56 protein-coding genes and 1 pseudogene are annotated in these 57,671 nt (G+C 41.7%); 7 read left to right on the top strand and 50 right to left on the bottom strand.

Annotated features, from left to right (window positions below; all coding sequences use genetic code 11):
- The first annotated feature begins 92 nt into the window (after positions 1-92).
- Positions 93-1,208: an alanine dehydrogenase gene (gene ald / locus ACVRYP_RS06740; RefSeq protein WP_447467975.1), complete on the top strand. Its 1,116-nt coding sequence runs from the start codon at positions 93-95 to the stop codon at positions 1,206-1,208.
- A gap of 104 nt (positions 1,209-1,312) precedes the next feature.
- On the opposite strand, the gene ACVRYP_RS06735 is transcribed toward ald, so the two are convergent.
- From ACVRYP_RS06735 to ACVRYP_RS06695, 9 genes are all read right to left on the bottom strand, one after another.
- Positions 1,313-2,818 carry a phosphohexomutase domain-containing protein gene (locus ACVRYP_RS06735; RefSeq protein ID WP_447467974.1) on the bottom strand — a complete coding sequence of 502 codons (1,506 nt, stop codon included), beginning with the start codon at positions 2,816-2,818 and terminating at the stop codon, positions 1,313-1,315.
- Between the two features lie 300 nt (positions 2,819-3,118).
- Complete coding sequence (locus ACVRYP_RS06730) at positions 3,119-4,927, bottom strand: glycoside hydrolase family 3 protein (RefSeq protein WP_447467973.1); 1,809 nt, start codon at positions 4,925-4,927, stop codon at positions 3,119-3,121.
- 15 nt (positions 4,928-4,942) lie between these two features.
- Positions 4,943-5,749 carry an HAD family hydrolase gene (locus ACVRYP_RS06725; protein WP_447467972.1) on the bottom strand — a complete coding sequence of 269 codons (807 nt, stop codon included), beginning with the start codon at positions 5,747-5,749 and terminating at the stop codon, positions 4,943-4,945.
- Positions 5,750-5,923: 174 nt separating this feature from the next.
- On the bottom strand, positions 5,924-7,459 hold the full coding sequence (locus tag ACVRYP_RS06720) for a beta-glucuronidase (RefSeq protein WP_447467971.1): 1,536 nt from the start codon (positions 7,457-7,459) through the stop codon (positions 5,924-5,926).
- Between the two features lie 73 nt (positions 7,460-7,532).
- Positions 7,533-8,372, bottom strand: coding sequence for an SDR family oxidoreductase (locus ACVRYP_RS06715; protein WP_447467970.1), 840 nt, complete (start codon positions 8,370-8,372; stop codon positions 7,533-7,535).
- A gap of 16 nt (positions 8,373-8,388) precedes the next feature.
- A complete protein-coding gene (locus tag ACVRYP_RS06710) occupies positions 8,389-9,480 on the bottom strand; it encodes a mannonate dehydratase (RefSeq protein ID WP_447467969.1) in 1,092 nt (363 codons plus the stop codon).
- 34 nt (positions 9,481-9,514) lie between these two features.
- Positions 9,515-10,915, bottom strand: a complete 1,401-nt coding sequence (gene uxaC, locus ACVRYP_RS06705) for a glucuronate isomerase (protein WP_447467968.1) — start codon at positions 10,913-10,915, stop codon at positions 9,515-9,517.
- A 1-nt stretch (position 10,916) separates the two neighbouring features.
- Positions 10,917-11,537, bottom strand: a complete 621-nt coding sequence (locus tag ACVRYP_RS06700; RefSeq protein WP_447467967.1) for a bifunctional 2-keto-4-hydroxyglutarate aldolase/2-keto-3-deoxy-6-phosphogluconate aldolase — start codon at positions 11,535-11,537, stop codon at positions 10,917-10,919.
- Between the two features lie 35 nt (positions 11,538-11,572).
- Positions 11,573-13,057, bottom strand: a complete 1,485-nt coding sequence (locus tag ACVRYP_RS06695; RefSeq protein WP_447467966.1) for an MFS transporter — start codon at positions 13,055-13,057, stop codon at positions 11,573-11,575.
- A 522-nt stretch (positions 13,058-13,579) separates the two neighbouring features.
- Here ACVRYP_RS06695 and ACVRYP_RS06690 point away from each other — a divergent pair.
- Positions 13,580-14,685, top strand: a protein-coding gene (locus tag ACVRYP_RS06690) for an IS3 family transposase (protein ID WP_447467965.1) whose coding sequence is annotated in 2 segments (ribosomal slippage) — positions 13,580-13,856 and positions 13,856-14,685 — 1,107 coding nt in all. Because the reading frame shifts where the segments join, the coding sequence is not laid out codon by codon here.
- Between the two features lie 77 nt (positions 14,686-14,762).
- On the opposite strand, the gene ACVRYP_RS06685 is transcribed toward ACVRYP_RS06690, so the two are convergent.
- From ACVRYP_RS06685 to ACVRYP_RS06665, 5 genes and pseudogenes are all read right to left on the bottom strand, one after another.
- Positions 14,763-14,981, bottom strand: coding sequence for a DUF1648 domain-containing protein (locus ACVRYP_RS06685; RefSeq protein WP_050137118.1), 219 nt, complete (start codon positions 14,979-14,981; stop codon positions 14,763-14,765).
- A 19-nt stretch (positions 14,982-15,000) separates the two neighbouring features.
- Complete coding sequence (locus ACVRYP_RS06680) at positions 15,001-16,557, bottom strand: permease-like membrane multi-spanning protein (RefSeq protein WP_447467964.1); 1,557 nt, start codon at positions 16,555-16,557, stop codon at positions 15,001-15,003.
- Positions 16,532-17,260, bottom strand: a complete 729-nt coding sequence (locus tag ACVRYP_RS06675; RefSeq protein WP_023056447.1) for an ABC transporter ATP-binding protein — start codon at positions 17,258-17,260, stop codon at positions 16,532-16,534. Before ACVRYP_RS06675 ends, ACVRYP_RS06680 begins: the two co-directional genes overlap by 26 nt.
- Before the next feature lie 111 nt (positions 17,261-17,371).
- Positions 17,372-17,989 (bottom strand): TetR/AcrR family transcriptional regulator, encoded by a 618-nt coding sequence (locus ACVRYP_RS06670; protein WP_447467963.1) that lies wholly within the window; start codon positions 17,987-17,989, stop codon positions 17,372-17,374.
- Between the two features lie 329 nt (positions 17,990-18,318).
- A pseudogene (locus ACVRYP_RS06665) lies at positions 18,319-19,429 on the bottom strand (IS3 family transposase).
- A gap of 51 nt (positions 19,430-19,480) precedes the next feature.
- Between ACVRYP_RS06665 and ACVRYP_RS06660 the strand changes: the two are divergent.
- A complete protein-coding gene (locus ACVRYP_RS06660; RefSeq protein ID WP_447467962.1) occupies positions 19,481-20,503 on the top strand; it encodes an IS30 family transposase in 1,023 nt (340 codons plus the stop codon).
- Positions 20,504-20,839: 336 nt separating this feature from the next.
- Here the strand turns inward: ACVRYP_RS06660 and ACVRYP_RS06655 are convergent, their stop codons facing one another.
- The 17 genes from ACVRYP_RS06655 to rplK all read right to left on the bottom strand — a co-directional run bounded on the left by ACVRYP_RS06655 (position 20,840) and on the right by rplK (position 36,448).
- Entirely contained in the window at positions 20,840-21,529 is a 690-nt protein-coding gene (locus tag ACVRYP_RS06655; RefSeq protein ID WP_447467961.1) for a FadR/GntR family transcriptional regulator, read from the bottom strand.
- Between the two features lie 69 nt (positions 21,530-21,598).
- Positions 21,599-23,407 carry a beta-glucuronidase gene (uidA, locus tag ACVRYP_RS06650; protein WP_447467960.1) on the bottom strand — a complete coding sequence of 603 codons (1,809 nt, stop codon included), beginning with the start codon at positions 23,405-23,407 and terminating at the stop codon, positions 21,599-21,601.
- Positions 23,408-23,417: 10 nt separating this feature from the next.
- On the bottom strand, positions 23,418-24,440 hold the full coding sequence (locus ACVRYP_RS06645; RefSeq protein WP_447467959.1) for a PfkB family carbohydrate kinase: 1,023 nt from the start codon (positions 24,438-24,440) through the stop codon (positions 23,418-23,420).
- A gap of 106 nt (positions 24,441-24,546) precedes the next feature.
- Positions 24,547-26,100 carry an MFS transporter gene (locus ACVRYP_RS06640; RefSeq protein ID WP_447467958.1) on the bottom strand — a complete coding sequence of 518 codons (1,554 nt, stop codon included), beginning with the start codon at positions 26,098-26,100 and terminating at the stop codon, positions 24,547-24,549.
- Positions 26,101-26,462: 362 nt separating this feature from the next.
- On the bottom strand, positions 26,463-27,422 hold the full coding sequence (locus tag ACVRYP_RS06635; RefSeq protein ID WP_447467957.1) for a PhoH family protein: 960 nt from the start codon (positions 27,420-27,422) through the stop codon (positions 26,463-26,465).
- Between the two features lie 169 nt (positions 27,423-27,591).
- On the bottom strand, positions 27,592-27,807 hold the full coding sequence (locus ACVRYP_RS06630) for a YozE family protein (protein WP_447467956.1): 216 nt from the start codon (positions 27,805-27,807) through the stop codon (positions 27,592-27,594).
- Positions 27,807-28,316, bottom strand: a complete 510-nt coding sequence (gene msrA / locus ACVRYP_RS06625) for a peptide-methionine (S)-S-oxide reductase MsrA (RefSeq protein ID WP_447467955.1) — start codon at positions 28,314-28,316, stop codon at positions 27,807-27,809. The genes ACVRYP_RS06630 and msrA overlap by 1 nt, the downstream gene beginning before the upstream one ends.
- Before the next feature lie 130 nt (positions 28,317-28,446).
- Entirely contained in the window at positions 28,447-28,983 is a 537-nt protein-coding gene (locus ACVRYP_RS06620) for a PepSY domain-containing protein (RefSeq protein WP_447467954.1), read from the bottom strand.
- Between the two features lie 344 nt (positions 28,984-29,327).
- Positions 29,328-30,299, bottom strand: coding sequence for a DUF6892 domain-containing protein (locus ACVRYP_RS06615; RefSeq protein WP_447467953.1), 972 nt, complete (start codon positions 30,297-30,299; stop codon positions 29,328-29,330).
- 72 nt (positions 30,300-30,371) lie between these two features.
- A complete protein-coding gene (locus ACVRYP_RS06610) occupies positions 30,372-30,941 on the bottom strand; it encodes a GrpB family protein (RefSeq protein WP_447467952.1) in 570 nt (189 codons plus the stop codon).
- 9 nt (positions 30,942-30,950) lie between these two features.
- Positions 30,951-31,805 carry a CvfB family protein gene (locus ACVRYP_RS06605; protein WP_447467951.1) on the bottom strand — a complete coding sequence of 285 codons (855 nt, stop codon included), beginning with the start codon at positions 31,803-31,805 and terminating at the stop codon, positions 30,951-30,953.
- A gap of 13 nt (positions 31,806-31,818) precedes the next feature.
- A complete protein-coding gene (locus ACVRYP_RS06600) occupies positions 31,819-32,319 on the bottom strand; it encodes a GNAT family N-acetyltransferase (RefSeq protein WP_447467950.1) in 501 nt (166 codons plus the stop codon).
- A 54-nt stretch (positions 32,320-32,373) separates the two neighbouring features.
- Complete coding sequence (gene frr / locus ACVRYP_RS06595) at positions 32,374-32,931, bottom strand: ribosome recycling factor (protein ID WP_447467949.1); 558 nt, start codon at positions 32,929-32,931, stop codon at positions 32,374-32,376.
- A gap of 18 nt (positions 32,932-32,949) precedes the next feature.
- Positions 32,950-33,675 (bottom strand): UMP kinase, encoded by a 726-nt coding sequence (gene pyrH, locus ACVRYP_RS06590; RefSeq protein ID WP_447467948.1) that lies wholly within the window; start codon positions 33,673-33,675, stop codon positions 32,950-32,952.
- 90 nt (positions 33,676-33,765) lie between these two features.
- Positions 33,766-35,142, bottom strand: a complete 1,377-nt coding sequence (locus ACVRYP_RS06585; protein ID WP_447467947.1) for an MATE family efflux transporter — start codon at positions 35,140-35,142, stop codon at positions 33,766-33,768.
- Positions 35,143-35,240: 98 nt separating this feature from the next.
- Positions 35,241-35,930, bottom strand: coding sequence for a 50S ribosomal protein L1 (rplA, locus tag ACVRYP_RS06580; protein WP_447467946.1), 690 nt, complete (start codon positions 35,928-35,930; stop codon positions 35,241-35,243).
- 92 nt (positions 35,931-36,022) lie between these two features.
- A complete protein-coding gene (gene rplK / locus ACVRYP_RS06575) occupies positions 36,023-36,448 on the bottom strand; it encodes a 50S ribosomal protein L11 (protein ID WP_447467945.1) in 426 nt (141 codons plus the stop codon).
- A 148-nt stretch (positions 36,449-36,596) separates the two neighbouring features.
- Here rplK and ACVRYP_RS06570 point away from each other — a divergent pair, with 148 nt between their 5' ends.
- Positions 36,597-36,950 (top strand): DUF3397 family protein, encoded by a 354-nt coding sequence (locus tag ACVRYP_RS06570; RefSeq protein WP_447467944.1) that lies wholly within the window; start codon positions 36,597-36,599, stop codon positions 36,948-36,950.
- A 59-nt stretch (positions 36,951-37,009) separates the two neighbouring features.
- Here the strand turns inward: ACVRYP_RS06570 and gloA2 are convergent, their stop codons facing one another.
- The 3 genes from gloA2 to ACVRYP_RS06555 are packed head-to-tail and all read right to left on the bottom strand — an operon-like array spanning position 37,010 to position 40,331.
- Positions 37,010-37,396 (bottom strand): SMU1112c/YaeR family gloxylase I-like metalloprotein, encoded by a 387-nt coding sequence (gloA2, locus tag ACVRYP_RS06565; protein WP_447467943.1) that lies wholly within the window; start codon positions 37,394-37,396, stop codon positions 37,010-37,012.
- Positions 37,397-37,399: 3 nt separating this feature from the next.
- The gene (locus ACVRYP_RS06560) at positions 37,400-39,775 is read right to left on the bottom strand and encodes a DNA translocase FtsK (RefSeq protein WP_447467942.1); all 2,376 of its coding nucleotides are present in this window, start codon (positions 39,773-39,775) and stop codon (positions 37,400-37,402) included.
- 22 nt (positions 39,776-39,797) lie between these two features.
- Positions 39,798-40,331, bottom strand: a complete 534-nt coding sequence (locus ACVRYP_RS06555; protein WP_447467941.1) for a hypothetical protein — start codon at positions 40,329-40,331, stop codon at positions 39,798-39,800.
- 149 nt (positions 40,332-40,480) lie between these two features.
- On the opposite strand from ACVRYP_RS06555, the gene ACVRYP_RS06550 reads away from it, so the two are divergent.
- Positions 40,481-41,266 (top strand): peptidylprolyl isomerase, encoded by a 786-nt coding sequence (locus tag ACVRYP_RS06550; RefSeq protein WP_447467940.1) that lies wholly within the window; start codon positions 40,481-40,483, stop codon positions 41,264-41,266.
- A gap of 68 nt (positions 41,267-41,334) precedes the next feature.
- Here the strand turns inward: ACVRYP_RS06550 and ACVRYP_RS06545 are convergent, their stop codons facing one another.
- From ACVRYP_RS06545 to ACVRYP_RS06515, 7 genes are all read right to left on the bottom strand, one after another.
- The gene (locus ACVRYP_RS06545) at positions 41,335-41,691 is read right to left on the bottom strand and encodes a PTS glucitol/sorbitol transporter subunit IIA (protein ID WP_447467939.1); all 357 of its coding nucleotides are present in this window, start codon (positions 41,689-41,691) and stop codon (positions 41,335-41,337) included.
- Positions 41,692-41,716: 25 nt separating this feature from the next.
- A complete protein-coding gene (srlE, locus tag ACVRYP_RS06540; protein ID WP_447467938.1) occupies positions 41,717-42,718 on the bottom strand; it encodes a PTS glucitol/sorbitol transporter subunit IIB in 1,002 nt (333 codons plus the stop codon).
- Positions 42,719-42,738: 20 nt separating this feature from the next.
- Positions 42,739-43,281: a PTS glucitol/sorbitol transporter subunit IIC gene (gene srlA, locus ACVRYP_RS06535; protein ID WP_447467937.1), complete on the bottom strand. Its 543-nt coding sequence runs from the start codon at positions 43,279-43,281 to the stop codon at positions 42,739-42,741.
- A gap of 24 nt (positions 43,282-43,305) precedes the next feature.
- Positions 43,306-43,785 (bottom strand): transcriptional regulator GutM, encoded by a 480-nt coding sequence (locus ACVRYP_RS06530; protein WP_447467936.1) that lies wholly within the window; start codon positions 43,783-43,785, stop codon positions 43,306-43,308.
- Positions 43,785-45,659, bottom strand: coding sequence for a BglG family transcription antiterminator (locus ACVRYP_RS06525; protein ID WP_447467935.1), 1,875 nt, complete (start codon positions 45,657-45,659; stop codon positions 43,785-43,787). Before ACVRYP_RS06525 ends, ACVRYP_RS06530 begins: the two co-directional genes overlap by 1 nt.
- Before the next feature lie 15 nt (positions 45,660-45,674).
- Positions 45,675-46,475, bottom strand: a complete 801-nt coding sequence (locus ACVRYP_RS06520; protein ID WP_447467934.1) for an SDR family oxidoreductase — start codon at positions 46,473-46,475, stop codon at positions 45,675-45,677.
- A gap of 469 nt (positions 46,476-46,944) precedes the next feature.
- Complete coding sequence (locus tag ACVRYP_RS06515; protein ID WP_447467933.1) at positions 46,945-48,294, bottom strand: glucose-6-phosphate isomerase; 1,350 nt, start codon at positions 48,292-48,294, stop codon at positions 46,945-46,947.
- 203 nt (positions 48,295-48,497) lie between these two features.
- Here ACVRYP_RS06515 and ACVRYP_RS06510 point away from each other — a divergent pair, with 203 nt between their 5' ends.
- Together ACVRYP_RS06510 and ACVRYP_RS06505 are read left to right on the top strand one after the other, a co-directional pair.
- On the top strand, positions 48,498-49,154 hold the full coding sequence (locus tag ACVRYP_RS06510) for an HAD family hydrolase (protein WP_447467932.1): 657 nt from the start codon (positions 48,498-48,500) through the stop codon (positions 49,152-49,154).
- Entirely contained in the window at positions 49,151-49,828 is a 678-nt protein-coding gene (locus ACVRYP_RS06505) for an HAD family hydrolase (protein WP_447467931.1), read from the top strand. Before ACVRYP_RS06510 ends, ACVRYP_RS06505 begins: the two co-directional genes overlap by 4 nt.
- Before the next feature lie 179 nt (positions 49,829-50,007).
- On the opposite strand, the gene ACVRYP_RS06500 is transcribed toward ACVRYP_RS06505, so the two are convergent.
- The 9 genes from ACVRYP_RS06500 to ACVRYP_RS06460 form a co-directional block, all read right to left on the bottom strand.
- Positions 50,008-50,700, bottom strand: a complete 693-nt coding sequence (locus ACVRYP_RS06500; protein ID WP_447467930.1) for a 5'-methylthioadenosine/adenosylhomocysteine nucleosidase — start codon at positions 50,698-50,700, stop codon at positions 50,008-50,010.
- Between the two features lie 8 nt (positions 50,701-50,708).
- Positions 50,709-51,014 carry a cell wall synthase accessory phosphoprotein MacP gene (gene macP, locus ACVRYP_RS06495; protein WP_447467929.1) on the bottom strand — a complete coding sequence of 102 codons (306 nt, stop codon included), beginning with the start codon at positions 51,012-51,014 and terminating at the stop codon, positions 50,709-50,711.
- Positions 51,007-51,567 carry an NUDIX hydrolase gene (locus ACVRYP_RS06490; protein WP_447467928.1) on the bottom strand — a complete coding sequence of 187 codons (561 nt, stop codon included), beginning with the start codon at positions 51,565-51,567 and terminating at the stop codon, positions 51,007-51,009. The genes macP and ACVRYP_RS06490 overlap by 8 nt, the downstream gene beginning before the upstream one ends.
- A gap of 127 nt (positions 51,568-51,694) precedes the next feature.
- Positions 51,695-52,483, bottom strand: coding sequence for a DUF2705 family protein (locus ACVRYP_RS06485; RefSeq protein ID WP_447467927.1), 789 nt, complete (start codon positions 52,481-52,483; stop codon positions 51,695-51,697).
- Positions 52,480-53,313: an ABC transporter ATP-binding protein gene (locus tag ACVRYP_RS06480; RefSeq protein WP_447467926.1), complete on the bottom strand. Its 834-nt coding sequence runs from the start codon at positions 53,311-53,313 to the stop codon at positions 52,480-52,482. Before ACVRYP_RS06480 ends, ACVRYP_RS06485 begins: the two co-directional genes overlap by 4 nt.
- Positions 53,306-53,761, bottom strand: coding sequence for a DUF3021 domain-containing protein (locus tag ACVRYP_RS06475; RefSeq protein WP_447467925.1), 456 nt, complete (start codon positions 53,759-53,761; stop codon positions 53,306-53,308). The genes ACVRYP_RS06480 and ACVRYP_RS06475 overlap by 8 nt, the downstream gene beginning before the upstream one ends.
- Positions 53,751-54,203, bottom strand: coding sequence for a LytTR family DNA-binding domain-containing protein (locus ACVRYP_RS06470; RefSeq protein WP_447467924.1), 453 nt, complete (start codon positions 54,201-54,203; stop codon positions 53,751-53,753). Before ACVRYP_RS06470 ends, ACVRYP_RS06475 begins: the two co-directional genes overlap by 11 nt.
- Positions 54,204-54,452: 249 nt before the next feature.
- Complete coding sequence (gene glmU, locus ACVRYP_RS06465; protein ID WP_447467923.1) at positions 54,453-55,832, bottom strand: bifunctional UDP-N-acetylglucosamine diphosphorylase/glucosamine-1-phosphate N-acetyltransferase GlmU; 1,380 nt, start codon at positions 55,830-55,832, stop codon at positions 54,453-54,455.
- 424 nt (positions 55,833-56,256) lie between these two features.
- The coding region (locus ACVRYP_RS06460) for a hypothetical protein (protein WP_447467922.1) at positions 56,257-57,671 on the bottom strand (1,415 nt) is incomplete at its 5' end.

Below are 57,671 nucleotides of genomic sequence, written 5' to 3'. Positions count from 1 at the left end.
AGATTGTCTTGATTTTTCATTTTTTAGGTCCTTGCTTGAAATCTCAGTTTTTTTTCTTTAAAATAGACATACTAGAAAGAAAGGGGAATCATATGTTAATCGGTATTCCTAAAGAAATTAAAAACAATGAAAACCGTGTGGCCCTAACGCCAGCAGGTGTTTATGCACTGGTTCAAGCTGGCCATCAAGTCTTTGTAGAAACGCAAGCAGGTCTCGGATCTGGTTTTGAAGATGCAGACTATACCGCTCAAGGGGCTCAAATCGCTGCCAGCGCTGAGCAAGCGTGGTCAGCAGAATTAGTTGTCAAGGTTAAAGAACCTCTTCAGTCTGAGTATCCTTACTTGCGTGAGGACCTGACTCTCTTTACCTATCTCCACATGGCAGCCGCTCCTGATTTAGCTCAAGCTATGCTAACAAGTAAAACCAACAGTATTGCTTATGAAACCGTTACAAACGCCCAAGAACAGTTACCTCTTTTAACACCGATGAGTGAAGTGGCTGGCCGTATGGCGGTTCAAATCGGTTCCCAATTTTTAACAAAACAAGAAGGTGGTTCAGGTGTTCTCCTTGGCGGTGTCCCTGGTGTTCCAAAAGGCAAGGTTGCCATTATCGGTGGTGGTGTCGTGGGAACGCATGCTGCCCGTATCGCCCTTGGTTTAGGTGCTCAAGTTACCATCTTGGACATTTCTGCCAAGCGCTTGTCCGAACTGGAAGAAGTCTTTGGCAGCCAAATCCAAACCCTCATGTCTAACCCGCTCAACATTGCTGAGGTCGTTAAAGCATCTGACCTCGTTATCGGAGCAGTCCTAATTCCAGGGGCCAAGGCACCTAAGTTGGTTACAGAAGATATGGTTAAAACCATGCGTCCAGGATCTGTTATTGTAGACGTAGCTGTCGACCAAGGCGGTGTTATCGAAACGGCCGACCAAACGACCACCCATGACGAACCTGTTTATGTGAAGCACGGTGTATTGCACTATGCTGTAGCTAATATTCCAGGCGCGGCTCCACGCACATCAACTATTGCCTTAACCAATGTCACCCTCCCTTATATCCTTGACCTAGCCAATAAAGGGTTTGACCAAGCCATTAAAGAAGATAATGGTCTGCTCCAAGGCGTGACAACCTACCAAGGTCATTTGACAAGCCTACCGGTTGCAGAAGGATTAAACCTTTACTACCATGATATTAATGAGCTCATCTCATAACTCCATAAAAATAGATATAGCGAACGCCATAGTCGTCTGAATAGCAGACTGCTGAGGCGTTCGCTGTTTTACTTTTTAAAATAATCTTCTCAAACACAATATCTTTAAATGAGCTCTAATAATTGGCTCTGATTGACCTCTGGGTAAGCATTTAAGAAACGATTCATTTCCTTGAACACCGTTGACATATAGCCTGCTTGGTCGTTCTCGATTTGCAGGACTAAAAGCGGTTCGTGAAGACTGAGCCGAAGCAAGAACCAGCCTTGTCCAAAAGGCTCTGATAAGGTGATTCGAATCCCCTCTTCGTTTTCTGGGTTAATGGTCCAGCCAGCGACAGTATATTCGGCTAAGTCCTTAATCACTTGCTGGCCGAGAGCTTTGAAATCTTCTGCTTCTAATTTAAACCGAACTTCTTGGGTTTCAATTGGTTGCTTCAAATCTACGATTAAATCATCCAAGGTTTGATTTTTTTCAGCTAATGTTGGCAAGAGCATCAAGATTTTAGCCGCCACATAGGTACCATCATCAAGGAAATAATTTTCCTTAAAGGCCGCATGCCCACTGGTTTCAATAGCCAGTTGACAATCTACACCTGCTTCATTGGCAGCAATCGCTCGGTTAATAACATTGCGATAACCCGAAATGTAGCGAATCTGCTTACCGCCCAACTGTTCGATGAAGTCTTTTAAGTGGTCTGAGGTTGGCGAATTGGTCACAATACTGGTGCCAGGATGTTCTGCCAAGGTGATATGACTGAGAATGGCAATCAAATTATTCCGGTTTAGAATCTCACCACTTTTAGTGACAACTGCCGCTCGGTCGACATCGGTATCAAAGATAATGCCCAAATCGGCTTGATGCTTTAGCACTGCTTCTTGGATGCTAGTCATGGCTTCCTTGTTATCCGGATTGGGAATGTGATTTGGAAAACTGCCGTCTGGGTCAAGAAATTGAGAACCGCTCGTATCAGCGCCTAACACATCCAAAACCTGAGTCGCAAAGAACCCTCCAGCACCATTTCCAGCATCGACAATAATCTTCATGCCGGCAAGGGGCTTGTCTGTTGAAAGACCGCTTCCTTTGCGAATCTTAGCGACCAAATCCGCTGCATAGGGAGTAATTAGGTCAGCACGATGGCATTCCCCTTGATGGCCATTACTGCTTGGCTCTGTGTGTTCTAATATAAAGCCAATATCCTCATGCTCAGCCCCACCTTTTTGACTAAAAATTTTGATACCATTGAAATAGTAGGGCAAATGACTAGCTGTTATCATAATACCAGCGTCACAGGCAAAGTCTTGGTATTGTGTGGCCATAAACATGGCCGGTGTCGTTGCCATGCCAAAATCAATGACATCTACCCCTTGACGGGTCGCTTCTGTCATTAAAGCTGTCGCCAAGGCTTCACCGCTCAAACGACTGTCTCTTCCCACTCCAATACGGAGTTTGCTAGCTTGATAAACTGCCTCCTTGTCTTTTCGGAGCCAGCGAATCAATCCTGAAGTGATCTGCTTGACTGCTTCTGTACTCAAGGTCACTTTTAGTTCCTCAGTTGCTAGGGCAATCCCTCGGATATCTGAACCATTTTGTAATGTTGCCAACTCTGACATAGACCAACCTCCTTGGTTTTGTAACTGTTTTCAAGCCTATTTTAGCATAAGTTTCATCTTATGAGAACAATTTTCATGCTTCTTTTATTTACAGTACTTAAAAACAAGAGTAAGTTCATATCCAGAAGCTAAAAAAGAGGCGGGACACGTCCAACAGTCTTATGGTTGCGATAACTTTCTCGCAAAAGACTACTAGAATAGAATTAGAAGAATGAACTTTATTTTTTTCTGAAATATCCAGTCTGTAATCTCTTAATAATTTATTTTAGTTATTTTTTGTAGAGAATTATATTTTCCGGATTACTCCAAACTATTTAAAGGCGAATCCCTCCAAATATGCGTATCAATCAATCCACAGAAAGCATCTACAGGTGATACTCCTGTAAACTCTGATTCACCTGCTAATTTCTTAACGAGAGCTTCCATCGTGTTTGGCAAACCATCGTAGGCATTAATGTAAGTACCAACCTGTGGCATATCAGCTAATGCAAATGCATGTTGAACAGAGACAACGATAGTAGGAACTTCATGAACATAGAAAGGTTGATCCGGAGTTCCCTTAGCTGCTGGCCATATAATACGCTGAGTTGTTCCACCTGAGTTGACATCCACTAAATTAATAATTAAATCATAGTGATCTGTCAAATTTGAAATGGGTTGCTTCTGTGCATAGACATTAGCAATTGCTGCTCCACGTTCATTTTCAGGTAATTTCATGATGCGTTCTTCCGTATTCTCCCAAACGGTGACCTCATGCCCGCGCTCTTCAAGAAGTGCCTTTACAGTATCGGAAGCACGCTTTTTACCTGCATTAATTAAGGCTCCAAAACCACCCTTGTATCCTTCGACATTAACAATTAAGATACGTTTGTAACGATTTGGCGTAATCGGGAAAATCCCTTTTTGCTTGGCTTTCACCAGTGTGATTGCTTTATCAGCAACTTCTGCAGAGATTTTTTGAGCTTCCTCTGTTTGGATACGTGATAGAGCTTCTTCTTTAGGCAACATGATTTCGTCACGACGACCTTCAAAAGTATGAAGACCGAGTTTGGCTTTAAGTCCTAGAGTACGACGAAGCGCATCATGTAACCGTTCATCCGTAAGGAGGCCATTCTCATAGCCTTCACGCATCCATTGGATATCTTCATCTGGATCATTAAAGAATAAGAATAAATCACAACCAGCCTCAATTGCAGTTGGTAAAAGTTCACGACGTGGCATAGATGCTGTCATACCAATCATATGTGATGCATCAGTAACAATTGCACCATTATACCCCAGTTCTCCCCGCAATAATTCATCTAACAGCGTTTTATTAAGCGAAGCCGGTAGCATATCATCTAGGTCACGATCAGGATGCATTTCTTTTTCAACATTTGGTAAATGGATGTGGCCAGCCATAATACCGGGTAATCCAGCATCAGACATCTCACCATAAATCCGTCCAAAAGTATCCATCCATTCAGACTTAGTCATAGGATTCGAGGCGTAGGAAAGGTGATGATCGCGCTCATCGATACCATCTCCAGGGAAGTGTTTAGCAAATGGTAATATCCCCTGCTCCATGATCCCCTTCATATATTCTTTAGATAACTGAATCGTTTGATCAACATCTGCTCCCCAAGTACGGTTTGCAATAATCGGATTACGCCAGTTTCGTGACAAGTCCATAATTGGTGCAAAAGAGGCATTACAACCTACCGCTGAAGCTTCAATACCAGCAATACGACCCATTTCATAGGCATATTTAGGATCATTGGTTGCAGCTACCTTAATTTCATCCCCAATTTTTGTACCGTCTGTCACAGCACCATCACCACCAGCCTCAGTATTAGCTGCAATCAAAAGTGGAATTTTTGACTTGGTTTGCAAAATATAGTTTTGATCCCAAACCTCAGAGGCCGTCCCTTTATTGTACCTTACAGCTGCGATGTGATAGGTATTTAAGACTTCTGTCAAATATTCTTCGCTTCGGCTAGCTCCCATATTCACAAAAAGCTGGCCAATTTTTTCTTCAAGCGTCATGTTTGCAATTGTCTCTTCTATCCATGAAATAGCTTGTTGATCTAAGTTATATGGTTTTTTGGTTAAATCTACTAAATGTGTCATAGCACAATCCTCCTTTTAAGCATCTAAATTTTTCCAGAATAACTGTTTAAGGTCTTCTAGTCTATCATCTGATAACTCTTGATTAACAAATTGAGCTGCAAAGGTTTCTTTCAAAACTTTCCAAGAGTTAGCTTCATCTCCAACTAAAATTGGGTAAAAACTCACTTGATTCTGCTCTGCTGCAACTAAATCCCCTGGGGAATCACCAATCATAAGTATACGATTTGGATCATAACCTTCACTGATTAACTGGGCAATAACATCTTCTTTCTTGCCTCTATCTTGACAATAAAGATCATCAACAGAGTCCATTAAACCTTGTTCTTTCCACTCCTCTTCAACAGCTTCTTTGTTTGCAGAACTGACAACAAAAACTTTTCCGAGTTTTTTTAAATAAGCAAGACCTTCTCTTGCTCCAGAAAATGCTAAAACAGCTCCCTCGTAATCTTTAATATTTCGATTAACTTCATTTGACCACTCTAAAGCTTTTTTGAGGTCTACTGAAGGGGTTTGCTTCAATTGCTTTTCTAACGAATTATTGGACAGTGAATCCGTTGTTTCTACCCATTTGCGAAAGGCTTCCACGTCTGAAACATTGGCAAAATCTAGACCAGTCAGTAATCCTACAAATCGATTAATCCCTCGAGTCCTAGAATAGAGATTAACACGATTCCACTCTTCTAAAAACAACTCCCTGTCCTCTATTTCAAAAACATCAGCAGCCAGCGGTCCAAAAAAAAGGTGATGCTTGTAAGTCATAGTATCCATGGCGCATCCATCTGAATCCACACAAAAAACAAATTCTTGTTTTCTTTTTGTCATAGCGTAAAACCTCTCTAAATTCATCTGATGTATTTATTGTATCAGAAAAAGAAAACGCTGTCAAGTTTTAACTTAAATATCATTTAAATTAAGAAAAGAATGACTTCAAGGATCATTCTTTTCTTTTAATTCATATGATGAAATAGTAATTTGAAAAACTTTTCGATAATCAGTTTATTGGTCTATGACCACAAATACACATTCTGTTGGTCCTATTAATAATGAAGAAGCTAAGACTGTTTCTCCAGTTAATTCAGGCACTTGTCCTTGATCAGTCAAAACAAGATCATTACCGTTTAAGGTCATCACTTTAGCGCGCTTATTATTATCTTTCCCTGATAGACGATAAACTTCAGCAGGATGGTCTAATTTTAGAACTGTTTCAGTCGTTTCAGAATTGTTGATGACTAAGACAACCTTCCCAGATTTACCATCTTTACGAGAATGTACAAAGACATGAGCGCCTTCACTAATTTCAATATCACTATCATAGACTTCTGAACCCATCAATTTGTTCCAGAGTAACACTGCAAAATAATTAGGACGAGGATTGAAAACTTCTCGAGCTAAGTAGCCATAATCTGAAGAAGCTAGAGTGTTATGGAAAATAACACCATTTGTTAAACTTGAGAAAACACCCAATTCATTTAATGTCCGAGGAACATCTAGATACGTTGAAGCCCAAGTATTTCCACCACCACCAGCATCCCCAGCTTCAGTTACCCACATTTCAGCCCCTGGTACATAGCGGTCACGTAACGGTAAGTAGGTCTTACAAAAATTACCAGCCACTGCCAAGTAGTCTTCTGTCAAAGCTTCATCTGCAGACCAATGACCCCCTGGAATAACAGAGGCTAAGCGTTCAGATAGCCCATTATAATAATGATAAGAGAATACATCCAAAGGTACTTTTGTACCATCTAACAAATCAGAACAATCCACTACGTTGCGTGCAACCTGTTCCACACCACCTGTTCCTTGTTTTTTAGGATCACCAAAGACAATATTGTCTCCTCCTGTAGCAGATGGCCCTACCTTGAGGCAGTTTGGATAATGTTTATCTAGCCAAGCAAAGAATAAATCTTGATCTCTCCGATAGTGTTCCGCCGTATAACCTGGAGGGAACCCTGTATCTTCTAGCATATTCGGTTCATTTGTGAATTCGACAGCTTCAATTGGTACTCCATAAGATTCGCTCAACGCGAAGATTTTCTCCGCCTCAGCTGGATGCCAAGGTTCCTCTGCACTATGGAGTCCTGGACAATTTGCCATCGAAATTTTTAACTGTCCATCTACTGCTTTAACAAAATCTAAAACACCAATCCACTGATCCTTTGTTAAAACATTTAGATAGCCATCTGGCACAACGCCATTCGTAGTACCATCAAAATCATAATAGGTTTTGGTTGACCATGTTCCAGAAACTCGAATCCATGCAGAGCCCAATTCTTTGGCAAGATAGCGAAGTTTTTCATCATAGAGATCGATTGGATCATAGTGTTGCATTAAATCTTTATACATAGCTGCAATACCTTCGTCAGTCGGCTCTACGTAAAACTCCTCAGTCCCTTCAATTTGTTCTGGAGAATATGCTTTCCAAAAAGTGCCCCCAGTTACTTCAGCAAACTCAACGTTATAGGAAACTAACTTTGGATTGAGGTCACGCAGTTTAATGAGATTATCAAAATCAATTGCTATTGTCTTAGTCATTTTTACCTCCATTTAACGAAAAGCTTAGTGACTTTATGGTTACTAAGCTTTTAATATTAAAGAAATGATGTCTTTACACCCCAGAATAAGCGGAGAAGCCACCGTCAATCGGAAGAACAACACCATTCACAAAGCTAGCTAAGTTCTCATCCGTCAGGAAGAAGATGCCGCCCACCAACTCCTCTGCTTCGCCAAAGCGACTCATCGGTGTATTGGTCAAGATCTTGTTGGCCCGGGCCGTTGGCTCGCCCTTCTCATCAAAGAGTAGCCCTCGGTTCTGATTAGTTACCAAGAACCCTGGCGCAATGGCATTGCAACGAATCCCAACCTTGGAGAAGTGCACGGCCAACCACTGGGTGAAGTTTGAGATGGCAGCCTTAGCCCCAGAGTATGCTGGAATCTTAGTCAGTGGCGTGTAGGCATTCATCGAAGAAATGTTAAGGATATTAGCCCCCTCACGCCCTGCCATATCCTGCGCAAAGACTTGGGTCGGTAATAGGGTTCCTAGGTAGTTGAGGTTAAAGACAAACTCAATCCCTGCCTGGTCTAAGTCAAAGAAAGTCTTGGTTCCTTCTGGTAAGTCCAGCTCATGAAACTCATTGTCTGTCGTTGCCTTAGGGCTATTTCCGCCCGCACCGTTAACCAAGATATCCGCTGGTCCAAAGTCCGCTAAGACAGCCTCACGAACCGCTTCTAGATTTGCCTTGTCAAGCACATTGGCCTTATAAGCCTTAGCCTTTCCACCAGCTGCGACAATCTCATCCGCAAAGACTTGAGCCGCCTCTTGATTGAGGTCAAGCAAGGCTACTTGAGCACCTGCCTTGGCGTATTCCTTAGCTAGGAAACCACAAAGGACTCCCCCAGCACCTGTGACCACAACGGTCTTGCCTGTAAATGAAATGGTTTTTGTCATTCGTCTTCTCCTTCTCTTATGCCTTAACTGTTTTAGCGGTAATCCCAAAGTCAGGGGTCTTTCCTGCTGCGCGCATGTTGGCTTCGTAGAGCCCATTGAAATAGGTCGCTCCTAAAGCACGGTCATAAAGCCCATAGCCCGGTGTCTTGGTCTGGTCACCCCAGATGCGACGGCCATGGTCTGGACGAAGCGCCCCTTGCCAATCGTAATCGACGAGGAGTTTGACCACAGCGTTCATGTCAATATCTCCTGCTTGCGACAAGTGCGCCGTTTCTTGGAAGCCCCAATCCCCAGCGGTCACATTGCGGGTATGCATAAAGTTAATACGGTTGCGTTTCAAGGCGTACTCATGGATGGCCAAGACATCATTGGCCGGGTCTGAGGCGTAAGACCCCACACACATGGTGATGCCATTGTACTCAGAATCATAAAGGTCCAAGAAGCGCTCCACCGCCTTGAGCCCGGTGATGATCCGCGGAAGGCCAAAGATGCCATAAGGCGGGTCATCTGGGTGAATAGCCATCTTCACACCAGCAGCCTCTGCTGTTGGCAGAATGGCCTTAATGAAGTAAGCCAGGTTCTCCCAGAGGTCTTCTTCTGAAATGTTTTCCCGGTAGTTCTCAATGATGGCCTTCATCTCTTCTTTCGAGTAGGACGAATCCCAGCCAGGAAGGTTAAGGTCATCAGCCACTGGGTCTACCCCAGCCAAATCCTCTTTGAGGAAGGCTAGAGAGGTTGTCCCGTCTGGTAGGGGATGGTTGAGGTCTGATCGGGTCCAGTCAAAGACGGGCATAAAGTTATAACAGACCACAGGAATCCCTGCTTTTCCGACGTTCTGAATAGAAGTCTTGTAGTTTTCAATTAACTCATCCCGATTCGGCTTGCCCTGTTTGATGTCCTCATGGACAGGGATCGATTCGATAACCGTGATTTCTAAGCCTGCTGCCTCCACTTCTTCTTTGAGGGCTAAGAGCTTCTCCAGTGGCCAAGCTTGCCCGACTGGCACATCATAAACAGCAGTCACAATCCCCTGCATACCAGGGATGACTTTGATTTCTTCTAAGGTAACGGGGTCATTTTTTCCGTACCAACGAAAAGACATTTTCATAGGTAACTCCTTTTTTAAGTTTCAATAGATAAGATTATGGTTTAAAGAAGGCTTCGGCATTGGCATAGGCAATGCCTTCGACCAGCGGTCTCAAGAGGCTCTCCTCATCGGGCACCTCTTCGTCTGCCACCCATTGGCCGATATGGCTAGCGAGGATGCGACGGAAGTAATCGTGACGCTGGAAGGACATAAAGCTTCTGGAATCGGTCAACATGCCGATAAAGTTAGCCAAGAGCCCTTGGTCGGCATAGTGGTTCATCTGGTCAATCATACCGAGTTTGGTGTCGTTAAACCACCAGCCAGCACCAAACTGCAATTGGCTCTTAATGCCAGCTTGGTTAGCTTGGAAGTTGGCTAGGGTATTAGCCACTACGGCATTATAGACAGGGTTTAGAGGGTACCAGACCATCTTAGGCAATTGGTCGTCCTTAGCGAGGGCATCAAGGAAACGGTTCAGGTGATCAGCTAAAGCCACCTGATCCCCCATGGAATCAAACCCACTATCCGCTCCTAATTGGCTGTAAAGACGACTGTGGCTATTACGAACAGCGCCAAAGTGCACTTGGGTCACGAGGTTGTATTTCTGGTACAGACGGCAGAGGGCTAGGAAGATTCCGGACTGCCAAGCAGACGCCTCGTAGTCAGAGACGCTATCGCCTGCTAAGGCCTTGTCTAGGATTTGGTCCAATTCTGCTTCGGTCACATCCTGGTACTGGACAGCCCCAAAGCTGATATCCGAGGCTTGGCAGCCATGAGCGACAAAGTACTGGATCCGGTCCTCCATGGCAGCCACAAAATCTGAGAAATTTTGAATCGTTTTCCCAGTCACCTCAGACAAGCGCTTGGTAAAGCCGTTAAAGTTAACATGGCTAACAAAGGCTTCATCCGGCCTAAAGGTCGGTGCCACCACCACATCGATGGTGGGATCAGCAGTGATCTTCTCATGCCAGTCTAAGGCGTCTAGTGGATGGTCTGTCGTGCCGACAAAACGGACATCCGACAGCTCCAGGAGGGAACGGGGAGAGATGGTACCAGTCGCTAGGGTAGCATTTAACCGCTCATAGAGGCTTTCCCAATTCTCTGCCTTAATCACCTCATCGATCCCAAAGATAGCTTTGAGTTCCAAGTGGCTCCAATGGTAGAGGGGATTGCCAAAGGCACGGCTCACCGTTTCAATCCAAACTCGGAACTTTTCCTTCTTATCAGCCTCTCCTGTAATCAAGGCTTCTGGCACACCGTTCGCCCGCATCAAGCGCCATTTGTAATGGTCCCCGTCTAACCAGAGGTCCACAATATTGGTATAGGACTTGTCCTCATAGATGGCTTGTGGGTCTAAGTGGCAGTGAAAATCATAGATGGGCAAGTCTTTGACATAGCTATAAAGCACTTTGGCCGCATCGTTTTTAAGCATAAAATTGTCATCATTAAACGTCATCTTATCCCTCCAAGGCTGCCATAAAGGCTTTGGCAAAGCCGGTCACACTGGTATAGCCTTCAGTCGCCACCTTGGCACTAAGGGCTGAACCAACCCCAACCGCACAGGCACCAGCTGCCTTCCAAGTTGCCACATTGTCAATAGAAACACCACCAGATGGCATGAGATCAACATCTGGGATGGGACCGTGGATGTCCTTGATAAAGCTAGGGCCTAAGCTCCCCCCTGGGAAGAGTTTGATAATAGGACAACCAGCTTCCATGGCAGTCACGATCTCAGTGACCGTGGCACAGCCCGGGAAGTAGAGATTGCAGGCTTCTTGAGCTATAGTCTGAATATCGGCTGAGAAATGAGGACTGACCAGAAACTGGGCGCCCGCAGCGATGGCTTCACGCGCCAAGTCCGTCGTCATCACTGTTCCCGCTCCGATCACCACAGAATCATCAGACGAGTATTCATCAACCAGTTGAGCGATCACATCAGCCGCATTGGGTGTGCTGAAGGTCACTTCGATGTTCTTAATCCCGCCCGCGATAGCATGACGTGAGATTTCGAGCGCATCCTCTGCACTCTTCCCACGGATAACGGCAAAAGCGTAATTGTCTTTTAATTGATTTAGCATAGGGTCTCCTTGATATTTATAATGTCTGACTCAGTTTAGATTTCATTTCTTTCCTCTTCTAAACGAGTCACATGTTCTGCTTTAATACGAGCAATTTCACCCTGTATTTCAGCCATTTTTTCTTTGGTAAGTGGGTAAAATTTCATAGCAATTAAATTGCACAAATTTCCGATAATCATTAGTCCAAAAATAAGGAATAGTCCAATAAATTTTAACTCTGGGCTATAAGGTGTATCAACTGTTGGTAACTGTTCTGTAAAACCGATTGATGCACATAGTAGTCCCACAATAGTTGTAGCAAAGGAAGAGATGACTTTATCTACTGATGAGAATAATGTCCCCATAAGACCAGGGACATACCTTCCTGAACGATAAACTTCATAATCCGCACAATCTGCTGTCATTGGTATGACCATCGTACCAGCTAAACTGCGGAAGCCGCTTTCCAAAATCCACAAAACGATAAATGCCAGTGTAAAGAAGGACCATCCATTAAAGGTTTCTAATCCTGGGAAACTCATAGTAGTTGGATCAGCAATATAGAAGAGAGCAAAGAGAGCTGCATTAGTTAAAACTCCTCCCCATGATCCCCATAAGAGGGCTTGCTTTTGACCCATTCTGGTAGCGATAAAACGCACACCCATTACCATAATTAAAATTGTTGGAATAGTTGTATAGCCTGCCACAGCACCCTGAAGTCCATAATTACCTGCGACAATAGCATAGATGATAATTAGCACAGTTGCATTAGATTTCACCATTTGTCCAATCTTATCAGTCGATGCCGCAAAAACCAACATTTGAATCCCACGGTTATTTTTAAGGACTTCCCAATAATCCCTAAAACCTACCTTCACTGTTTGACCAGTACCAAAGTATTCATGTCGATCTTTCCCTGCAACCGCAAAAACAGCTAACCAAGTAAACAGTATTGTAATTGGTGCAATATAATACCATAGCTCATGGAACAAGGCTGCTGTGAAATCGCCGTGCTTTGGAACTAAGAAGTTTGAAATAACAACAGGGAACAATGCAAATAAAATAGCATTATAGATACCATCGTAAATTCCAAATGTAGGCCTCTGTTGAGGATCGTTGGTCAAACAACTCTGTGCTGATTTAGTTACAACAGTTTGAAGTGTGTAGCCTACAATATAGAGCGCATAGATAACAATAAAATACGGAAAACGTACTCCCTCAGGTAAGTGATGCGTTGTAAAAACAAGCAAAAATGTTGTTAAGATTAGTATGCCATTTCCAATGACCATAAATGGTCTATTTTTCCCAAATCTCCCATCCGTCTTATCTACTAAGTAGCCCACGATAGGATCTGTTACCGCATCCCAAATGCGCATTCCCATGATAATACTAGAGGCTAAAACCACTCCGACCCCGACATAACCCGTCATATAATAGGCTATAAAATTCATGAAGAAGAGCCAAATATTTGTTGAGGTATTATTTAGAGCAAAAAGTCCAATCTGCCATGGTTTTGCCCGATGGATACCATTTGTTGTCATAAAAACACTACTCCTTTACCAATGTCAATAAATACCTTAAATATCAAAAGTCATCTGATGAGGATTCTTCCTTAAAAAGATATTTTGTAGATGATTTTTTTGGAAAACGTTTTCTTATGGTTTAATAATATCAAATTCATCAGATAAATTCAAGCATTTAAGTTGATTTTTTTAAAAAAAATTAAAAAAACGCCAAAAATCATCTGATGAGCTTCGGCTGAAATTTAGTTGAAGAGTTTTGCATGACTTTTTCCTTGATCACATCAATATAATATAAGTATAACAACAGAAGAAATCGGACAAGAATGGATAATCCGATCAGATGAGTTCGATTCTCCCTTTTTTCATGTGTTCATTCTACTCTACAGGCCCTATCTCCAAACTTTATCTCTTCATTCGATCACGTTTTAAACACTAGAGAGGAAACTGTAAAGCTTGAAAACAAGGAGATACTATGAATCGGTTACACTAAACTAGACAGTCTTATAAAGTGTTCTACACTAAAGAAAATAGGAGAACTCTATGTCTAGAAAAGTACGCCGTCATTTTACAGATGACCTTAAACAACAAATCGTTGACCTTCATAATGCAGGGATGAAACGAAGTGCGCTGATCAAAGAATATGATTTAACTCCCTCTACCTTTGATAAGTGGGTGAGACAAGCTAAAACAACGGGCTCCTTCAAATCGGTTGATAATCTTACAGATGAACAGCGGGAGCTGATAGCCCTTAGAAAGCGAAATAGAGAACTTGAAATGCAGCTAGACATCCTAAAGCAAGCAGCAGTGATTATGGCACAAAAAGAGAAATAATCACTGCTAACAAGGATAAATACAGCATTTCAGCCATGTGTCGTTGGTTGAATCTCCCGCGCTCTAGCTACTACTATAAAACCTCAGAACCAGTATCTGAAGCTGATCTTGAAGAAAAGGTGAAACAGATTTTTCTTGAAAGCAAATCACGATACGGGGCTCGAAAGATCAAGCAATGTCTGGCTACAGACGGAATTACCCTATCTCGTCGTCGTATTCGTCGCATAATGAAGCTTTTAAATCTCGTATCGGTTTACCAGCAGGCTAGCTTCAAGCTACACTCTAAAGGGAAAAACGAAGCTCCTATTCCAAATCGCTTAGCCAGACAGTTCCACCAAGAAAAACCGCTGGAAGCGATTGTGACAGATTTGACCTATGTCCGTGTTGGTCAGCGTTGGGCTTATGTTTGCTTGATTATTGACCTCTTTAATCGTGAAATTATTGGTTTATCAGTCGGTTGGCAGAAGACTGCAGAACTTGTCAAACAAGCCATTCAGAGTATCCCTTATGCTTTAACCAAGGTCCATCTTTTTCATTCTGACCGTGGTAAGGAGTTTGATAATCAGCTAATTGATGAGGTGTTAGGAACCTTTGGGATCACTCGTTCGTTAAGTCACACAGGCTGTCCTTATGACAATGGGGTAGCTGAGAGTACCTACCGTTCCTTCAAACTGGAGTTTATTCATCAAGAAACCTTTCAGTCACTTAAAGAACTAACCTTTAAAACCAAGGACTATGTCCACTGGTGGAATCATCATCGCATCCACGGTAGTCTCAATTACCAAACACCCATGGCTAAGCGAGTGATCGCTTAACGAAAAAACACTTTATAAAATTTGTACAGAAAAGCGTTGCCTTTTCACTGAAGCAATTTGCAAATATAGATATACATTCATTTATTTTTATTTTTTCTTCCTCGTACGAATTTCCAATATGCAGAATATGGAATAACCGCAGCAAATAGAAGATAATATTTATTAGCAAACATATCGGGGATTCCTTTTGCATTGAAATGAACAGGAATTTTCTCTGGGAGAAATATGCAAACAATAAATATTACAAACATTATCCCTATCAACACCAATACATCTTTTAAAAATCTTTTTTTCATAGAACATCGCCTCCTTAAACTAAAAATTTAATTTACAAGTTTTTATATAAACACCACCTGCAATAATAAGCAAAATAAATGCTACTCCTAACAATGTTAATAATATAGGAAAATGCAAAAACCAATGGAGAAGAATTGGTATAACTAACGCAGCCATTCCAATAATTGCAGACACAATAACAGGCATACTCTGTTTTACTATCATCATCTCACTTTCCCATTCAAAGTTGGGAAATTTTTTATTCAAAGAAATTCCAATCACTGTTATAAAAACGGAATAACAAATAGGAACAATTATTAAGCTGATGGTTTGAATAATGTCCATATCAAGCTTTAGCAAAAATATAAACACAGAAACAATATATCCAATTAAATGAAGCGTAAGATTTACTGCAATCTTAGAATTTAAAATCGTTTTTACCCTAATAGGAGAACTTTGCAAAATCCAAACATTTTTACCTTCTAAAGATATGGAAAATGCTGCCGGACAACTAAGTAAAAACATTGAAGCAATACACATCGGAGCAAAATTTGAAAGATATTCATTAACATTTTCGATTCCCGAATATTCCCCTATTTGTTGTAAAGAATTAAAAAGAAGAAATATGCTGAAAACACATAAAAGTATTACACCAAGACCTGCATTCAATACTGCCATATATGAATTTAGAAATCGTCCCATTTCTTTTTTATATAGGGCAAAAAATACTGATTTTCTATTATTCGAATTTTTGTTGTCAGAATATCTTGTTGTTGTTTTAGCAAGAGTATTAAGCAACCCATACTTCAATGAAACCACTTTGGCAAATATATAAAAAAATACTATTGAAAGAACAATAAATAATCCTACTCCAATGTACATTGGAAAATTATAGTATTCCATAAATAGCTTAGATAACGGGTACAATCCGGTAATTTGCTTAGAAAGCATAATCCCAATACTATTTTCATTACCTGATTTCATAGCTGACACTGCAATATATCCAATTATCCCTATCATTGCAAATGAAAAAATTAAAGCAATAACATTTTTTCTCTTAAAGAAAGATGAAGCAACAACAATAATGATTCCCATACATGCTGCTATACACATAGGTATCAACGGAACAAAAATTATGGAAGTAAAATACAATATAATCTGTAATGCATTTAAACTTCCGTTTAACACCCAAACAATTCCCCCCGGAAGCATAAATATCAATCCTATTAAAAAATTCAATAAATACATAAACATAAACTTGCTGCTTATAATATCCGAACTTTTTACAGGCAATGACAAAAGATTTTCCATATCACGACTGCCAAAAAAAATCCCATTCGAATAAAATATTGTCAAAAATAATATTGCAAAGCTTGATACCGATACCATATATGCCGGTATCAACTCCTGCTGTCCCAGTTGTACCAATGTTTTGGCTGTTATGATATTATAAACAAAGAAAAATATAGCAAGAGTTATTATTCCAAAACTTGCAATAACAATTGAACTTTGTTTTTTATTTCCCGGCTCTTTCATTTCGTTGATCGGAAAGAAATTTATCAATTGTGCTCTAATTAGTATCCAAATTTTGCTCATTATCCTGCACCTCCATGAAAAAAGTTTCCAAAGATTTATTGCCTTTGACTTCTTCTGTATTTCCGCTCGCAATTAACTTTCCATTTTTTATAATTGCAATTTTATTACATAATTTTTCTGCAACATCCAATACATGTGTTGAAAAGAAAATAGCTCCTCCATCTGATACGCATTCGTGCATTATTTTCTTTAGTAGAAAAGTTGCTTTCGGATCAAGTCCAACAAAAGGTTCATCTAAAATTAGTAACTTTGGAGAATGCACCAATGCAGAAATAATCGCCGTTCTTTGCTTCATGCCATGTGAATACGAAGATATCATCCCCGAAAAATGTTTCGTCATTTCAAATAAATCGCCGTATCTCTGAATTCTTTCTCTGCGTATCTCAGTAGAAACTTCAAATAAATCAGCAATAAAATTGATGTACTGAAATCCTGTCAGATGTTCATATAAATCTGGATTATCCGGAATGTATGCCATCATTTTTTTACAAATAACAGGCTCCTCTTTAATGGAATGCCCATCAATAGTTATACTTCCATTCTCAAAATCATGAATCCCAACTACCGCTTTTATCGTTGTAGTTTTTCCGGCTCCATTTGCACCAATGAATCCATAAATATCTCCAGACTGTACTGAAATGGATAAGTTTTCAACAGCCTTTTTGTTTCCATAGAATTTACTAAGATTCTTTATCTCTAACATAATTTCCGCCTCCATTGACATTTTGTCAGTTATTCTTTGAAATAAAACCGATAACTTGTGTATCAGTAGCTATCGGCAAATTATTCTCCTTGCAAACATTCTATTCTTTTTTTAATTACTAAAGAGCTTTTTCGTATTTAAGCTTTGTTCAAGCATTATCTTAAATGCATTTAAGTAGTTATCAACAGGTTCTTCCTTTAAATATCTTATACTTATGTTATTTGAAACAAAAACATAAGCTGTCATAAGCAACTCTGCTGTTTCTAATGGATATTTTACAGAAAAAACTCTTTCCATTATTCCTTGATTTATAATCTTTTCAAAATATATTGTCAGTTTTTCAACAAGCTTATGGGATAACTTATCTATCATATATTGATTTTCTTGAAGGTCAATTGTTTTTTGTAGCACTGTACCCTCTGCTGAAATATTTTTTGAAGATATAATTGTAACATCTATAAATGATCTGATTTTTTCTATGGCAGTTTTATCTTCATCATAAGCAATAATATAAATATCTTTCAGTAGTCTATCTGAATATTGTTCTACAAGACAATATAAGATATCCTCTTTATTCTTAAAGTGATAATATAACAACCCTCTTGATATATTTACTTTATCAACTATATCCTGAGTTGTTGTATTAGTAAATCCTTTCTCCATAAAGAGTATCATTGCAGCATCCATAATCTCTGCACGTCGTATTTCAGGTTCTTTTACATCTCTCATTTTATACCTCCTATTTAAAGGGTATCACGCAACTGACAATTTGTCAATTATTTTTTCTCCTTTCTCTTGAATTTTATGGTATAATATATTTACAATTTTAGAGAAATGCTTAATGCTTGCTTGACTTTTGTAGCAAGCACAGTAAGGGTACGGACACTTACGGAAAAATTGATGAAGCAGCCCTTCGGGATCTGCTTCTTTTTTTATCAATTTTTAGCTTGTTAGGGAGACCCTAAGACCCCGAAAATCATACAAAGGAGGAAATACCTATGGCAAACAGAATGAAAAGGCAACACTTTTCTGTACAATTTATATAAAGTGTTTTTTCGTTAAGCGATTACTCGCTTAGCCATGGGTGTTTGGTAATCGAGAGTACTGTGAATGCGATGATGATTCCACCAGTGGACATAGTTCTTGTTTTAAAGGTTAGTTCTTTAAGTGACTGAAAGGTTTCTTGATGAATAAACTCCAGTTTGAAGGAACGGTAGGTACTCTCAGCTACCCCATTGTCATAAGGACAGCCTGTGTGACTTAACGAACGAGTGATCCCAAAGGTTCCTAACACCTCATCAATCAACTGGTTATCAAACTCCTTACCACGGTCAGAATGAAAAAGATTGATCTTGGTTAAAGCATAAGGGATACTCTGAATAGCTTGTTTGACAAGTTCTGCAGTCTTCTGCCAACCGACTGATAAACCAATAATTTCACGATTAAAGAGGTCAATAATCAAGCAAACATAAGCCCAACGCTGACCAACACGGACATAGGTCAAATCTGTCACAATCACTTCCAGTGGTCTTTCTTGGTGGAACTGTCTGGCTAAGCGATTTGGAATAGGAGCTTCGTTTTTCCCTTTAGAGTGTGGCTTGAAGCTAGCCTGCTGGTAAACCGATACGAGATTTAAACGCTTCATTATGCGACGAATACGACGACGAGATAGGGTAATTCCGTCTGTAGCCAGACATTGCTTGATCTTTCGAGCCCCGTATCGTGATTTGCTTTCAAGAAAAATCTGTTTCACCTTTTCTTCAAGATCAGCTTCAGATACTGGTTCTGAGGTTTTATAGTAGTAGCTAGAGCGCGGGAGATTCAACCAACGACACATGGCTGAAATGCTGTATTTATCCTTGTTAGCAGTGATTATTTCTCTTTTTGTGCCATAATCACTGCTGCTTGCTTTAGGATGTCTAGCTGCATTTCAAGTTCTCTATTTCGCTTTCTAAGGGCAATCAGCTCCCGCTGTTCATCAGTAAGATTATCAACCGATTTGAAGGATCCAGTTGTTTTAGCTTGTCTCACCCACTTATCAAAGGTAGAGGGAGTTAAATCATATTCTTTGATCAGCGCACTTCGTTTCATCCCTGCATTGTGAAGGTCAACGATTTGTTGTTTAAAATCATCCCCGCGTTGTAAAATGAAGTACAACAAAAAAGACATGTTCGTCTGATATACTAGAATTCCCCAACTCAGTATAGAAAGCAGATGAACATGTCCACTAATCATTCTACCAAAAATCCATCTTATTCACACCTCTCAGCCTCTGAACGAGGAGAAATTAGTGCCTATCTCAAGATGGATAAGAAACCTGCTGAGATTGCTCGCCTTCTAGGTCGTCATCGCTCGACTATCAGTCGTGAAATCAAGCGTGGAAGCGTCACTCAGGTTCAAGATAAGAATGGAAAACTCTTATACTCAAGTGTCTACTTTCCAGACAGTGGCCAACGTGTCTATGCGAACAATCGACAAAATAGTACTTATTGCAAACTAGGAGATTGTTCCAAGACCTTCTTTGAGAAGTTGGAAAAGGCTTTGAAATCCCAACCTCGCTGCCACAGTATCGATACTTTTGTCCAAACCTACAAAGCGGAATATCCGTTTGAAGTCATTCCTTCAACCAAAACAGTGTACCGTTACATCAAAGATGGCCTGTTGACGATAAAACCAATTGATTTACCTAAGATGGTGAGCATCCGAAAACGGTCTAACGTCACATCTAAGGTCGCAAAGAAAGTCCTAGGCACTTCCATAGCAGAACGTCCTGAGTCAATTAACGACCGTTCTACGTTTGGCCACTGGGAGATTGACCTTGTACTCGGTAAGAAAACCAAGGGTGAAGCTGTTGTTATGACCTTGGTAGAACGCCAGACTCGGTTTGCCCTGGCTTGTAAATTGCCGAATAAGCAAGCAGAGACGATTAACGCTACAGTTAAGGAACTTCTTTTAGAGTATCCAATTCTTTCTATTACGTCAGACAATGGTTCAGAGTTTAGTCGTTTGTCAGATTTACATGGAGTTGATATATACTTTGCTCATCCTTATTCTTCGTATGAAAGAGGGACTAATGAAAACTTCAACGGTCTTTTGAGAGAGTTTCTCCCAAAAGGTATCTCTCTAAACTCACTAACGACAGAAGAGCTCTGTTGTTATGTCTCTGCTATCAATAATAGACCTAGGCGACTTCACCACTATAAAACCGCAAATTTTCTGTTTGGGCTAGCCCAAACAGCCTAAACAAAGGAATTCTAATTCAGTATCGAACGTGTTGCACTTGACTTGACAATGTGCCGTTTAAAATCATCCGTAAAATGACGGCGTATTTTTCTAGACATAGAGTTCTCCTATTTTCTTTAGTGTAGAACACTTTATAAATTTTGTCTAGTTTAGTGTAACCGATTCAGTTAAAGGTTGGAAATAGAGCAAGCGATAGCTTGAATCAAACGTCCAGAGGGAGACGCTACCGTCTGTTAAAACGAACCAGTGAATCGTTTTAAGTTGGAGCCTGAAAATTAGAACGCGAGAAACCTAAGGAATGTTTCAAAAGAGACGTTGTCTTCAGCTGGAACAATGTTAATGTTCTGATTGATTCTGAAATCCAGAACTTACTGCATAGATATGCTGCGTCATAGCATCAGATGCCTTTACAGCGTCCCTCTCTACAACCGCTTCATAAATCATACGGTGCGTTATACGTGTACTAAGTTGCATCTTGTCATTGCTAAAATTATCATTAATCAATCCAATCGATTGGTGAATTACCGGCAATAGACTGTCCAAAGCAAGATTGCCACTCATCTTCGTCAAAAGGCTATGAAGCTGAATGTCTAATTCGATATGATCCAAGTTACCGGCATCATAAGAATCTTCAATAGCTATGATTAGACGCTCCAGCTCTTCACATTGTTGATCCGTAGCATTTTGAGCAGCCTTTGCAGCAACTCGGGGTTCCAACAATAACCGTATTTCAAACAAATCCTGCGTCAACTTATAGGTATCTTTAATAAAAGAAAACCCTAAAGGATCATCTGCAACTCCCTTTTTACCGCTGACATAGGTTCCTGAACCTTGACGTACTTCAAGAATATTACGGGCTGCAAGACGTCGTACAGCCTCCCGTACAGTACTCCGACCAACTTCTAAGATTGAAGCCAAATCATACTCATTAGGCAAACGTGTGCCTGGTTCAAATTGATTTTCAATAATATAGTCTACTAAACGATCCGCCGCTTGATCAGCAAGTGGTAAATTTGTCTTTTTCATGGTGTCTCCTTTTTGATATTATATCGCATTCGAGACGTTTTTTAAAGTTATACGGAAATACCATATCAATCAAGATTTGTATCCAAAATCAGGAATCGCTGTCCAACGTTCCTTAAAAAGACGAACAACTTGTTTTGGTTCACGTGTCCTAGAAAATAGCCCCTTGTGATTTCCTTTTACTCTAATCAGCATGACATTTGTCTCAAAATCTGCAAAATTCCAAACTTGTTCCCCTACAAAGTAAGGCAATTCATCAAAAACTTCATGATTAGCTTGGTAATAGTCACACTGGTACTCTTCTGTATATGGAATATCCCACATCGAATGGTACCCTGAAATCGTATCAGCTCCATACTCAGTAAACATGATTGGCTTATCTGGGTATAGGCGATGCCATTCTTCTAATTCTGCTCGAAGATCTTTTTTGGCATCGGCCAACTCACCATGATTTTTATACCAACCGTAGTAACGATTTAAACAAATAACATCGATTAAGTCCGTTACTAAATCTTGGTTCGGCCCCGCATTCATAATATTAACAAGAGTTACCGGCCGTTTTTGCTGATCCAAATCTCTGTACAACTGAATCAGTGGTTCAAAATACTCACGCGCTCCTTCTTCATGTGAAGATGGTTCATTTGCTACAACCCACATCACCACACAGGCGTGGTTTTTATCCCGCTCTACTAATTCACGAATAGCTAGCTCATGAGCACCATGGGTCTTCATGACTTTCCAAGTATTTTCTGGCTCTTTTTTATCTCCAAGCATGTCTAGTGCAGCAGAAAAGTTTTGGAATAATCCTACAGCTGGTACTTCATCGATAACGACGATACCTAAACAGTCAGCTAAGCGCATCATTTCTTCAGAATAAGGATAATGTGATGTTCTAAATGAGTTCGCCCCAATCTCTTTCAACAGATTTAAATCCATGAGGTTAGCTGCTTCATTCAAGCCTCGACCATTAATATGAGTATCTTCGTGCTTCCCAAAACCTTTAAAGTAGAATGGTTTATTATTGATTAAGAATTGAGCATCTCTGACTTCAACTTTTCGAACACCAAACACTTCATCGTAACGGTCAACTAATTGGCTATCACTGTAGAGTTCCACACGACAAGTGTATAAGTAAGCATCGAGTGGCTCCCAAAGCCGTACATTGTCTACTACAATATCTCGCTCGCCTTCTCCAATAACCGTTCCACTCTCATCTAATAGTCTAATACGCGTTTCCAATGCATCACCAACAGTATCAACATCTACTGTGATGATTGCTTGAGATAAATCATCAGAAAGTTCATAGTAAATGGTGATATCTTCAATGTGAGCTTTAGGGCGAGTATACAGTTTAACAGGACGGTGAATACCAGCATAATTAAAGAAATCAAAATTTTCTTTAACAATTTTTTGAACACTGCCGTCACTTTTCTTTTTCTCAAAATAATTCCCAACTGGAAGTGTACTGTAATTCAATTCATTATTAGCACACACTGTAACCTTGAGAGTATCTTCTGATAAGAAACGCTCTTCAATGACCACTTCAAATGGTGTAAACCCTCCAACGTGCTCTTTAACGAGTTCACCATTAAGATACACTTTAGCTTGGTGGGTTACGGATCCAAAACGAATAACTGCTTCCTCTTCGTTACCAATAGACGGTAGTTCAATTCTTCGCTCATACCAGTTATCCCCTATGAACAAACGTTTTTCTTTATCAACCAGAACATCATTAAAAGAAGTTGGAACGATCATCCATTCAGCGCCAAGTTCTTTAGAAAGATCAGAAGTTAAACTTGGATTATAAAAGCCCTGTTTAAAATGCCAAGTTCCATTCAAATCCATTAAACAACGTGTTTTTGTAAGTTGTGGGTATAACATAAATTTTCTCCTATCTAGTAATCTCCTGATTTGAGGAATGCAATAATTGTTCTAACTGGGATTTCGTCATCAGATTAATATCCCCTTCAATGGTATGTTTAAACACAAAACTAGTCATAGCTGTCTTTAAAAGGATCTCAGGCTGATAGCCTTCTAAATGGCCAAAAATGATACCTGCTGTAAATGCATCTCCAGTACCTATTCGATCTACGGCTAAACTCTCCTTGATTGGCGTCTCAAACAGTTCACCATCTTTGTATAAGTATCCTTTTAGTTTATAAAGGTTATTATCCAATTCTCGTTGCGTAAAGGCTATACATTTTAAATCATAGGTGTTTGCTAATTCTCTAACCGCTGTTTTAAGTATTTCCTTATTTTGATAGGGTCTACTTAGGCACAATTCATCTTTTAAATCTTGGCCACTATCTGTGGGTAAAGCAACCGGTTCAATACCGATACAAATATCTGCTCGCTCGACAAAAGGGACCATGCCTTGTCTAGCTTCTTCAAAGTCAGTCCACAAGCTTTCCCGATAATTAAGGTCAAAACTAATACCAATACCTCTAGACTTTGCCATATCCATTGCTTTTAAGGTCAGATCATAACATATGGGATTAAGAGCAATTGTAATACCTGAAACATGGAACCAGTCCGCATCTTCAAAAATCTCATCCCAGTTAAAATCACTGAAGCGAATTTCTGAAAATGACGACCGTGAACGATCATAGGTTATTCGACTTTGCCTAACTGAAAAACCACGTTCATAAAAGTACAAACCCAGTCTTTCACCTTTAGTCAAAAGATGACGCATTCCGATATTGTGACTAGCAATAAAATGTTTACAAGCTTGGCCGACAGTATTATCAGGTACAGCAGAAATAATTTCTGTCTCATAACCAAGATAACTAAGCCCTCCTAAAACATTTAATTCTGAGCCACCAAACTGACTCTCTAATTGATTCGTTTGAGAAAATAATAAATGGTTCGGAGACGAGATACGCCACAAAACCTCACCAAGTCCAACAATTTTCATACTTCCTCCTTTTATAAGCAAAAACGGATTCCATTCTATAGAATCCGTTCTAAAGAATCCGTTCTAATTAATGACCCCATCCGAACGGAATGGATAGTTTAAAAATCTACTTTTTAGGCTCCTCGACTGGGTATTTTGTCAAATCGACATATTCCATGTCACTCAACTCAACATTCTTAGCGATATCATGCGCGCGTTCCTTGTCTTTAGCAGCTTTCATTACATGAATCTTCTCTTGAATCTGTTCCATGGTTTCTTGATCAAGCTTGTAAAACTTCATCAATACTAGTGATACTAGTAGTATAGCTACTGGAATAATAGCAAACAGAGCAATTGTAGCTAATTTAAGCTCTGGACTTAAAGGTGTTTCAGCAGTTGGATATTCTTTTGCAAATCCAATTGAAGCCAATACCCAACCAACAACCATTGGTGCAAAGGATGAGGCAACTGAGTCAGTCAATGAAAAGATCGTCCCAATCATACCAGAAACATAGCGCCCAGAAACAGATGTTTCATAGTCAGAAATATCGGCACCCATTGTTAAAACTAGGCTGGAAGGTGCTGACGAAAAATATCTTCCTAAAGCATAAAGAACTACAAATCCAATACTGTAAATGCCCCACGTTTTTAGGTTTAAAGCCCCTGGTTGAGCAGAGTATAATAACACTCCTAATGCTGTTAATGCAGTGATTCCGATCTGCAGCGATAAGATATATGCTCTTCTTAAGCCTTTTTTACGAGCAACACTTGCTGCAAAAGTAGTTACCAAAATATTAGGAATTACCATGAGCGCTGAAATAGCACCAGATAAAGCATAATCCCCAAGTAAGATACCAAATAACATAACTGTTACAACAGAATCCCCAAACAATTGGGCAACAAATTTCACAAAGGCAGCTGAAATAGATAAGACTTGTAAAGGTTTATTTCCTTTAATCACCTTAAGGTAATCTGAGAATGAGGTCTTTTTGGTCTTCTCTTCCCCCAATCCAAAGAAAGCCTTATTATCTTTTTGCCAAATACCAATGATAGCCAAGGTTGCTAAAATTGCTGAAATAACAAGTACACCTGCTACTAATTCTGCAAAGAAGCCAGATGTAAAACCACCATGTTTTGGAACTAAGTAGCTTGAAATAACGATTTGACTACCCGAAAAAAGAATAGCTGACATGATGCCATCAACGATATTAAAAATAGGTCGTTGTTTAGGATCATTTGTCAAAGCTGTCTGTCCTGCTTTAGTGACCGTTTGTTGTAAAGAATACCCAATTTTATGGATAATAAGAGCAATAATAAACAATGGCATCGTCATACCACTACCCATTTTATCAATATTAAACAAGAAAATAAATGATAAAGCGGTAATGATATTACCTAAAACAATGATCGGACGATATTTACCAAACGAAGTATCTGTTTTATCAATCAAAACACCAATAGCCGGATCAATAAACCCATCGAAGATACGAACATATCCCATTAATTGACTTACAAAGATAGCAGCCAATCCTAGAACCCCTGTTGAAAAATAGGTCACAAAACTAAAAGCAACTAGGTAAATATTAGTCGATGTATTATTCATGGCAAATAAAATAATCTGCCAAATTTTTGCACGATTATAGGTAACTGCTTCACGTCTTTCCATTTTTTCTTGACTCATGCGAGCCTCCTCCTTTATAGCTTCCTTTTTTGGAAGCGTTTTATTTATGACTTCATTATAATATTCATCCGATGTATTGTCAACCTTTTTTGATATAAAATCGCTATTTTTTTATTTTTTCTATATTTATAGCTAAATTCATCTGATATTTACCAGAGCAGATCGGAGCATGACTCGGCAGTTAACTCTTCTTTTATTATTAACTATAGGATTTGACTCTGTATGAGTAAGGTTTGAAATTCATTATATACAGCGAAACTTTACAGAAAGAAAAAGCGCCTGAAACAAGATTGTTTCAAACACTTTAACAAACGATAACTATAAGACTTTACAAAGAAGGTCAGTCCAACCCAAAAAAACCTCTATTCATCTCGCTCTACTTCATAAGCCTTGATGATTTCTGCTACAACTGGGTGGCGGACAACATCCTTGGCTGAGAAGTGAACAAAGTCGATTTGCTTGATGTTTTGCAATTTCTGTGTGGCATCGATCAGCCCTGACTTTACCTTGCCTGGCAAGTCAATCTGGCTGATATCCCCATTGACAATCATCTTGGAATTAAACCCAAGACGCGTCAAGAACATCTTCATCTGCATAATGGTCGTGTTTTGGGCTTCATCCAGAATGACAAAGGCATCATCCAAGGTCCGCCCCCGCATATAGGCTAAAGGCGCAATTTCGATAATGTCACGCTCCATGAGACGGGTTGTCTGGTCTTTCCCTAAAATTTGGTAGAGGGCGTCATAAACGGGGCGCAGATAAGGGTCAACCTTTTCCTTGAGATCGCCTGGCAAGAAACCTAGACTTTCACCTGCCTCCACCGCAGGTCGGGTTAGAATAATGCGTTTGACTTGACCTTTTTTAAGAGCCGTCACCGCCAATGTCACCGCCAAGAAGGTCTTCCCCGTTCCTGCTGGACCAATCCCAAAGACAATATCGTGCTGCTTAACGCTATCCACATAAATTTTTTGCCCCAGCGTCTTGACACGAATCGGTTTTCCTGAATTGTCCTTGATAATTTCTTCTTCATAGAGGGCAATGAACTTGTCAATCTCACCATTACGGACCATGGTAATGGCGGTCACGACGTCTGTCGTATTAATAAGCATACCTCGATTAACCAGCACCAAAAGCGCTTGAATGACCAATTTGGCCTGCTCACAATGAGCTTCTTCACCGATGACCTGCACGACTTCTGTTCCCGCGTGAATCACCACCTCCAGCTCTTCTTCCATGAGTCTTAGATGGCGTTCGTTGCTACCAAAAAGGTGCAAGGCATCGTCAGGGTGTTTGAGTTGAATATCGATAGAATACTCTTGCAAATAGAGTCCCCCATTCTTTCATTTGATAGTCTCATTATAGCCTATTTAAAGCAAAAAATCACGACTCAGCGTAATTCTATAAAACGATTGTTAATGCCTCTTTACAGTTTTTGCAGATGAAAAAGGTTTTCTTCATTTTAGTGACAACAAAAAATATTGAGCTTATATTTCAATGAGCCATATACTCTTCCCAAATCTGATCAAATTCACTGAGATTGAAGGAAAAACTGGCTTCGTCTTCTAAGTAGCGACTAATTTCTTCAAAATCATCGCTATGTTTGGGAAAGGTTGTCTCTTCAAAGACCAAGTCTGCCAGAATCGCTACCGGCGCATTAGACTTAGGATTGCGCTGGGTCATCAGCCAGGTGTAAAAAGATTTGCGCACTAGTTCCAATTCCTTTCTAAGAAATCATGACGACGTTGGCTGGAGAGCGCATAGCGCTCCGGACTTTTCTTGTAAAAGGCCTGATGGTAGTCTTCAGCAGGATAAAAGGGTTGCGCTGGCTCAATGGTCGTTACAATTGGTCTTGCAAAGCGCCCTGAGGCTTGTAGAGCGTCCTTAGAAGCTTGTGCCACTTGGCGTTGCTCTTCTGTTTCGTAGAAAATCACAGGGCGGTAGTTGTCCCCTCGGTCTTCAAATTGACCAAAGGCATCGGTCGGATCCGTCTGCGCCCAATACAGCTCAACCAGATCTGCATAGGAAATCTTGGTAGGGTCAAAGATGATTTCCACAGCCTCGGTATGACCCGTCGTTCCTGAACAGACCTGCTCATAAGTGGGATGTTCCACATGACCTGCTGTGTAGCCAGAAAGGACGGAAATTACCCCATCCATTTCTTCAAACGGTTGAACCATACACCAAAAACAGCCGCCTGCAAATATTGCTCTTTCCATAACAAGACCTCCTTACATCTGATTCTTGACGAGTATTTTACACCTGTGATAGCAGTATTATACCAGAAAATGAGCTGAATGAACATAAAAAGCTAGGACTTTTGTCCCAGCCTTCTAGAATGTTAACCGCCTAGTCAATCTCTTTTTCCGTGATTAGACCGCTAACCGCATTAACTGTATAATCATATTCTTTTCCGTTTACTTTGAATTCAATCTCGTAAACAGGAATATCATTGTCCTTGTCACCATGAACCTTTAGCGACCGCACATTAACCTCTGTCACACCTGCATCTTTGAAAACGATAGCTTTGGCTTCTTCAGCTGAAATGGTAGCTTCGGCCTGTTTTTGTTGCTCTTCCTCAGCATCGGAGAGGTCAACTTCTTTTACTGTAATGGTTCCATCAATAGCACTGACAGTATAGTCATACTCTGTTCCCTTCACTTCAAATTCAATGTCGTAAACAGGAACATCATTGTCTGAATCTTCATGGACTTTCAGTTTGCTAACGTCTTGCTCAGAGACTCCGGCGTCCTTAAAGACAATGGCCTTGGCTTGAGCAGCACTTACTGCACGTTGGGCAGCAGATACCCCAGGAGCGTTAAGACCTGTAATGGCAGCACCTGTTGTTAGCGCTAGAATGGCTGGTAGTTTTTTTGTTTTAGTCATGGAATTCATCTCCTTTCCTTATGACTCCTAGACTAGAACAACACTTAGCGTTTTAAAGCTATAGTGTTGAAAGGTCATCGACAACATTTCGTTGTCTTAGGGTCATTCTACAAGGTTTTACTGAGAATGTCAAAGGCCTCAAAAGCCCATTAAATCAAGCTTCCCAGAAAAGATGACAAAGAGATGTCCTCAATAGGACCTATCAGCTAGGATAGTCGCGCTTTTTCCTCTTTAGACCTTACAAGAGTCTTACACTTGGTGACAAAGCCCTTAAGAATGGGTAAAATCCTTGTCATCTTGATACGCCGGACTAAGAAAGATACTATTTGTAACTAAAACTACAGTCACTCAACACTTATCCCAGCCGACTTAAAAACATTGGCTATGTTTTCGTAGTCCTCAGCCATTATCCTTGCTTCTTTGAGGTTGGGAAATTGTTTTAACTCGCTTTCAGTGACTGCGTTTAAACTAAAATAACCGTCCTCCCCATCCCACTGAGGGATAATGTGGCCGTATATGACATTACCGCCATCCATGTCAAGACTGGTCACTTTTTCCGCTAGACTTTGGGGAATGGCCAGTTCAGCAAAGAATCTCAATGCCGCAGGTACTGCCTCTTGACTTTCAAGATCAATGCCAGCATTTGGATATTTTTCAGCATACTCTCGCAAATCAAATTTAGGCAACAAGAGGCATTGGTTATACATCAGTTCTTGAATAACAGCCAACTTAAGATTAAGGCTAGAAAAGAGCAGACTCTCATCTTTAGAAATAGGAGACTGTTGCCTTGGAAGCTCCGGCAAGAAAGCAATAGAGAGCGGGTAAATGAGCTTTTCAACACTACCATTTACCTTGGTATCATAAGGCGCCCAGTAAATCAGCTGAAAATCGCCATGCTGCGCGCGTTGGCTAATAAAACTTAAGGGACGACCATTAATGGTTATGACGGTTTGGCAAGGCTGGGCTGGTAAAACGGTCTCATACACCATTTCTCGAACTTCATCACCAAAGTAGAGGTTAACCAAGGTGATATTGTGGTTTTGATCAATATAAACCTGTCGTCTTTTGTACCAGTCCTCGCCTTTCCTTTGCACAACAAAAACCAAGCCTAACCGGTCATAGACGTAACATAGACGATTCTGACTATCTTTTTCTGTCTTATCAGGAGCTCCTAAACTAGCTTTTAAGTCCTCTAAAGAGAGCGGAAAGGTCAGACATTGCTCATTTAAGAACAGCTTGCCTTCCCTAAAGTCAAGAATGGGATGCTGAACCTCCTCTGGCCTTCTTTTTTTCCTCAGTCGTTTTAACCAAGACATCTTTCCCTCCTAAGATTTATTAGACCTATTATAGCAAAAAATCTCAGAAAACCTGAGATTTCCAATGTTAAGCTAACCGTTTATGTCTGGAATGACTTCTTTTGCAAGATGCGTGTAATTCTGAATAAAGTCACTTTTTGCTTCTGTATACCCATCTCGGTCGTGCTCAAATTTTTTCCACAGGCTTAATTTCAGTTTTTGGTAATCCTGCGCAAGATCTGGGTGCTGGCGCAGATAATCCCTAAAATAAAGCTCATCGCAGTCGCCGCTTAGGCGCAGATGCAAATGAAACACCCTGTCTGCAAAACCATTTTCTGTGTAGCCCTTATTAAACGACATCCGATTGGACGATTCAGACATGAGCCGCCAACCATTGGCGACTAAGATAGCCTGAGCTCGCATCATATCTGTCGGATTTTCCACTTGCAGCAAGATATCGACGATATTCTTTGCCCAAATAGCTGGAATAGCTGTGCTGCCAATGTGCTCAATGCTTTTTATCACGTCAGCGCCTAATAACTTTTCTAGTTCACTCTTCTCGTCTGCATACCAATCCTGCCATTCTGACTTATGCTCAACTAGAAAAATAGGAAAGAGCTGCCAGAGTTCTTCCAAAGTCATCTCTTCAAGTGGTTTTACCATGCCAAACTCTTAAAGCAACTCTGTTCCCAGAGGATCCTGCTTAATTTTCCCAGCCTTCATGAGACCTCCCAAGGCTTTTTTGAACTGGCCTTTGGAAATGCCAAAAACAGCCTTGATGTCCTCTGGGCTCGACTTGTCGTTTAAGGTCATAAAGCCGCCATTGCTCTCTAAGTAGGTCACAATCATCTGGGCATCATTTTCCAGCATCTCAAAGGAACGTGGTTTGAGGGAGAGATTGAGGGTACGGTCAACTGTGCGGTAACCCACCACGCGCGCTTCCAGAACCTGTCCCAAACGAGGCTCGCTAAAACGCTCAGTCGGGTGGATAAAGCCCAGCATATTGTTATCTGGCAGATAGACAAAAGTGCCTGACAGTTTGAGACGGTAGACGATTGCCTTGAGGGTCTGGTTTTGCATGTTATCATAGGCTGGACCAGCCAAAGCTTGGAAGACCTCAGGGGGAGCGGGAATGCCCCAGATACGGTCCTTGCCGTCGACTTCTAACTTGATGTAGAGCTGGTCACTTTGTTTAGGCCAGAGTTCCTTCATCTCGGGTAAAATATCCAGAGAAACGACAATTTCCTTGTCTGGAAGCCCCGTATCCACAAAAACACCGAGGTCCTTACGGACTCCAGTCACCCTTCCCCAGCCATAATGGTCACGGTCAGCGGAGATTTCTTTGGTTGTCAAACGCAGCTTATGCTTGCTATCACTATAGGCAAAACCTGTCACCATGTCACCTATTTGATGAGCTCCCTCAACCTTATCAAGAGCCAGAGTCAGGCCGTCTTTTTGGACAAAATAAAAGTGGTCGTTTTCTGAGGTGATTAGACCCGTTACAAAGTTTGCAAGTAGTTGATTCATCTCTTCCTCATTTCTATAACATACGCTTGGCAACCAAAACAGGGTGGCCCTCTAAACTTTCCTTTTCCTCGATGAGCTCAAAGTCATTTTTCAACCAGAACTGTTCTGCCTGAGAATTACCCTTGACCCAGCCTAGCCGCACCTCCTGATAGCCTTTTTGTTTTAGATTATAGCAGAGCTCCGCAATGAGTTGACTTCCCAAACCTTTACCTTGTCGGGCAGCCGATAGCATAAACAGCCCCAACCAAACAATTTTCACAGTGGGATAGGCAAACACCAAATCAATCACCGCTATTGGCTCTTTTCCTTCCATCACTAGAAAGAATTGCTTATCTTCCAACCCTTTATTAGGAGGTAAATAATCAATCGTTTCCCAGAGACTATCCTTAGTCACAAAGGGAGGACAATAATGATAATAAAGAGGATTTCCTGCACAAATGTCGTATGCTAAATCAATCGACCTCTGATCAGTAATTGGCAAGATATCATAACCTGATAAACATAGTTCATTCATGCCCGTTCTCCTTTATGCGAAAACAGAGCCAATCTTTCAACTGACCCTGCCTTTTTAGACTTCCAGTAATTCTTTTTCCTTATTTGCTGTCATGTCATCGATGTGTTTGATGGCATCGTCTGTCACTTTTTGGATATCTTTTTCAAGACCCTTTAACTCATCTTCAGTGATTTCTTTTGCTTTTTCCTGCTTTTTGGCTTCGTCCATAGCATCGCGACGGATATTACGGATAGCAACTTTAGCATTTTCGCCCACTTTTTTTACATCCTTGGCCAATTCCTTACGGGTTTCTTCGGTCAAGGCTGGAATCACCAAGCGAATCACAGAACCATCAGAGGCCGGTGTGATGCCAAGGTCAGAAGCGTTGATTGCCCGTTCGATATCTTTAAGAGAGCCTTTATCAAAAGGAGATACCAAAAGTACCCGAGCCTCAGGAATCGTAATCGAAGCGATTTGATTGAGCGGCGTATCGACACCGTAGTACTCAACTGAAATACGGTCCAAAAGGCTAGCGTTGGCCCGACCGGCACGGATGTGGCCAAATTCGCGGGCCAAACTTTGGTGGGATTGGGTCATTCTTTCTTGAGCTTTTTCTACAATAGCGTTTGCCATGAGTCATCCAACTTTCTTTTATTTTTTATTTGAAACAGTTGTTCCGATAGGTTCACCAAGAACAACCTTCTTAATGTTACCAGGTTCATTCATATTAAAGACCACAAGGTCAATATCATTGTCCATGGATAGGGTCGCCGCGGTTGAATCCATGATTTTAAGCCCCTTATGAATCACTTCCACATGTGTCAACTCTGAAAACTTGACAGCGTTAGGATCCTTCTTAGGATCGGCGTTATAGACCCCATCCACACCATTTTTGGCCATGAGAATGGCTTCAGCATCGATTTCTGCGGCGCGAAGGGCTGCCGTTGTATCTGTCGAGAAGTAGGGTGAGCCTGTGCCTGCTGCAAAGATAACGATACGGTCTTTTTCTAAGTGACGAAGGGCTCGCCCGCGGACGTAAGGTTCAGCTACTTGGTGCATGGCAATAGCTGTCTGAACTCTGGTATCGACCCCTACTTGCTTGAGACTGTCTGCCATGACAAGGGCGTTCATCACTGTTCCCAGCATACCGGTATAATCTGCTTGAACCCGATCCATGCCAACTTCTGCAGCAGGCTCTCCACGCCAAAGGTTACCGCCACCGATAACTAGGGCTATTTCAACACCTGTATCATGAACTTCCTCAATCTCACGAGCAATTTTTTGAACCGTTGGGATGTCAATGCCAACTCCCTTGTCCCCAGCCAGCGCTTCACCAGATAATTTAATCAGTACACGTCTATATTTTGGTCGAACCATCTTACTCTCCTTTTTTCATCTTTCTTATTCTATCACATTTGTAAAAGAATTTGTAGTGGTGGCTTTATTTTTTGAGTTATAAGGGGAAAATTAGCCCTGACCGTTGACTAAATAGTGGCCCATTTTTTGATATTCCTTAAGCAAGAGATAGCCTGCCAATAAAAAAGCTGTCAAATCAGCAATCGGAATGGCAATGACTAGACCTTCTACACCAAAGAGTAAAGGTAGAAGTAAAAGCAAGGGAATCACTAATCCTACTTGTTTGAAGATGGAGATAAAAGCTCCTATTTTGGCTTTTCCAATAGCTGGGAAAAAGGTTGCTGAAAAGATTTGAATCCCATTAATGACTGATACTAGAAAGAAAATACGCATATAGCGAATCCCAAATTCAAAATAGAGGTCAGAACCTGATCCAAAAATGCTCAAAATGTTTTTAGGAAAGAGTTCAAAACCAATCCAACAAACAAGAGAAACGATACTAACTGCTTTTAAAGCAACTTGGATGGTCTCACGCACACGATCAAAATTTTTAGCCCCATAGTTATAACTCAAGATAGGTTGGGAGCCTTGGACGATCCCGATGACAATTGCGATTAAAATCACGTTAACTTTGGCAACAATCCCGGCCACGGCAATGGGAATATCTGCACCATACTGAGATAGTTCACCATAAGTTTTCAGCGCATTATTAGTGACGATTTGAACTAAGACATTAGATGATTGATTGATAAAAGAGGCCACTCCTAGTGAGCAGACCGTGATAAACATCGACCAATCTGGAAGAAAATCACGTCTCTCAAAAGTAACAGATTTAAAGCGTCTAAAGTACATCATCAAAATCGATGCTGAAAGGGCCTGACTCATGACTGTCGCCCAAGCTGCTCCGGCAATTCCCCATCCAAAGACGAAAATAAAGATGGGATCCAGAATCGTATTTAATACGGCTCCTGCAATAATGGCCGCCATCGAATACTTGGCTGCACCATCAGCCCTAACCAGCGGATTTGTGCCCAATGAGAATAAGAGAAACGGTATCCCAAGACTTGTGATGCCAGTATAAATCTTAGCATATTCTAAAATAGAATCAGTTGCACCAAAACTGATGAGCATCGGCTCAAGAAAGAGCCGCATGATGAGGCACATTGCAATCCCTATAATCAGTAACGTTGAAGCCGTAGACCCTGCCGCCTTCTTAGCCAAGTCAGGATTTTTTCTCCCCAACTCCAAATTGAATTTGGAAGCAGATCCAAGCCCTAACATGAGTCCTACTGCCAGACAAATAGTCGTCAGCGGAAAAGCTATATTAGTTGCAGCATTCCCTAGATACCCAACACCTTGACCGATAAAAATCTGATCAACAATATTGTAAAGGGCATTAACAATGTTGGCAACAACAGCTGGAATAGCTAATGATCTTAACAATGCGGGTATAGGTTTTCGCCCAAATGGGTGCTGTTCTCTATCCATCTATTCTCCTTTTTGACCTGATAATACACTTCAATGAGCAAAGAGAAAACGGAGCCATATGAACCGGCTTCCGTTTTACTAAAATGTTACGCTTATGCTTAGAATGAGTTCGTATCAACCTTGATACCCACACCTTGAGTAGTTGTGATGGTCAAGCTTGTGATGTAAGTCCCTTTAGCAGTCGCTGGTTTAGCTTTAACGATAACATCGTTGAAGGCTTTGAAGTTTTCAACCAATTTGTCTGCGTCAAATGACACTTTACCGATGATAGCTTGCACGATACCAGCCTTATCAGCACGGTAAGTGATTTTTCCACCTTTTGATTCTTCAACTGCTTTTGCAACATCCATGGTTACAGTACCAGTTTTAGGGTTTGGCATGAGGTTGCGTGGACCCAAAACACGACCGAGACGACCCACAAGAGCCATCATGTCTGGAGTTGCGATTACCACGTCAAAATCCAACCAACCGTCGTTGATTTTTGCAACGAGATCGTCTTCACCTACAAAGTCTGCACCAGCAGCTTTAGCTTCTTCAGCTTTAGCACCGCGAGCAAAGACCAAGACACGTTGGGTTTTACCTGTACCGTTTGGCAATACCATTGCCCCACGGATTTGTTGGTCAGCTTTACGAACGTCGATGTTCAAGTTGTAAGCAACTTCTACAGTTGCATCAAATTTTGCAAAGTTAGTTTCTTTTGTAAGAGCTACAGCTTCTTCTACGCTGTACGCTTTTGTGCTGTCGATTTTTTCAAGTGCAGCACGCATTTGTTTGCTTTTTTTAGCCATGTTTTAATTTCTCCTTGTAAAGTGGTCCTATCGATTTTCATCTCCCACATCACTCAGTGTTATGATGAAGTGAGCGGGTCTAGGGGCTACTGTTAGTCAGTAACAGTGAATCCCATAGAGCGAGCAGTACCTTCGATCATACGCATCGCTGACTCAAGATTAGCAGCGTTTAAGTCTGGCATTTTTGTTTCAGCAATTTGTTGTACTTGCGCACGTGTCACTGAAGCAACCTTAGTTGTGTTAGGGGTGCCTGAACCTTTTTCAACACCTGCAGCTTTTTTCAAAAGAACAGCAGCTGGCGGTGTCTTAGTGACAAAATCAAATGATTTGTCTTCATAAACAGTGATAACAACTGGAATAATCATACCAGCTTGATCAGCTGTACGTGCGTTGAACTCTTTAGTGAAGCCCATGATGTTAATCCCCGCTTGACCCAAGGCTGGACCAACTGGCGGAGCTGGAGTAGCTTTACCGGCAGGAATTTGAAGTTTTACAAGTTTTTCGACTTTTTTAGCCATGATATAAAATCCTCCTATTGTGGTTTTGGCGGTAATGAAAGATTTTTACCTCCCACAAGTATGTGAATATCACATACCTTTCTATTCTACACTATTTTTTTTGATATTTCAAGTTTACAAACCTAATTTTTTGGATTAAAATAGAGATATGTTATTCCTTAAAATCATTTCCGTTTTATTCTTATTTTTGGGGTTTCCTTTGGCCATGGCGATCACAGGACTTTTTCGCTTGCGCCATTTTAAAATCGGGGTCCCAGATATTGCCCTGCCACTCTACGCCTTGGCCCTTTATGTCGTCAGCGCCCAGACCTTTTACCACAGTCTATTGGCCCTCTATAGTCTCCTCTTAGCTCTTTTATTGCTGGGAATTACTATTTACTACTTGCTTAAAAAAAGAACGATTCGCTTTCAGCGCATCTTTAAAGTTTTTTGGCGACTGAGTTTTCTGCTGACCTTTCTATTCTATCTGGCCTTGGTCATCTACATCCTCATTTTTACATAAATTGAAAAAAGCGCAGCTCGCTTTCTTATCGGAAATCGATCTGTGCTTCTTTTATTTGTTCATTCATGTATTTCTAAGGGCAGACCATCTGGATCAAAGAAGAAAGCCATGGCCTTGCCATCAAAGTCATCATAGCGAAGCCCTTGATGGGGAATACCACGTTTGTCAAACATTTCCAGATAGGCTGCTACGGAATCCACCTTAAAGGCTAGATGCCTAAGACCCGTATGCTCTGGCTGGGGAAGAGCCGGTCTAACTGGCGCATCCGGTTTGATAAAGAGTTCTAGCACCAAATCACCTTGACCGACATTGATAATGGTGTCTCCCTTATCAGGCCTAGGATATTCTGAAATCACTTTAAAACCAAGCAAGTCTACATAGAACTGCTTGGTTTTTGTGTAGTCTCTGCCTATGATGGCAGTGTGATGTGTCTGATTAAACTTCATAGCTTATCCTTGCTGCAAGACCTTGCGTGGCTTGGTCCCTTCTGCTGGACCGATGACACCTGCTGCTTCTAACTCTTCCATCAGTCTCGTTGCTCGGTTAAAACCGACTGACAACCGACGCTGAATCATGGATGCGCTCGCTTTTTGAGTTTCTAAAACTAAAGCTTTAGCTTCCTCAAAGAGAGGGTCTCCCTCACTACCACCAGAACCCATATCTGCATCATTCTCAGAGACTTCACCTGGGTCAAAGGCTTCATCGTAGTCTGCCTCAGCCTGATCTTTGATAAAGTTGACAATATCTTCAACTTCTTCATCAGAGATGAAGGATCCTTGGAGACGACTGGAGTGGTTTTCATCAATGGGCTTAAAGAGCATGTCGCCACGTCCTAACAGTTTTTCCGCCCCGTTTTCATCCAAAATAGTCCGAGAGTCAGTACCACTAGATACTGCAAAGGCGATCCGGCTAGGCACATTGGCCTTGATGAGACCGCTGATGACATTGACCGATGGACGTTGGGTTGCCAGAATCATGTGAATCCCTGCCGCCCGCGCTTTTTGCCCGATACGGATAATAGAATCTTCCACTTCTTTGCTGGCAACCATCATGAGGTCCGCCAACTCATCGACAATCACAACGATCAGGGGCAGCGGAATGTGTTTTTCCTGAGAGTGTCGGTTCCACTCTTCAACCTTGGCATTGTATCCTGCAATGTTGCGGACACCAAAGCGGCTGAAGAGTTCGTAGCGGTTTTCCATTTCATCGACAACTTTTTGCAGGGCCCTGCTGGCCTTGCGTGGGTTGGTCACAACGGGAATCAAGAGATGGGGAATATCATTGTAGACAGAGAGTTCGACCATCTTTGGGTCGACCATCATGAACTTGACCTGATCCGGTCGCGCCTTCATGAGAATACTGGCAATGATGCCATTGACCGCAACGGATTTCCCTGAACCGGTTGATCCGGCCACCAAAAGATGGGGCATACGGGCTAGATTAAAGGATTTGACACTGCCGTTAACGGCTTTTCCAAGCGGAATTTCAAGCAGGTTGTCAGGGTCTGTCTTAGCCTGCTCCCAGAGCTCTCTAAAGCCAACGGTGGCAATCTCAGAGTTGGGCACTTCAATCCCAATGAGGGATTTGCCTGGAATCGGCGCTTCAATGCGGACATCTTTGGCCGCAAGGGCCAAAGCTAAGTCATCTGAAAGATTGGCAATGCGGTTGACCCGAACGCCTGTAGCTGGTTTAACCTCGTACTTGGTGACAGAAGGTCCGATTTCAGCCCGTTCAACCGTCGCCTTAATGCCAAAACTTTCAAAGGCAGCTTCTAACTTTCTAATATTATCTCGGACAATTTTCTTCTCACCCAGTTGGTTTTTAGGTTTTACTGGAGGGAGGAGGTCGATGGTTGGGAGCTTATATTGGAGTTGCGCTTTTGGTGTAAAGTCTACCAAGACTTCGCCGTCATCTTCAAAGGCTTCAGGATCCGCAACGTCACTTATTAGCTCCTGATCGGTCTCTTGGTCAAAACCTGCTGGCGCCTCCCAGTCCTCGTAATCGTCATAGACTGGCTGATTGAGGCTAATCTCTGGCTGAGGTTTAGGTGATACTGCCTTTTCAAATCCTGGAGGAAGAATCTCTCCTGTCTCCAAGTCAATTTGCCGTGATAAGTCTGAGTCACTTTGGGCCAACTCCTCTTCAGATGGCTCAGAATCTTCTAGAAGCTGCGCAGCCTCAGCCTTTCTAGCCTCAGCTTTCTCTTCCCGAATGACGGCTTTTTCTGCCGACCACTGTCTATAGCTCTGCCATTTCCCCAAAAGGAATTGGCTGACATCATAAAGACTCCAAGGGCTCATAGCCAAAAGACCGCCAAGAGTCATCAGAACCGCAAACACATAGGCGCCAACATTGGCAAAGAGTGTCGCCAAGAATTTATGCAACACCCCTCCTAGAAGGCCACCGCCTGCAAAATAACTAACCTTAAATTGACGCAGGTCCTGAGATAGGTGAGCCCAAAGGGTCGTCAAGGCATCGCCATTAGGATTTTGCGTCGCAAAATAGGCCTGGAACCCAAGTGCTAGACCTACAAAAAAGAGCAGGAAGCCCCAAAAAATGTGACGGTTTCTGCGCAGCCATTTAAAGCCAAAGAGGTAGAAAACAATTGCTCCAATCGCAAGGTAAGCCAGGCTTCCCACCACCATACGCATGAGGTTATACAAGGTGACTCCCATTGCTCCTAGGCGCAAGGCGGCAAATAACAGAATGAGGGTCAAAACAAAGCTAATGACCATTCGATTTACAGCTGCCTGCCGAGCTTGTTCTGCCTTAGTTGGCCGTCTCGTTGTCTTTCCTTTTGTTGATTTTTTCTTTTGTTGTACCATTGAGGATTGTTACTCTTTCTACCTAAAATTTTTTCTTGGGATGACGGTCAACGACCGCTTGATGATTAGCCAGGGCCTTTTGGCCTTTACCCGTTAAACCATAGCCTCGGATATCAAAATAGCTTGCTAACGCAACTTCGGTAAGATGTGTTTTGATGAGGTCATCTAGTTCAGCTGATCTATATTTTGAAAGCCCTGAAACACCAGAATCCTTTAAAATTGTCTTTTTGACAGTTGCTGTGATATGGTCCAACGAATCCACGGCCGTTTCTTTTAGGATATAACCCTCTGTCTCCAGTTTTTTCAAATGCGTTTGCCCATCAATCCCATAGGTATATTCGAGGTATTTTGGCATCACACTATCTGTCGTAAAGGTCCCAAAGGCAATGCGCCACAGCAGGATGATATCGCCTGCTAAAAGACCATCCTCTAACGGTTCCATGTTTCGTCTTGGAACAGGCTTAAATCCAAGAGTTTCTTCGGCTAAATCTCTTTCTGGAGAGATATAGGGCTTTACAGGGTAGTCATCATAATAAGTCGTTTGTTTATCAGCCATTTTCGTATCTTTTCTAAAACAGTTACCCTCTATTATACCACAGAAATCCACGGCTCTACAAATCAATGATATGGAATGCTTTCGGCGCTTGGTTTCGATCTTAGATTATGGTAGAATAAGGGCATTACTGAGAATCGAAAGGAATCTTTATGAAAAAATTTATCCCCTTTGTCTTAGCAACAACCTTATTTTTAGGGGCCTGCAGTAAGTCCTCTGACCAAGAAACGTCAACATCTTCCTCAACCTCCCAAAGCAGTTCCTCTTCTGATACAAACGCCTTATCCGCCCAGTATGCAGAAGCTTTGAAAGCAGATTCGTCCGCTTTCCCACAATTATCTGAAACAGTCGCTGATAATGAGGCCCAAGTCATTCTCCATACAAGCTCGGGAGATATTTCGATTAAACTGTTTCCTGAGTATGCGCCGTTAGCAGTTGAAAACTTCTTAACGCATGCAAAGGCCGGTTATTATGATGGGGTTATTTTCCACCGAGTGATTCAGGACTTTATGATCCAAGGGGGAGACCCACTAGGTAACGGTACTGGAGGAGAATCTATCTGGGCTGGCAAGGATGACAGCATCGATAGTGGCCGAGGATTTGCCAATGAAATCTCTGCCTACCTCTACAATATCCGTGGAGCCCTTGCCATGGCCAATGCTGGGGCAGATACCAATGGTAGCCAGTTCTTCATCAATCAAAATACCCAAGATTTCAGCTCTCGACTAGACCCAGAAGGATTCCCAGCGCCAATCATTGAGGCTTACAAAAACGGTGGCAATCCTTCCTTAGATGGCGGATACACCGTCTTTGGTCAAGTCATTTCAGGAATGGATGTTGTGGATAGTATCGCTACAACTGATACGGACGACAGTGACAAACCGATGACCGATATCACCATCAACAGCATTGAAATTGTCAAAGATTATACATTTTAAGCCAAAAACCATCCCTAAATTTTGGGGGATGGTTTTTAACATTTAGAATTTGCCTTTGTTTTCTAAAATTATTGAATGACTATATGGGTCCCTACAGATATTTTCGGTAAATCCTTAGCCTTAACGTGGATAGTTCCAGGAAGCTCCGGATCAGTTTTCCCATCAAATTTTACAGTAATGTGGCCAAGGGAGGCTAGATTTTTTTGAGCGACAGAACCAACGGCAGTTATGGGATATGCATCATGATCAAAATAAATTGTCTGGCCTGGCTTGATTTCTTCATTAATCGGATTAACTATGATAGTGTAACACATGTCTGCCAGCATGTCCGGCGCTTTGTCCCCGAACAAAATAATCATTGACTCTGACCTAAATAGTTCCGCTTCTGGCCCGATAGCAGTTACGCTTGTTTCAAAAATCGTCATTTTCATTCATCCTTTATTATTCATCCTACTGGTAAAGACCAAAACTAGCCAGCCAAGCAACTATGACACGCGGTACTCCACTCAAGAAACGTGAGTAAAGAACAGATGGCACACCAACTTCAACCGTTTCAGATTCAGCTTCTGATAAACCTAGAGCAACCGGAATGAAGTCACAGCCATTTTGCGTGTTGATTGCAAAGAGGGCTGGAAGCGCCATTTGTGGCGGAATATTACCTTTCCCAATTTCAACCCCGATGAGGGTACCGATGATTTGCGAGATAACTGCACCAGGTCCGAGCAGCGGTGAAAGAAATGGAAGTGAGCAGATGAAACCAATGATAACCAAGCCCCAAACATTACCGGCAAGTGGCACCATGAGTCTAGCAATCCAGTTTCCGATACCAGACCCATTGATAACCCCAATCAAAAGGGAAACAAATGCCATGAAGGGTAAGATGGTGTTAAGCATGGTTTGAATCGCTTCACGCGCTGCCTGATTGAAAATGGCAACAACTTTACCGGCTCCCATACCGATACGAGCAATAAAGCTCTTTTCCGCCCGCTGCTCTGTAATTTTTTTACTAGTATCATAGGTCCCTGTTTTAGGAGTTTCTTGAACGGTTTTTACAACCTCTGCTTGAATACCTGCGCTATCATCTGCTGGGGCGATCTGATCTACACCAACTGCTGATACATAAATATCTTCAGTAATGTACTGGGCCAAGGGTCCTGACTTACCAGTCGCGACAATGTTGATCGTTGGAATGCCTTTTTTAGGATAAATACCACAGCGAAGGGTACCGCCACAATCCACAATCGCCAAGGCAATTTCTTCATCCGGAATTGATGTTTTGAAACCATTCACCGCTTCCATGCCTGTTAAAGAGGCAATTTTATCTACGATATCAGGCTTTTCGCCGCCCCCTGTAATATAAATAAATTTGTGTTTTTCTTCTGTCGGCGTGATGACAAGCGGTCCGCCAAATCCGCCGTTCCCTTTAACAACTTTTATACTCTTATAAGCCATGATTTTCCCCTCATTCTTTCTTAGTTTAATGCTCTACTGAGTGTTACGCCTTGGTGTTTGCATACCCAGGCTGTTGTAAAGTCCGTCATCCAACCTGCCAAAAAGTTCATGACAATACCGACAAGCATGTAACGAATAGCCAAATCCATAGTACTCAATCCCAGTGTTTCAATACCTGAGGCAATACCAAGCCATACGAAGAGCTCACCCGGATTGATATGGGGAAAAACTCCATTTGAGGTATGGCAAAATTGCATTTGCGACGCTACATAGCTTGGTTTGTAAAACTCTGGCATGAAACGCCCCATTGAAATGGACATAGGGTTACCCAGCATAAAGGCCGAGATAAACGGCAAAATCATATAGCGGCTGACCGGGTTTTTAGCCGATACCTGGGCCAATTTGTTAACCTTTTCCTCCCCTAGGAGGGAAATCAAAGCATTCATGGCTACTAAAAGCATCAGTACAACGGGTACGATCCCAGTCATCCAAGAGATGAAGGTTTCAGCACCAGATTGGAAAAGGCTCATAAAGCCCTCGGCAAATTTAATAACGAAATCCATAATAAACTCCTTTTATCAATAGTGTTATGGTTTTTTAAACTGTAATTTCAAACGCGACAATAACATCTTAGCATGGAGACCAACATCTATGCCTGATGCATACTTAGGCACATCCTTATAGGCGCCAGCTTCCGTACGGAGAAAGATTTCTCTCGCGTCTTCAATTGCTATTCGCAGTAATTTATTTTCCTGACGAACGATCGGATTATATTTATCAAAATAATGGATGTCCTGTCCAATATAGACAGGCATGTCCTTGAATTGAGCCAGAACGGTTACGCCCTGCATTTTCTTAGCTACTAAGACAAGGCCAGTCTTATCAATCGCAAACATGACAATTGTACCAGATTGAATTTTTCCTGCACGACGACCAATAGCCACCCTACCTTTTTTTCTTAACATTTGGTACGTTTCATTAAAATGTTTCAATTGCCTATAGCCTAATAAGAATTGTCCAAGGTAGGCTAAAATCACACTTACGCCAAAAATAACCCAAACTGACATTAAAATACTCCTCTTTTTTTGGTTAAATCTTTAAAAGATTTTTCACTCTTTAATCCTCTAAGTTCATTTCTCAGCTCTTGATCAATAGCTACACGAAAAATGTCATCATATAGTTCTAACAGTTCCTCTTGGGATTTTTCTGAAAGCTGCGCTGGAATCCCAACCATAAATATAAACAACACTTCACCATGCTCCGTTTGCAAAGGAAATTCTGGTATCCCTAACATCAAGAAGGGAGCCGTTCCATGCTCATTTATCGTGTGCGGAAAAGCTATTCCCCCTCCAAAAATAGTTGATTGATTAGCTTCTCTAGACAATATCCCTTTACGAAAGCTTTCCCTTACTATTTTTCGATCAATTAATTCATCCACCATAGTGTTCAGATAAGCTTCGTAATTCTTTTCGATGTTGAGTTTTGTAAACATCAATCTTAACGTTTCAAGATTTTTTTGGTGATAAAGTCTTGCTTTTTGCCATTCATCCCTTAGCCACTGTTCGTCAAATAATTTTGTCAGATGAATGATTGGCGTTTCACTTTTTGTAAACTTAAGAGGGATAGTTGTGAAAATGGCAAAGTAACTTTTTAAATCCTCTTCTGAAAAGGCTTCCTCAGTATATCGTGAAATCTCTATATCTCCACCAAGAACACGTCTCAGCTGACGCATGATGATATTAGCTGTTCCATGGCCAGTCGTGCAAACAACAGCAATGTGTTTGCCTGCCATTCCTTCTTGACCGTAATCTTTTCGAAAAATACTTTCAAAGTAGAGAGCTAAATAACTCACTTCAACCAAGGAAACCTCATACTGATAGTAATTTCCAAGTAAGTCAGCAGCCATTCTTGCGACTTCAAAAGCTAAGGGATATTTTTCTTGGATTTCTCCCATAAAAATATCTTCTGTCTGAACTCTGAAAATCAGGCGATTGATTAAAAAATTGAGATGAGTCTTCATATCGTCATAAAGAGCATCGCTATCAAACGTTAAAGCAAAGTGTTCGCTCACCTTCTTCGTCATATGGTTAAAAACTTTTCGTAGTTCTTTATTTTCTTTTTCCTCAGAATAGTTGAGGTTCTCTATATACTGAATGCTAAGCGGTAAACTAATGAAGTCTATTTCATATTGGCTTAAACTGATTCGGTGGGAAGTTTCTAGCTGATAACACACCTCGTCCAACAATGCTGTACCATTAACCGGATTATGATAATGTTCAACAGGGCCAATCATATTGTTCTGCTCTTTTATTCTTAGACTAGCAACACACAAAGTCTTAACCAGCAGATCCCTTACCTTCAAAGGAATACGGTACTTGATAGACAGGGTTTCTACGAACATCTCTATCTCTTCTTGATTATCGTATCCAAAATATTTGTATACTTCATGAATAAAAAGCAGGCGAAGATCTAATTCATCTCCATAAAGTTCCAATCCGCGATTGGGTATTCCAATAATACTTACTCTATAATCTTTTGCCAGCTGTTTTGCTTTTTTAAGGTCTTTGGCAATCGTCCCTCGGCTGACATCCAACTCTTCAGCGAGGTCATCTATAAGTAGCGGAGTCTTTGACAGGATTAAACGTTTTAAAAGAAATCTAGATCGTTTACTAGATGAGTTAAAGTCCGTTTCCTTTCTCAATTTCCCTAAGAGAACACGTTCAAATCCTTCGTAATCACGAATGGTCAACTCTACTTTCCCCTGCTCCTGGACAACAACAAGTATATCAGACAAGGTTTCGTTAAGCTGTTCTATGCTTTTTGCCAGTGTATGAGCACTGATTCCTAATGCTTTTTGAAGCTCATTAAAGTGTAAGAATTTGTGATGAACAAGACTATCTAATATTTGATACCATCTATTGACCAAAGTCAAATCCCTCACCCCTTACCCTATCGTTTATCCGCGTGTCTTCCCACCAGCTACATTAGTGGTTATTCCTGTGATGTAACTAGATCGGTCTGATAAATAGTAGGCAACCAGATCGGCAACCTCGCTAAGCCGGCCGCTGCGTCCTAGTGGTGTCGTACTTGTTGAAGAATAACCTGCTCGAATCTCATCAACTGTTTTGCCTCTTGTATAGCCAAGAGCTTCCTCATACGCTAAGGTCCGTAAGCCTGTTTCTTCCATAATTCCTGGTGCTATGCCGACGACGCGTACACCATGTTTACCAAGTTCCTTAGACCAAGATCTTGTATAGCTATATACTGCTGCCTTGGTTGCTGCATAAGCACTTTGTCCTTCAGAACCCTCAAGTCCTGCTTCTGAAGCCATATTAATAATGACTCCTTTACCTTTAGCTACCAAGATTCTTCCAATCGCTTGGCTCACTAAATATAATCCTTTTTGGTTAATAGCCACAATGCGGTCAAAAACGTCGTCGTCTAATTCATATTGACCATGAGGTTCATTGGGATCAACAAGTAAGCGGGGAACATTAATGCCCGCATTGTTAACAACTCCATCAATCGTTCCAAAACGGTCTATGACTTTTGCCACTCCTGATTCTACTTCTTGACGAGAAGTCACATCAACTGTTACAAACAAGTAATTCTTGTGAGCTATATCATTATTGATGATATCAAAATTAGCTACTTGAACACCTAATTCTAAAAGTCCATCTACAATCGCTTTGCCAATTCCAGATGACCCGCCAGTAACAACCACTGTTTTTCCTTTAATTTTCAGCCAATCTGCCATGAGAAAAACTCCTTTTTTATTTGATAACCGTATTATAAAACGGTTTCAAAAAATAATTAAGACAGACTTTTTAAGCTTTAATCCAAAAAAACTAGACTAATTCTCAATATGGCCTAGCAAAAATGAGGGCGATAGGCAAACTATTAGAAAAACGACGGCCCTTAGTAACATGGTGCTGAACTCGAACTTAGTGCAAGCATTGACCAAAGGATTTTCAAACGACTTTGCTCTCGTCTAATGTTGATTTTTATGGCCTATCAACATTAGACGAAGAGATATAAACCATACAGGAACACGGATAGTCAACGTCAACAATACTTCATGAGACATTCAAAGAATTTCGCATCACTCATACCTGCTTAGTCTGTTTTAGATAGCTCTGATTTTGACTGACTATGAATAATGCCTCAATAGTTTGGACATGGCTATCATCATTCAAAAAGAACCACTACTGTGATTCTTTGTTGAATTATAATCGTGCATTTAACTCAGCTGCCAAATCTTCAAAGCCTGGCTTACCGAGAAGTGCGAACATGTTTTTCTTGTAGGCTTCCACACCTGGCTGATCAAACGGGTTAATACCAGTTAAATATCCTGAAAGGGCAATCGCAATTTCGAAAAAGTAAATAGTGTATCCCAAAGTGAATTCATCTTGAGAAGGCAGGGTTAAGTGTAAGTTTGGAACACCGCCATCAGTGTGAGCTAAAAGGACACCATCCGTGGCTTTTTTATTAACAAAATCAACATCTTTACCCTGAAGATAGCCTAAACCATCCAAATCTTCTGGTGTTTCTGGAATAGTAATGTTCTTGCGAGGGTGTTCGACACGAAGAACTGTTTCAAACAAGAAACGCTGGCCCTCTTGAATATATTGACCAATTGAATGGAGGTCTGTTGAGAAATTAGCAGAAGTTGGGTAGATGCCTTTTGAATCTTTCCCTTCAGATTCACCGGCTAATTGCTTCCACCATTCGCTAAAGTATTGGAGACTAGGCTCATAATTAGCTAAAATCTCTGTATGATAACCTTTTCGGTAGAGAATGTTGCGGACCGCGGCGTACTGATAAGCTTCATTTTCTGTTAATTGATCAGACGCATAGGCTTCACGTGCCGACGCCGCGCCAGCCATCAATTGGTCTATATCTGCCCCTGAAGCAGCAATTGGCAGAAGTCCAACAGCAGTTAATACGGTAAAGCGTCCACCAACACTATCAGGAACGACAAAAGTATCCCAATTATTGGCATCTGCTTCTACCTTGACAGCGCCTTTTTGACGGTCAGTCGTAGCGTAAATACGGTTATTCGCCTCTTCTTGACCATACTTTTGCACTAAAAGGTCTTTGAAAACCCGAAAAGCAATGGCAGGTTCTGTGGTTGTCCCTGATTTTGAGATAACATTGACAGAAAAATCCTTATCCTTGACATAATCCACCAAGTCAGCTAAATAATTAGAAGAAATTGAATTTCCAGCATATAAAATTTGTGGTGCCTTCCGCTCTTCTTTAGCCTGTAGGTTAACAAAGGAATTATTCAAAAAGTCAATAACTGCTCGCGCACCGAGATAAGAGCCACCAATCCCAATAACGATTAAAACATCACTATCTGACTGAATTTTAGCGGCAGCTTTTTTAATTCGTTCGAATTCTTCCTTATCGTAGTTTACCGGCAGGTTAAGCCAACCTGTCATTTCTGAACCAGGTCCCGTGCCTTCACGCAGAGCTTTATCAGCAGCTGAAACCTGCGCTTGCATAAAGTCAAGTTCATGCGGGGCAATGTACTTCTCTAATGTTTTAGAATAATCAAATGAAATGTGCGGCATAATTGTCCTCCATAGTGAAACTTTTGCTCTCGCTTTCTATGATATCGCTTTATCTTTTTTTTTTCAATCATTTTATTTATTTTGCTACCTTTTTCGCAATCATTACCATTCATCCATTGCTTAACAATCTCTCAAACATACGATAATACTTGAAAATTAATTTGAAATCCTTTACAATAACTAAAAGTAAAAAAGGAGTCCATATGATTAAAGCAATTATTTTTGACATGGATGGTGTCATTGTTGACTCGGAATATATTTTTTTAACAACCAAAACTCAGATGCTCTTAGACAGGGGCATTGATACTGATGAAAGCTACCAGTACCAGTTTATGGGGACGACCTTCGACCATATGTGGCAGGTCATGAAGGAGGAAAATGGGCTAACTGAAAGCGTCCCTGACCTGATTGCTGAGATGAATGAGCGCCGTGAAAAGATGATTAAACGTGACGGTGTCCGAGCTATCTCTGGCGTTCAAGAGCTGATTAAGTCCTTGAGGGACAACGGCTGGCGTTTAGGAGTTGCCTCATCATCTCCTAAGCATGAAATCTTATCAAACCTCAATGCCTTAGGCCTATCTGATGCCTTTGAAGTCAAGATTAGCGGTGAGGAAGTAGCCCATTCCAAGCCTGCCCCTGATGTTTTCCTACGAGCTGCTGAATTGCTTGGCATCCAGCCTGAAAACTGTCTGGTTTTTGAGGATACGAAAAATGGCAGCCTAGCTGCCAAAGCTGCTGGAATGGTCTGTATTGGTTTTGCTAACCCTGACTACCCTGCTCAGGATTTAAGCGCTTGTGACTTACTGATCAACAATTATAACGATATCTACGACTACCTAGAAAACTTGGAGAATAAATGACCAAATATCTGATTTTTGATATGGATGGTGTCATTGTGGATTCGGAATCCGTTAACATCGCTAATGAAATGGCTGTTTTAAGTCAAGCTGGGATTGATCTTTCTGAATATAACCCCTACCAATACCTAGGCATAGCCTCTGTTGCAATGTGGAAAGATTTGAAAGATAAATACTCCCTTCCCCTTCCTGTCGGCGATTATGTCAATAAAGTTGATCGGCTGAAAAAGGACATCCTGCAAAGAAAGGTAATTAAACCTATCAAAGGAATCCATCAATTTCTCAAGTTCCTGTCCACTAACCATTTTAGACTTGCAGTTGCTTCATCATCCAAAAAATATGAAATAGAAACCCTTTTAGAAAGCGTCGGAGTAGATCATTATTTTGATGTTCTCGTCAGTTCTGAGGAAGTGGCTCACTCTAAACCTGCTCCTGATATCTTCTTAAAAGCCGCTGAACAGCTTGGGGTTTCTCCTGAAATCTGCTACGTCATTGAAGATAGTCAAAATGGCTGCCTAGCTGCCAAGGCTGCTGGGACGACCTGCATCGGCTTTGCCAACCCAGATTATCCTGCTCAAGATTTAAGTGCCTGTGATTTAGTGATAAGCAACTATAGTGAACTCGAACAATACTTCCGTCTCCTACTCAACAAAAATCAAAATCAGATTAGACAATAAACCTTAGATGGCTGAAAAGATCTGGGTAACTTTTGAAGGCTGGAACTAGGCTAAATCTCATACGTACAGCAAGTTAAGTCAATGACGTAGACTAAGGTTTTCAAAGAGTGTTAGGCGATGGCTAACTAACGATAACGAGAACAAGATCCCTGGTTGAACTTTCAATCAGGGATTCTTTTTTATATTAAGGTTTCCAAAAAGCGAATAAGCACTTGGGCTGAGCGTTTGCCAGCCTCGATGACAAATTGATCGAAACTGATATTGGCATCGTGACTTGCCGTATCACTCATAGCACGGATAACAAGGAAAGGCTTCCCAACACTGTGAGCAGCCTGGGCAACGGCTGCGCCTTCCATCTCAACAGCTAACACTTCTGGGAAATATTCCTTAATCTGGTCGATTTTATCTTGACCTGCAATAAAGCTGTCACTGGTCGTGATTAAACCAACCGCTGAAGTCAGCCCAAAGGAAGACAGAATTTTTTTCATTTCAGCGATAAAGTAAGGGCTAGATTCAAAATACAAGGGCTGAGCAGACATTTGACCATAAGCGTAACCAAAAGCAGTCAGATCCACATCGTGGTAGGCTAAGCGCTCAGCCACCACCACATCGCCAACTTGCAGGCCTTCAGCCACCGCACCAGCTGACCCGGTATTAATGACAGCATCCACCTGGTAATAATCTGCCAGAATCGCCACACTCATAGCTGACATGACCTTACCAACACCACTTTCAACCAAAACCACTTCATGACGGCCGATATGCCCGCTGTGGTAAACCTTGCCTAAGTGTAACTGCTTTTGCCCGCCCTGCAAGACCGCTAACAAAGTCTTGAGTTCCTCTGGCATGGCAGCGATAATTCCAATTTTCATGACAACTCCTAAAGATAAAGAATAGCAAGGACCAGTGCAATGCCCAACAGAACCAAAACCAGTAAAATCTGATTCAGTTTACTTTGAAAGAGGCTACGTTTTTCGTTCTCAATCCGCCGAGACTTGATAATACTAGGTTCCACATGAATAGGCATGGTCTCGTCCATATCCTGCTGAGCTTGGCGCAAGCGCTCCAGATCCCTGCGGTCAAAATGGATTTCCTTGGTCGCCTCATCTTCTCCAGACCAATCAGCATAATCTTCTCCACGTTCTGCACGACGAATGATATCATCAGTTAATAAGGGTTTACCCATGAAGATTACCTCTCTTTAACTCATAATACTGAATGGCCATAATTGTTTTAGCATCGCAAATATCCCCAGACTGAATCGCTGCTTTAGCTTCCGCCAAGGTTAACTCAAAGAGTTCAATCGTCTCGTCCGCATCCTGCTCACGCGGGTTCTCGACCTTGGTCAAGTTCTCCGCCAGGTAGAGCCGAATCCGTTCATTGCAAAAACCGATGGCTGAGTAAAAATCATACAGAAGCTCCAGCTCATCCGTGGCGTAGCCTGTTTCTTCTTCCAATTCCCGAAGGGCTGCCACTTCTTCGCTCCCTGCTTCACCGACCTCGAGCTTCCCTGCTGGAATCTCTAAGCTAACCCGCTCAATGGCCTTACGGTATTGCTTGACCAAGATCAGCTTGCTATCAGGGGTAATGGCAAGGGTCGCCACCGCTCCCTTGTGGAACACTAATTCGCGCTGAGCCTGACCCAGACCATTTGGCAATTCGACCTCATCGACGGCCACGGTGAAGATATGACCCTTAAAAATCTCTTGACGCGACAGCGTTTTTTCTTCAAAATTCATGAGACACTTTTGCTCCTCTAATTACATCTACTTTTGATTCTACTACAAAAGCAGCAAAAAAGCCATTCTTCACCCACTCTCTCACTTTCCCACAGAAAAAATCCCGCCCTGGCGAGATTTTTTACAATTAAGCCTGAATATCACGACGCCGCATAATGGCAAAGGCAGCTACGAGCGACAGTAAGATCACCAAAATAGCAGTGCCAACCAAAGACCAGTCCAAGTCCGTCTTGCTGAAAACATCTGCTCCGCTGGCATAATAATAGGGCGTCAGGTATTTGAGCTTATCCAAGTCAGGGACAATACGCACCATCAAATCCATAGCATAGAGTAGCAGGGTCAAGCCTAGGGCAGCTCCCATCTGTTTGCGGTGGCTGAGGCTGGAAATGAGGAAACCGATTGTCATCAACTCGACCTGCATCAAAAAAGCGAGCAAGTGATAGCCGACAAAGTGGTCATAGGAAAAATCCATTTTCATTTGCCAAATCGCTAGAAGCTCAAAACCAACACAAATCAGATTAAAGCATAGCAAGGCGATGAGCAAACTGAGGTATTTCCCAAAAATAATCCGAGTGCGGCTGTGGGGCAAGGTATAGAGAAACTCACTAGTGTGGCCTTCTTCTTCCTTGGAAAGGCTGCCTGCCCCCAGCATACTGGCAAACAGGCCTGCACCAAGCCCAAACATGAGCGCGATCTCCGTTGCAAAGTAGCCATCCAGCGTCGCTAAGCTCACCTTATCAAGCCCCAGAGCCTTGGTCATCTCGCCCATATTGGCATACATGTCCGCTACATTGGATAGGCTACCCTCAACACTCTTATATAGAATGATACAACCCCAGCAAATGAAGCCCACAGAGAGCGACCAAATCATTAAGCTTTTGAAGGTTTGTTTCAGTTCGTGCGTCACTAAAATCATTTTGCTCCCTCCTCGTAATAATGCATAAAAAGCTCTTCTAGCGTTGGTTCTTCCACCAGAAAATCATCAGGTGCTTCCGTGACTAATCGCTCCAACAATTCAGCACTAGTCCCATTATAGGAGAAACTCTCTTGCTGACCGCCTTTCCATAAGGTCACTCGTTTGTTTTGACTGCGGGTCAGGTTTTCTACGGTGTCGATAGTAAGGATCCGCCCTTCCTTGATGATTGCCAGACGGTCGCAATTGTTTTTAACCTCTGACAAGTTGTGGGACGACAAGAAGCAAGTGCTGCCGGCTGCGCAAGCCTCCTTGACCAGACTGAAAAAACGTTCCTGCATCAGGGGGTCAAGACCTGAGGTCGGCTCATCCAAGATGAGCAGCTGAGGCTTGTGTTGGAGCGCACAGACGATGGACACTTTCTTGCGATTTCCCAGAGACAGGTCTTGAATCTTCTTATCTACAGGCACTTCTAAAATACGACAAAGCCGTTTTGCCTCTTGACTGCAATCCTTGCGGTGAGATTTGGCAGCAAATGCAATGACATCCTTAACCTTCATCTGAGGGTAAAACATGGCTTCCGATGGCATATAACCAATCTGGTTCAAGCATTCTGTCAAGGATTCATAGCGATCATTAAACAGGTTAAACTGACCCGAAGTCGCCTTGATTAGACCTAAGAGACAGCGGATAGTAGTGGATTTACCAGAACCATTGGACCCTAAAAAGCCAAAAATCTCGCCTTTGTTAACCGTAAGGGAAACATCCTCTATCCCCATATGTTTGCCGTAATATTTCCTGAGCTGGCTAATCGCAATAATCGTTTCAGACATCCTTCTTCTCCTTTCCTTGTTTATAAGTCTTCAACAGCTGGTTGAGCTGTTTACTGTCAATATGGCGTTTTATTTTGTTGGCAATAAAGATTGTCAAATACTCTAGGGCAACGAAAGTTGCAAAGTAGAATGCCACGTCCCACCTCTGGTCAAACCAATTTAACCATTGGGCAAATAAAGCATAGAGCCCCGAACAAACCAGTAGTCCTAAGAGTTTTCTTCCTTGAAGACGATCTGCTTCGTCAAAATTATGAAAAATAAAGACCTGAATTTGTGCAATTCCATAGGCAACGAGGACCATTTGAATCAGAACAAGAATGTCAGCTGTTGTTCTACCCTGAATAAGCTGATAAGCAGCGTAAAAAAAGTAGACACAGAAACAATAGATTGCCGTTTTGTATTCGATGGCAATTTCTTTACTCAAAAAATTTTCCCACTTAGTCTTCATTGCCTGCTCCTTCCTCCAAAATCTGTCGTAATGCAGCCGCATACTTACGTGAAATCAACACCTCTTCGCCATTGTCTAAAGTGGCTTGAAGGCGACCGAAGGCTTGACTTTTAAAGCTGACAATGCGGTAGATATTGATAACCATAGCCTTGGCTGAGCGAAAGAAACCCTTTTTACCATATGCATAGACCAAATCCTTAAGGGTCTGATTGACCTGATAAACAGCATCTTGTGTGTAGGCAAAGCTTTTGCCATCAATCGATTCAAAATACAAAATGGCTTCGACATCTAGGTAACGGATCCCCTCCTCATCACCGACCGCCAATCTATTCTGCCCCTGACTGAGCAAGTCGCTTATGGCTTGGATGGTGACATTCATCTGATGATAGCGGATGACTACTTCTTCCTCCCCATCCGTTATCTTTTCTAGTCTTAACTTCACTCCTGGCCTCCTTTTAGACTATTATAGCAGAAAAACCTTACTTAAAAATCCCTCCTTAGATAAGATGCACAAAGCAGCGATAAACTGCATTTTTCCATATAAAAAGAGGCTGAACCGCTCGTTCAGCCCTTTAATAAGTATGAGATAAAATCCAACCAGCGTAGCACTACTTGGTGGATTATCTGGAAAACACCAGAGCAAGTGACTCCTGTCGCAACGCCTAAAACGTAACCACTTTCTAATCAAGTCTTATTGTCTATCTGGGTGATGAGGCTTATCCTTAGCATAATCTTCTTTGTTGACCTGACGGCCACGTCCAAGGGCGACTGCATCATCTGGAACATCTGTTGTAATGGTAGATCCTGCTGCCACAAGGGCATTTTTCCCAATACGGACTGGGGCAACAATGGTCGAGTTAGACCCTACAAAAGCATTGTCATCAATCTCTGTTGGGAATTTGTTTTGCCCATCGTAATTAACTGTAATGGTCCCTGCACCGAAGTTAACGTTGCTTCCGACCTGCGAGTTACCGATATAGGTCAAATGACCTGCCTTAGTGTTTTCACCGATAGTCGAGCCCTTGATTTCCACAAAGTTCCCGATGTGGGCATCACGCTTGATCAAGCTACCTGGACGGATATGGGCATAGGGCCCCATGGTCACGCCATCGGCGACTTCTGCTTCTTCAATAACAGAGGCAGTGATAACCGTATTTTTGCCAACAACGCCGTCGACGATGTAGGTGTTATTGGTCAAGAGCGAGCCTGAGCCAATCCTGGTTTGGCCTTTTAAGGTCACGTTTGCTTCAATGGCCACATCTGCTTCAATTTCAACATCAATGTCAATGTAGGTCGCAGCGGGATCAATAAAGGTCACGCCATTGACCATGTGCTGGCCATTGATGCGCTGACGCATGACTTTTTCAGCTGTTGCTAAAGCCAAGCGGTCATTGACCCCTAAGCTTTCATTAAAGTCCTGAAGCTTGTAGGCACCAACCTTGCCTCCGTCTTGACGGAAAATAGAGATGACGTCTGTCAAATAGTACTCTCCTTGCGCGTTGTCCGTATTGATGTTTTTAAGGGCCGCAAAGAGAGCTTGGTTATCAAAGAGATAAGTCCCTGTATTGATTTCTGTAATCTTTTGCTCATATTGGTTGGCATCTTTTTGCTCAACTATCTTGACTACTTCTTCCTTGTCATTACGGATAATCCGGCCATAGCCAAAAGGATTATCAGCTTGAGCGGTCAGAATCGTGGCCACATTTTTATGGCTAACGTGGTAATCAATTAACTCTTTAAGGCTCTCACCAGTAATCAGCGGTGTATCTCCTGCAATGACAAGGGTTTGGCCTTGGGCATCTAAAAGTTCTGGCTCTGCCATCATCACCGCATGACCTGTCCCCAACTGCTCGGCTTGCTCGGCAAAAAGGGTTTTGCCCTCAAGGACTTGCTGGACCATTTCTCCTTTATGGCCGACGATGGTCACGATTTTTTCAGGTGAAATGGCTTGAACCGCACGGTAAACGTGCTCCAACATGGAGATGCCTGCTACCTTATGAAGGACCTTTGGAAGGTCAGACTTCATGCGGGTTCCTTTGCCCGCTGCAAGTATAATTGCGTAATTTGACATGATTTTTCTCGATTCTTATTGATTAACCTAGAGAGTGTTTATTTTATATGAGTAGAAGTATAGTCTAACAATAAACAAAATTCAGGTGTTTTACCACTCCCTATTATAGCATAAATCAAAAACAATGTTGAGACATACTTTCCTCAAACCAGTAATAACCCAGCTAGCATATGCAGTCTTGACAATCAGATCTTTTCACCCCGTGCTTCCACTCATATTTTGGACCTATCTTTTTGGAGGGAATACATTATTTAAAAAGTCTCCTTGACTTCAATCACATAAAAGCCACTGAGAGAGAGTTTCTTGGAAGAAACGAAACTTCTTAATCTCTCGGTGGCTTAGGGTAGCCTAATATCTCCTCATAACCGACCAGTTATAAAGGAAGTTTGATAAGTAATATATGACAGAATCATTGAGAATGATGTTACTTGATTAAAGAAGGAACCAGAGAAGGTGATATTGTGGCGCCTGCTCGTCCTATATGACCCAAACTATTCAACACACCTATACCTGTAGCAGTAGGCCCAAGGCCCTGCCCACGTGTGGCAACTGCAGCTCCTACAATACCTACTTGCAAAGCAGTACCCTGTGAATCTGTTTTCTTGGTTGTTGTTTTCGAATTTGTTACCCCATCTATAGTTTTGGTCTCAGTTGTACCACTCACAACTCCAACTAATCCTTCCTGAAGGGGGTTCCCCCCCGCTTTAAGACCAACTATATCCTGTCTTTTACTATCTCCCCAACTGACACTGCCTTCAATTTTAGGAAGAACATCGAGACTCAATCGTGGGTTCGCTGAATACTTCGAACCACTTGGACTTGTGTATTCCGCCTCCAGAGAAAGTCCTTTATGAAAATCAGCTCCCACTAAAATACCTTTGGTTTTATCCTCATAAGTTACACCCGTAATCTTGTTATTGATTGTATTAATAGTAAAAGGATGATTGGATTTCTCCGTGATCTCTTCACTCACTTCCAAAGAAGAATATCCTGTCAATTGGCTTCCTACTTTACTCGAAGACTTTGTTTCCGTTATGGTCGTTTTAATCCCCACATTCTCTTTCCATCCTTCTGGCAATGCTGAATGTAGATCTGAAACTGAGATAGTTGCGCTCTGAGGATTGATAGTGGAAACATTTGACTGCTTTGTAACAGAATTTTTAGAAATGAATTGTGCAGTTTGTTTAAGACTCGCGCCTGGCAACTCTATTTTTTGAGAAGGCACCCTTGTGCTATTGGAAAGGTAGCTTGGCACATTGTGTACCTCCTCCGGAGAAACTGTTACTGGTCCAGCAAACATATTTTGCTTGTAATTCTCAAGATCAAGGGAGCCCGGCTCAATGCTATCAAGTTCAAAAATAAGATTTTCAACTTTTTCATATTCTCCCGGTATTATAGAAAAAGACTGAAGAGGGCTTGATGAAATTAATGGGGTATCTTGTAAGTCGTCATCGATGACAGCATAAGTCCAGCCAGATGGACTCAAATCATCTACTGATAAACCACGTTCAAGGCTAGGATTAGCTTTGTCTACTTCAGTGGCAACGTGCCCATTAGGATTGACTTCCTCAAGAGTCCATCCTTCTGAAATGTCTGTTATAACGGATCCAAAATCGTCTAATTCAGCCTCTATATCAAAAATAGACCCAAAATTATCAAAGCCAAGATCAAGAGTCAAAGAGTCAAAATCTGAAATAACAGCCGTATCAGGCGTAAAATCGTCAGCTGAAACATCCTCTATAGAAGCTTCAAAGTCTGTGGCTGACGCCAAGGAATCAAAATCTGAAATAACAGCCGTATCAGGCGTATAATCGTCAACTGAAACATCCTCTATAGAAG

The organism is Streptococcus rifensis (assembly GCF_053203525.1).
Note: the sequence above shows the minus strand (reverse complement) of the source record. Positions and strands in the feature narration are given on the sequence as shown.

Bases quoted from the DNA above. Each gene is read 5' to 3' on its own strand.
- ACVRYP_RS06515 (WP_447467933.1), bottom strand. From the start codon at position 48,294: ATGCCGCACATTTCATTTGATTATTCTAAAACATTAGAGAAGTACATT.
- ACVRYP_RS06475 (WP_447467925.1), bottom strand. From the start codon at position 53,761: ATGAAGACTAAGTGGGAAAATTTTTTGAGTAAAGAAATTGCCATCGAA.
- ACVRYP_RS06550 (WP_447467940.1), top strand. From the start codon at position 40,481: ATGAAAAAATTTATCCCCTTTGTCTTAGCAACAACCTTATTTTTAGGG.
- ACVRYP_RS06555 (WP_447467941.1), bottom strand. From the start codon at position 40,331: ATGGCTGATAAACAAACGACTTATTATGATGACTACCCTGTAAAGCCC.
- ACVRYP_RS06685 (WP_050137118.1), bottom strand. From the start codon at position 14,981: ATGAAAAAAAGATTTTTAAAAGATGTATTGGTGTTGATAGGGATAATG.
- msrA (WP_447467955.1), bottom strand. From the start codon at position 28,316: ATGGAAAGAGCAATATTTGCAGGCGGCTGTTTTTGGTGTATGGTTCAA.
- ACVRYP_RS06640 (WP_447467958.1), bottom strand. From the start codon at position 26,100: ATGAGTCAAGAAAAAATGGAAAGACGTGAAGCAGTTACCTATAATCGT.
- ACVRYP_RS06615 (WP_447467953.1), bottom strand. From the start codon at position 30,299: ATGTCTTGGTTAAAACGACTGAGGAAAAAAAGAAGGCCAGAGGAGGTT.
- ACVRYP_RS06620 (WP_447467954.1), bottom strand. From the start codon at position 28,983: ATGACTAAAACAAAAAAACTACCAGCCATTCTAGCGCTAACAACAGGT.
- macP (WP_447467929.1), bottom strand. From the start codon at position 51,014: ATGGGTAAACCCTTATTAACTGATGATATCATTCGTCGTGCAGAACGT.
- ACVRYP_RS06545 (WP_447467939.1), bottom strand. From the start codon at position 41,691: ATGACGATTTTTGAAACAAGCGTAACTGCTATCGGGCCAGAAGCGGAA.
- ACVRYP_RS06735 (WP_447467974.1), bottom strand. From the start codon at position 2,818: ATGTCAGAGTTGGCAACATTACAAAATGGTTCAGATATCCGAGGGATT.
- ald (WP_447467975.1), top strand. From the start codon at position 93: ATGTTAATCGGTATTCCTAAAGAAATTAAAAACAATGAAAACCGTGTG.
- pyrH (WP_447467948.1), bottom strand. From the start codon at position 33,675: ATGGTTCGACCAAAATATAGACGTGTACTGATTAAATTATCTGGTGAA.
- ACVRYP_RS06695 (WP_447467966.1), bottom strand. From the start codon at position 13,057: ATGACAACAAATGGTATCCATCGGGCAAAACCATGGCAGATTGGACTT.
- ACVRYP_RS06490 (WP_447467928.1), bottom strand. From the start codon at position 51,567: ATGAATTTTGAAGAAAAAACGCTGTCGCGTCAAGAGATTTTTAAGGGT.
- ACVRYP_RS06520 (WP_447467934.1), bottom strand. From the start codon at position 46,475: ATGGCAGATTGGCTGAAAATTAAAGGAAAAACAGTGGTTGTTACTGGC.
- ACVRYP_RS06585 (WP_447467947.1), bottom strand. From the start codon at position 35,142: ATGGATAGAGAACAGCACCCATTTGGGCGAAAACCTATACCCGCATTG.
- ACVRYP_RS06670 (WP_447467963.1), bottom strand. From the start codon at position 17,989: ATGAGAGATGTAAAAGAACCTGAAATACGACGTGCAGAGATTATGGAT.
- ACVRYP_RS06655 (WP_447467961.1), bottom strand. From the start codon at position 21,529: ATGAAAAAGACAAATTTACCACTTGCTGATCAAGCGGCGGATCGTTTA.
- ACVRYP_RS06645 (WP_447467959.1), bottom strand. From the start codon at position 24,440: ATGAAAATTGTTGGACTTGGTGAGGTTTTGTGGCGTATCTCGTCTCCG.
- ACVRYP_RS06530 (WP_447467936.1), bottom strand. From the start codon at position 43,785: ATGTCAGTTTGGGTTATTTTTGGCGTAAGTGTGATTTTAGCCTACCTT.
- ACVRYP_RS06660 (WP_447467962.1), top strand. From the start codon at position 19,481: ATGTCCACTAATCATTCTACCAAAAATCCATCTTATTCACACCTCTCA.
- glmU (WP_447467923.1), bottom strand. From the start codon at position 55,832: ATGTCAAATTACGCAATTATACTTGCAGCGGGCAAAGGAACCCGCATG.
- rplA (WP_447467946.1), bottom strand. From the start codon at position 35,930: ATGGCTAAAAAAAGCAAACAAATGCGTGCTGCACTTGAAAAAATCGAC.
- srlE (WP_447467938.1), bottom strand. From the start codon at position 42,718: ATGGCTTATAAGAGTATAAAAGTTGTTAAAGGGAACGGCGGATTTGGC.
- ACVRYP_RS06610 (WP_447467952.1), bottom strand. From the start codon at position 30,941: ATGGTAAAACCACTTGAAGAGATGACTTTGGAAGAACTCTGGCAGCTC.
- ACVRYP_RS06710 (WP_447467969.1), bottom strand. From the start codon at position 9,480: ATGAAAATGTCTTTTCGTTGGTACGGAAAAAATGACCCCGTTACCTTA.
- ACVRYP_RS06675 (WP_023056447.1), bottom strand. From the start codon at position 17,260: ATGTTAGAGATAAAGAATCTTAGTAAATTCTATGGAAACAAAAAGGCT.
- ACVRYP_RS06600 (WP_447467950.1), bottom strand. From the start codon at position 32,319: ATGAATGAACTATGTTTATCAGGTTATGATATCTTGCCAATTACTGAT.
- uxaC (WP_447467968.1), bottom strand. From the start codon at position 10,915: ATGACGTTTAATGATGACAATTTTATGCTTAAAAACGATGCGGCCAAA.
- ACVRYP_RS06570 (WP_447467944.1), top strand. From the start codon at position 36,597: ATGTTATTCCTTAAAATCATTTCCGTTTTATTCTTATTTTTGGGGTTT.
- gloA2 (WP_447467943.1), bottom strand. From the start codon at position 37,396: ATGAAGTTTAATCAGACACATCACACTGCCATCATAGGCAGAGACTAC.
- ACVRYP_RS06700 (WP_447467967.1), bottom strand. From the start codon at position 11,537: ATGCTAAATCAATTAAAAGACAATTACGCTTTTGCCGTTATCCGTGGG.
- ACVRYP_RS06505 (WP_447467931.1), top strand. From the start codon at position 49,151: ATGACCAAATATCTGATTTTTGATATGGATGGTGTCATTGTGGATTCG.
- ACVRYP_RS06720 (WP_447467971.1), bottom strand. From the start codon at position 7,459: ATGACTAAGACAATAGCAATTGATTTTGATAATCTCATTAAACTGCGT.
- ACVRYP_RS06680 (WP_447467964.1), bottom strand. From the start codon at position 16,557: ATGAGCAAAATTTGGATACTAATTAGAGCACAATTGATAAATTTCTTT.
- ACVRYP_RS06725 (WP_447467972.1), bottom strand. From the start codon at position 5,749: ATGACAAAAAGAAAACAAGAATTTGTTTTTTGTGTGGATTCAGATGGA.
- ACVRYP_RS06730 (WP_447467973.1), bottom strand. From the start codon at position 4,927: ATGACACATTTAGTAGATTTAACCAAAAAACCATATAACTTAGATCAA.
- ACVRYP_RS06510 (WP_447467932.1), top strand. From the start codon at position 48,498: ATGATTAAAGCAATTATTTTTGACATGGATGGTGTCATTGTTGACTCG.
- uidA (WP_447467960.1), bottom strand. From the start codon at position 23,407: ATGTTATACCCACAACTTACAAAAACACGTTGTTTAATGGATTTGAAT.
- srlA (WP_447467937.1), bottom strand. From the start codon at position 43,281: ATGGATTTCGTTATTAAATTTGCCGAGGGCTTTATGAGCCTTTTCCAA.
- ACVRYP_RS06480 (WP_447467926.1), bottom strand. From the start codon at position 53,313: ATGTCTGAAACGATTATTGCGATTAGCCAGCTCAGGAAATATTACGGC.
- ACVRYP_RS06605 (WP_447467951.1), bottom strand. From the start codon at position 31,805: ATGAATCAACTACTTGCAAACTTTGTAACGGGTCTAATCACCTCAGAA.
- ACVRYP_RS06560 (WP_447467942.1), bottom strand. From the start codon at position 39,775: ATGGTACAACAAAAGAAAAAATCAACAAAAGGAAAGACAACGAGACGG.
- ACVRYP_RS06500 (WP_447467930.1), bottom strand. From the start codon at position 50,700: ATGAAAATTGGAATTATCGCTGCCATGCCAGAGGAACTCAAGACTTTG.
- ACVRYP_RS06715 (WP_447467970.1), bottom strand. From the start codon at position 8,372: ATGACAAAAACCATTTCATTTACAGGCAAGACCGTTGTGGTCACAGGT.
- ACVRYP_RS06485 (WP_447467927.1), bottom strand. From the start codon at position 52,483: ATGATTTTAGTGACGCACGAACTGAAACAAACCTTCAAAAGCTTAATG.
- frr (WP_447467949.1), bottom strand. From the start codon at position 32,931: ATGGCAAACGCTATTGTAGAAAAAGCTCAAGAAAGAATGACCCAATCC.
- rplK (WP_447467945.1), bottom strand. From the start codon at position 36,448: ATGGCTAAAAAAGTCGAAAAACTTGTAAAACTTCAAATTCCTGCCGGT.